The sequence below is a fragment of the Shewanella sp. genome (genome assembly GCF_047975355.1).
Lineage (GTDB): Bacteria > Pseudomonadota > Gammaproteobacteria > Enterobacterales > Shewanellaceae > Shewanella.
Window position 1 is genome coordinate 115,343 of record NZ_JBKEDJ010000001.1, and the last position, 57,671, is coordinate 173,013.

The 57,671-nt window shown below is 48.2% G+C and carries 48 protein-coding genes (1 of these 48 cut by a window edge); 13 read left to right on the forward strand and 35 right to left on the reverse strand.

Annotated features, from left to right (window positions below):
* Positions 1-37 precede the first annotated feature (37 nt).
* From tyrR to phhA, 3 genes are all read right to left on the reverse strand, one after another.
* Positions 38-1,576 (reverse strand): transcriptional regulator TyrR, encoded by a 1,539-nt coding sequence (gene tyrR / locus ACK5NH_RS00505; RefSeq protein WP_011717658.1) that lies wholly within the window; start codon positions 1,574-1,576, stop codon positions 38-40.
* A 279-nt stretch (positions 1,577-1,855) separates the two neighbouring features.
* On the reverse strand, positions 1,856-2,194 hold the full coding sequence (locus ACK5NH_RS00510; protein ID WP_037416823.1) for a 4a-hydroxytetrahydrobiopterin dehydratase: 339 nt from the start codon (positions 2,192-2,194) through the stop codon (positions 1,856-1,858).
* Between the two features lie 83 nt (positions 2,195-2,277).
* Complete coding sequence (gene phhA / locus ACK5NH_RS00515; RefSeq protein ID WP_416917342.1) at positions 2,278-3,093, reverse strand: phenylalanine 4-monooxygenase; 816 nt, start codon at positions 3,091-3,093, stop codon at positions 2,278-2,280.
* A gap of 323 nt (positions 3,094-3,416) precedes the next feature.
* Between phhA and galU the strand changes: the two genes are divergently transcribed.
* The 6 genes from galU (at position 3,417) to ACK5NH_RS00545 (ending at position 10,469) form a co-directional block, all read left to right on the forward strand.
* Entirely contained in the window at positions 3,417-4,325 is a 909-nt protein-coding gene (gene galU, locus ACK5NH_RS00520; protein WP_416917343.1) for a UTP--glucose-1-phosphate uridylyltransferase GalU, read from the forward strand.
* Positions 4,325-5,338 (forward strand): UDP-glucose 4-epimerase GalE, encoded by a 1,014-nt coding sequence (galE, locus tag ACK5NH_RS00525; protein ID WP_416917344.1) that lies wholly within the window; start codon positions 4,325-4,327, stop codon positions 5,336-5,338. Before galU ends, galE begins: the two co-directional genes overlap by 1 nt.
* Positions 5,339-5,410: 72 nt before the next feature.
* Entirely contained in the window at positions 5,411-5,896 is a 486-nt protein-coding gene (napF, locus tag ACK5NH_RS00530) for a ferredoxin-type protein NapF (RefSeq protein ID WP_416917345.1), read from the forward strand.
* 86 nt (positions 5,897-5,982) lie between these two features.
* Positions 5,983-6,384, forward strand: a complete 402-nt coding sequence (locus tag ACK5NH_RS00535) for a bactofilin family protein (RefSeq protein WP_416917346.1) — start codon at positions 5,983-5,985, stop codon at positions 6,382-6,384.
* Between the two features lie 371 nt (positions 6,385-6,755).
* Complete coding sequence (locus ACK5NH_RS00540; protein WP_416917347.1) at positions 6,756-7,742, forward strand: LysR family transcriptional regulator; 987 nt, start codon at positions 6,756-6,758, stop codon at positions 7,740-7,742.
* Positions 7,743-8,180: 438 nt separating this feature from the next.
* Complete coding sequence (locus ACK5NH_RS00545; RefSeq protein ID WP_416917348.1) at positions 8,181-10,469, forward strand: OmcA/MtrC family decaheme c-type cytochrome; 2,289 nt, start codon at positions 8,181-8,183, stop codon at positions 10,467-10,469.
* Positions 10,470-10,580: 111 nt separating this feature from the next.
* Here the strand turns inward: ACK5NH_RS00545 and ACK5NH_RS00550 are convergent, their stop codons facing one another.
* From ACK5NH_RS00550 to ACK5NH_RS00585, 8 genes are all read right to left on the reverse strand, one after another.
* Positions 10,581-11,255, reverse strand: coding sequence for a DUF2982 domain-containing protein (locus ACK5NH_RS00550; RefSeq protein WP_416917349.1), 675 nt, complete (start codon positions 11,253-11,255; stop codon positions 10,581-10,583).
* Between the two features lie 4 nt (positions 11,256-11,259).
* Positions 11,260-11,958, reverse strand: a complete 699-nt coding sequence (locus tag ACK5NH_RS00555) for a YdcF family protein (RefSeq protein ID WP_416917350.1) — start codon at positions 11,956-11,958, stop codon at positions 11,260-11,262.
* A 143-nt stretch (positions 11,959-12,101) separates the two neighbouring features.
* A complete protein-coding gene (gene mak / locus ACK5NH_RS00560) occupies positions 12,102-13,022 on the reverse strand; it encodes a fructokinase (RefSeq protein WP_416917351.1) in 921 nt (306 codons plus the stop codon).
* A 62-nt stretch (positions 13,023-13,084) separates the two neighbouring features.
* Positions 13,085-13,873 (reverse strand): 3'(2'),5'-bisphosphate nucleotidase CysQ, encoded by a 789-nt coding sequence (cysQ, locus tag ACK5NH_RS00565; protein ID WP_416917393.1) that lies wholly within the window; start codon positions 13,871-13,873, stop codon positions 13,085-13,087.
* Positions 13,874-14,238: 365 nt separating this feature from the next.
* Entirely contained in the window at positions 14,239-15,264 is a 1,026-nt protein-coding gene (rfbD, locus tag ACK5NH_RS00570; protein WP_416917352.1) for a dTDP-4-dehydrorhamnose reductase, read from the reverse strand.
* A gap of 41 nt (positions 15,265-15,305) precedes the next feature.
* A complete protein-coding gene (locus tag ACK5NH_RS00575) occupies positions 15,306-16,064 on the reverse strand; it encodes a phosphatase (RefSeq protein WP_416917353.1) in 759 nt (252 codons plus the stop codon).
* Positions 16,065-16,152: 88 nt separating this feature from the next.
* Complete coding sequence (locus tag ACK5NH_RS00580) at positions 16,153-19,401, reverse strand: SNF2-related protein (protein ID WP_416917354.1); 3,249 nt, start codon at positions 19,399-19,401, stop codon at positions 16,153-16,155.
* Between the two features lie 184 nt (positions 19,402-19,585).
* Positions 19,586-21,409: a DUF885 domain-containing protein gene (locus ACK5NH_RS00585; RefSeq protein WP_416917355.1), complete on the reverse strand. Its 1,824-nt coding sequence runs from the start codon at positions 21,407-21,409 to the stop codon at positions 19,586-19,588.
* Between the two features lie 524 nt (positions 21,410-21,933).
* Here ACK5NH_RS00585 and ACK5NH_RS00590 point away from each other — a divergent pair.
* Positions 21,934-22,143: a cold-shock protein gene (locus tag ACK5NH_RS00590; RefSeq protein WP_011623374.1), complete on the forward strand. Its 210-nt coding sequence runs from the start codon at positions 21,934-21,936 to the stop codon at positions 22,141-22,143.
* Positions 22,144-22,263: 120 nt separating this feature from the next.
* Here the strand turns inward: ACK5NH_RS00590 and ACK5NH_RS00595 are convergent, their stop codons facing one another.
* Positions 22,264-24,210, reverse strand: a complete 1,947-nt coding sequence (locus ACK5NH_RS00595) for a monovalent cation:proton antiporter-2 (CPA2) family protein (protein ID WP_416917356.1) — start codon at positions 24,208-24,210, stop codon at positions 22,264-22,266.
* A gap of 170 nt (positions 24,211-24,380) precedes the next feature.
* Here ACK5NH_RS00595 and ACK5NH_RS00600 point away from each other — a divergent pair, with 170 nt between their 5' ends.
* Positions 24,381-25,271, forward strand: a complete 891-nt coding sequence (locus ACK5NH_RS00600; RefSeq protein WP_416917357.1) for a GGDEF domain-containing protein — start codon at positions 24,381-24,383, stop codon at positions 25,269-25,271.
* Positions 25,272-25,326: 55 nt separating this feature from the next.
* On the opposite strand, the gene tilS is transcribed toward ACK5NH_RS00600, so the two are convergent.
* The 17 genes from tilS to rpsB all read right to left on the reverse strand — a co-directional run bounded on the left by tilS (position 25,327) and on the right by rpsB (position 45,167).
* Positions 25,327-26,721: a tRNA lysidine(34) synthetase TilS gene (gene tilS, locus ACK5NH_RS00605; protein ID WP_416917358.1), complete on the reverse strand. Its 1,395-nt coding sequence runs from the start codon at positions 26,719-26,721 to the stop codon at positions 25,327-25,329.
* Positions 26,722-26,809: 88 nt separating this feature from the next.
* A complete protein-coding gene (gene dnaE, locus ACK5NH_RS00610) occupies positions 26,810-30,286 on the reverse strand; it encodes a DNA polymerase III subunit alpha (RefSeq protein WP_416917359.1) in 3,477 nt (1,158 codons plus the stop codon).
* Positions 30,287-30,403: 117 nt separating this feature from the next.
* Positions 30,404-31,033, reverse strand: coding sequence for a ribonuclease HII (rnhB, locus tag ACK5NH_RS00615; RefSeq protein WP_416917360.1), 630 nt, complete (start codon positions 31,031-31,033; stop codon positions 30,404-30,406).
* Positions 31,033-32,190, reverse strand: coding sequence for a lipid-A-disaccharide synthase (lpxB, locus tag ACK5NH_RS00620; RefSeq protein WP_416917361.1), 1,158 nt, complete (start codon positions 32,188-32,190; stop codon positions 31,033-31,035). Before lpxB ends, rnhB begins: the two co-directional genes overlap by 1 nt.
* A 118-nt stretch (positions 32,191-32,308) precedes the next feature.
* On the reverse strand, positions 32,309-33,079 hold the full coding sequence (lpxA, locus tag ACK5NH_RS00625) for an acyl-ACP--UDP-N-acetylglucosamine O-acyltransferase (protein WP_011717682.1): 771 nt from the start codon (positions 33,077-33,079) through the stop codon (positions 32,309-32,311).
* Positions 33,076-33,540, reverse strand: a complete 465-nt coding sequence (gene fabZ, locus ACK5NH_RS00630; RefSeq protein WP_416917362.1) for a 3-hydroxyacyl-ACP dehydratase FabZ — start codon at positions 33,538-33,540, stop codon at positions 33,076-33,078. Before fabZ ends, lpxA begins: the two co-directional genes overlap by 4 nt.
* A gap of 31 nt (positions 33,541-33,571) precedes the next feature.
* Positions 33,572-34,597, reverse strand: a complete 1,026-nt coding sequence (gene lpxD, locus ACK5NH_RS00635) for a UDP-3-O-(3-hydroxymyristoyl)glucosamine N-acyltransferase (protein WP_416917363.1) — start codon at positions 34,595-34,597, stop codon at positions 33,572-33,574.
* Positions 34,598-34,600: 3 nt separating this feature from the next.
* Positions 34,601-35,098 carry an OmpH family outer membrane protein gene (locus tag ACK5NH_RS00640; RefSeq protein ID WP_011623384.1) on the reverse strand — a complete coding sequence of 166 codons (498 nt, stop codon included), beginning with the start codon at positions 35,096-35,098 and terminating at the stop codon, positions 34,601-34,603.
* A gap of 65 nt (positions 35,099-35,163) precedes the next feature.
* Positions 35,164-37,644 carry an outer membrane protein assembly factor BamA gene (gene bamA / locus ACK5NH_RS00645; RefSeq protein ID WP_416917364.1) on the reverse strand — a complete coding sequence of 827 codons (2,481 nt, stop codon included), beginning with the start codon at positions 37,642-37,644 and terminating at the stop codon, positions 35,164-35,166.
* Between the two features lie 31 nt (positions 37,645-37,675).
* Positions 37,676-39,046 (reverse strand): sigma E protease regulator RseP, encoded by a 1,371-nt coding sequence (rseP, locus tag ACK5NH_RS00650; RefSeq protein WP_416917365.1) that lies wholly within the window; start codon positions 39,044-39,046, stop codon positions 37,676-37,678.
* A 50-nt stretch (positions 39,047-39,096) separates the two neighbouring features.
* Positions 39,097-40,287 carry a 1-deoxy-D-xylulose-5-phosphate reductoisomerase gene (ispC, locus tag ACK5NH_RS00655; RefSeq protein WP_416917366.1) on the reverse strand — a complete coding sequence of 397 codons (1,191 nt, stop codon included), beginning with the start codon at positions 40,285-40,287 and terminating at the stop codon, positions 39,097-39,099.
* Positions 40,288-40,291: 4 nt separating this feature from the next.
* Positions 40,292-41,149 carry a phosphatidate cytidylyltransferase gene (locus tag ACK5NH_RS00660; RefSeq protein ID WP_416917367.1) on the reverse strand — a complete coding sequence of 286 codons (858 nt, stop codon included), beginning with the start codon at positions 41,147-41,149 and terminating at the stop codon, positions 40,292-40,294.
* 21 nt (positions 41,150-41,170) lie between these two features.
* Positions 41,171-41,998: a polyprenyl diphosphate synthase gene (uppS, locus tag ACK5NH_RS00665; protein ID WP_416917368.1), complete on the reverse strand. Its 828-nt coding sequence runs from the start codon at positions 41,996-41,998 to the stop codon at positions 41,171-41,173.
* A gap of 82 nt (positions 41,999-42,080) precedes the next feature.
* A complete protein-coding gene (gene frr / locus ACK5NH_RS00670; RefSeq protein ID WP_011623390.1) occupies positions 42,081-42,638 on the reverse strand; it encodes a ribosome recycling factor in 558 nt (185 codons plus the stop codon).
* A 30-nt stretch (positions 42,639-42,668) separates the two neighbouring features.
* Complete coding sequence (pyrH, locus tag ACK5NH_RS00675; protein WP_109285354.1) at positions 42,669-43,397, reverse strand: UMP kinase; 729 nt, start codon at positions 43,395-43,397, stop codon at positions 42,669-42,671.
* A 70-nt stretch (positions 43,398-43,467) separates the two neighbouring features.
* Positions 43,468-44,319, reverse strand: coding sequence for a translation elongation factor Ts (tsf, locus tag ACK5NH_RS00680; RefSeq protein ID WP_011623392.1), 852 nt, complete (start codon positions 44,317-44,319; stop codon positions 43,468-43,470).
* Between the two features lie 119 nt (positions 44,320-44,438).
* The gene (rpsB, locus tag ACK5NH_RS00685; RefSeq protein ID WP_416917369.1) at positions 44,439-45,167 is read right to left on the reverse strand and encodes a 30S ribosomal protein S2; all 729 of its coding nucleotides are present in this window, start codon (positions 45,165-45,167) and stop codon (positions 44,439-44,441) included.
* Between the two features lie 309 nt (positions 45,168-45,476).
* Here rpsB and map point away from each other — a divergent pair, with 309 nt between their 5' ends.
* The 4 genes from map to ACK5NH_RS00705 all read left to right on the forward strand — a co-directional run bounded on the left by map (position 45,477) and on the right by ACK5NH_RS00705 (position 50,346).
* A complete protein-coding gene (map, locus tag ACK5NH_RS00690; protein WP_416917370.1) occupies positions 45,477-46,274 on the forward strand; it encodes a type I methionyl aminopeptidase in 798 nt (265 codons plus the stop codon).
* A 68-nt stretch (positions 46,275-46,342) separates the two neighbouring features.
* The gene (glnD, locus tag ACK5NH_RS00695) at positions 46,343-48,928 is read left to right on the forward strand and encodes a bifunctional uridylyltransferase/uridylyl-removing protein GlnD (protein WP_416917371.1); all 2,586 of its coding nucleotides are present in this window, start codon (positions 46,343-46,345) and stop codon (positions 48,926-48,928) included.
* 18 nt (positions 48,929-48,946) lie between these two features.
* A complete protein-coding gene (dapD, locus tag ACK5NH_RS00700; RefSeq protein ID WP_011623395.1) occupies positions 48,947-49,771 on the forward strand; it encodes a 2,3,4,5-tetrahydropyridine-2,6-dicarboxylate N-succinyltransferase in 825 nt (274 codons plus the stop codon).
* Positions 49,772-49,992: 221 nt separating this feature from the next.
* Positions 49,993-50,346 (forward strand): DUF3718 domain-containing protein, encoded by a 354-nt coding sequence (locus ACK5NH_RS00705; RefSeq protein ID WP_416917372.1) that lies wholly within the window; start codon positions 49,993-49,995, stop codon positions 50,344-50,346.
* Positions 50,347-50,478: 132 nt separating this feature from the next.
* Here ACK5NH_RS00705 and ACK5NH_RS00710 read toward each other — a convergent pair whose 3' ends face one another.
* The 6 genes from ACK5NH_RS00710 to ACK5NH_RS00735 form a co-directional block, all read right to left on the reverse strand.
* Positions 50,479-52,407 (reverse strand): HD domain-containing phosphohydrolase, encoded by a 1,929-nt coding sequence (locus ACK5NH_RS00710; RefSeq protein WP_416917373.1) that lies wholly within the window; start codon positions 52,405-52,407, stop codon positions 50,479-50,481.
* A 209-nt stretch (positions 52,408-52,616) separates the two neighbouring features.
* Positions 52,617-53,432 (reverse strand): formyltetrahydrofolate deformylase, encoded by an 816-nt coding sequence (gene purU / locus ACK5NH_RS00715; protein WP_416917394.1) that lies wholly within the window; start codon positions 53,430-53,432, stop codon positions 52,617-52,619.
* Between the two features lie 216 nt (positions 53,433-53,648).
* Positions 53,649-55,130, reverse strand: a complete 1,482-nt coding sequence (locus ACK5NH_RS00720) for a PTS transporter subunit EIIC (protein WP_416917374.1) — start codon at positions 55,128-55,130, stop codon at positions 53,649-53,651.
* Entirely contained in the window at positions 55,082-55,546 is a 465-nt protein-coding gene (locus ACK5NH_RS00725; protein ID WP_416917375.1) for a flavodoxin, read from the reverse strand. Before ACK5NH_RS00725 ends, ACK5NH_RS00720 begins: the two co-directional genes overlap by 49 nt.
* Before the next feature lie 401 nt (positions 55,547-55,947).
* Complete coding sequence (truC, locus tag ACK5NH_RS00730; protein ID WP_416917376.1) at positions 55,948-56,802, reverse strand: tRNA pseudouridine(65) synthase TruC; 855 nt, start codon at positions 56,800-56,802, stop codon at positions 55,948-55,950.
* Positions 56,789-57,109, reverse strand: coding sequence for a YqcC family protein (locus ACK5NH_RS00735; RefSeq protein ID WP_416917377.1), 321 nt, complete (start codon positions 57,107-57,109; stop codon positions 56,789-56,791). The genes truC and ACK5NH_RS00735 overlap by 14 nt, the downstream gene beginning before the upstream one ends.
* Before the next feature lie 146 nt (positions 57,110-57,255).
* On the opposite strand from ACK5NH_RS00735, the gene ACK5NH_RS00740 reads away from it, so the two are divergent.
* Positions 57,256-57,671 carry the 5' portion of a DUF3549 family protein gene (locus ACK5NH_RS00740; protein WP_416917378.1) on the forward strand. It continues 598 nt past the right edge of the window, so only the first 416 of its 1,014 coding nucleotides appear in the window; it begins with the start codon at positions 57,256-57,258; the stop codon falls past the right edge of the window.

Here is a 57,671-nt window from a genome sequence, read left to right on the forward strand (position 1 = left end):
TGGAACGATACTGTTACACCCTAAGCTTAAAGCAAGATTACTTTGGCTTGGCTATCTTGTATTCCCTGAGTTTGTTGGCGATGGCCGTATGGGATACCCCTAATTTTTTCGCCAATTGGCGAGTACTGGGGTAAGCCGGATATAAGCGGCGCAGCAAGCTGGCCTCAAATTGCTTCATCGCATCATCGAGATTGCCTTCGAAGGCATTATCGAAATAACCAAAACCTTCGGCGTAGGATGGCAACTTAAGTTGCTCAACGGTCAGCTCGCCCGAACCATCCCACATAGATACTGCCCTAAAGACCGCATTCTTAAGCTGGCGCACGTTACCCGGCCAAGCGTAGGTTAAGAGATGATCGCGACATTGGGCCGAAATCCGTCTTACTGGGCTCGAGAGTTGCTGACTGTAATGCTCGAGAAACATCTCCGTCAGCGGAATGATATCGACTTTGCGCTCGCGCAGTGACGGAATGTGGTAGCTAAGCACATGAATGCGATAGTACAAATCTTCCCTAAACTCACCAGTTTGGCAAAGCTCGGCTAAGTTTTTCTGGGTCGAGCAGATGATCCGCACATCGGCGCGGACTTCTTCGTCGCCACCAATGCGTCTAAAAGTGCCATCCTGTAACAACCGCAGCAGTTTAACCTGTGCCGCCTTAGACATTTCGGCCACTTCATCGAGAAACACAGTGCCGCCCTTTGCCTCTTCAAAAAAGCCACGTTTAATGACTTTACCTTGGCTGACGTAGCCAAAGAGTTCCTCTTCGGCGGCGCTATCGGGCAATGCCGCGCAGTTAATGGCGATAAAGGGTTTCTCGCGGCGCATACTGGCATCATGGCTGGCTCTGGCCATTAATTCTTTGCCTGTGCCAGTCTCACCTGTGATCAGTAACGGAGCGTCAAGCTGCGCCATGCGGCGGGCTTGTTTTAGCACTTCTTTCATCTTGTCGCTGCTGGCTAAAACGTTTTCAAAGCCTGCGGTTTGGTTTTGCAGCGCATTGAATTGCTTACCCACCCGCGCCGGCGATTTTAGCGAGACTACAGCCCCCACAAGGATGGTTTTATCATCCTCATCGGGTAAGTAAATCGGTAACATTTCGGCCAGATATTCGTTTTGGCCGATATTGACCCTCGCCGCCTGCGGCAGCACTTGGCTCTCACTGAGCCAACGACTGAAGTTAAAGCCTTGCACCCAATGATTTAAGGACTCATCGAGTACTTCGTGCTCCCCCATGCCCATATTGAGCAGTGCCGATTCGTTGACAATACGAATGCGTGCCTTCACGTCAATGGAAAAGACAGAATCCGGGAGGGTTTTGAGTAGGGTTTTTAGGGCGTAGTGTTCCTGCTCCGAAGGCATAAACGACACAGTTCGCACATCGTGAACACTCTCCACTTTGCGGATCTGCGGCATCAAGGCACTTAAGGTATCAAAACTGACCTCGGCAAATTGCAGGTAGAGAAAGCCCTGGTTACTGGCATCGATGGCGATGAGATTAATGCCATAACGTTCTAACACGACTAAGATGTCTTTCGCTAAACCCACGCGATCTTGACAGCTAACTTCCAAGCGCATAATGACTGATATTCCCTATTTTGATTCGAATTATGGGATGGATAAACCGTGCAGAGCTATTATCTCGAGGTTAATGCCCTTAGGCTTAGCCTCGTAAGACATTCGTTTGACGAAACCTCTATAGTTTACGCAAACGTAAAAGGCAGGATAAATAGCTGGGCGTGTATACGTTAGAAGGTTACGCTCAAAGTGGCAAGTCTAGTTTACAGCGTATTTGTAACAGGAAGAAAAAATCAGCGTCAAAATTAAATTAAGGCGCTGATTCTAAAGTTTAATTTCTTAATCTAACAACTGGTCGGTCTTGGCAGCCATGATAAAGTCATTCTTATGCAGGCCCTTGATTGAGTGTGACCACCAAGTCACAGTCACTTTACCCCACTCGGTTAAAATCCCTGGGTGGTGGAATTCTTCTTCGGCCAGTTCCGCTAACTTATTAGTAAACGCCATAGCTAATTTAAAGTTTTTAAACTTGTAAACCCGCTCCAGTTGCATGATGCCATCACGCACTTGCACGCCCCAATCGGGGATCATGCGGATAAGCTCGGCCAATTCTTCATCGGTCACTTTCGGCGCATCGGCTTGGCAAGCTTCACATTTCATCTGGGTTAACGCTGTCATACATACTCCTCTTGGCAACATCAGGGGATAAATCCGTTGCCCTTATTACGCTTTGATCAATTCGTGTTTTTAACGGTCGGCAATTAGCTTGCCTTCTTGGCCTTTGGCGGATACTTAGGAGCAAACAAGCCTAACTGACGCGCCTTAGCCACATAAGCCATGATGTCCATCTTGGCGATTTCATCTAGCATATCAATATGTTCAATCACATAATAAATCGGCTGCATAATATCGATACGATAAGGCGTGCGCAGCACATCTAAGAGATCGAAGGGCTTACGCTCTGGCACTTGGCTTTCTATGGCATATAAAGTTTCGCCGGGAGAGCTCAAAATACCGCCGCCATAGATGCACAGTTCGCCATCTTGGGGCTTGAGTAACCCAAACTCGACGGTAAACCAATACAGACGCGCTAAAAAGACACGATCTTCCTTACTGGCATTTAACCCCAATTTGCCATAGATATGGGAAAAATGGGCGAAAGAAGGATTGGTCAGCAAGGGGCAATGACCAAAAATTTCATGGAAAATATCCGGCTCTTGCAAATAATCAAACTCTTCCTTGCGACGGATAAAGGTCGCGACCGGAAATTCCTTGTTAGCCAATAACTCAAAAAAACGGCCAAAGGAAATCAAGGCTGGCACGGCCGCGGTTTTCCATCCCGTGGTGGCCTGCAACACTTTATCTATCTCAGCCAATTGTGGAATACGATCCTTAGGCATAGCCAAAGCATCGAGCCCCTGTAGATATTCCTTACAGGCTCGCCCAGGTAAGTTTACCGCTTGGCGAGCATATAATTGGCTCCAAATATCATGTTCTTCCTGTGGGTAATGGATATACCCTGAATCATCTGCACTTCTCGCAACATAGGGAGCTGTGTGCGCTATCTCTTTAGTCATAGGATTCACTTAATGGCTGACGCTAATGCCCCCATAGTGATCTAAGCCTCGATTTTTGTTAACTCCCTCACAGTTTATTGTTTACGCGACAATGTGACGCAAACGTAAAGCAAATATTACAAGTCGTTTAAAAGGCTTGAGCAATATGCATTCAAACGCATTAAGCGCGGTAGCCATCCTTGACAGACGAGCGCGAAAATGACGACGATAGACTGATAATATGCAGAAAAGCCGACAAATTTCGGTGTTTGTAAATAGCTTTTCTGCGTAGGTCATTTACAATATTGCCCAATAACCGCCTCTCCTTAATCTGAAGGTTCGCAATGAAACAACATCAAATTCGTAAAGCCGTTATTCCCGTCGCTGGACTTGGCACTCGTATGCTTCCTGCGACCAAAGCAATTCCTAAGGAAATGCTACCCGTTGTTGATAAACCCTTGATCCAATATGTGGTTAGCGAAGCCATCGCCGCGGGTATCAAAGAAATCGTCCTCGTGACCCACGCCAGTAAAAACTCTATCGAAAACCATTTCGACACCAGTTTTGAATTAGAAGCGCAATTAGAGCGCCGCGTGAAGCGTCAGTTACTCGAAGCGGTACAATCCATTTGCCCGAAAGACGTCACAGTGATCAGCGTGCGTCAATCTCAAGCTAAAGGCTTAGGCCATGCAATTTTATGTGCTAAATCAGTCGTAGGTGATGCGCCATTCGCCGTATTACTGCCGGATGTGATTATCGATGATGCCAGCTGTAACCTGAGAACTGATAACTTGGCCGCCATGGTGAGCCTATTTGATGAAACCCAAGTGGGCCAAATCATGGTTGAAGGCGTGCCACATCATCTAGTGAACCAATACGGAATTGCGGATGTGAATGGCCACGATCTACAACCTGGCGAGTCAGAGCCATTGGTCGAACTCGTTGAAAAACCACCAGTTGACGAAGCGCCATCTAACTTAGCCGTAGTAGGTCGTTACGTGTTGCCCGCAGCCATTTGGCCACTGCTGGCTAAAACCCCTGCAGGTGCGGGAGATGAAATCCAGTTAACTGACGCCATTGCGATGTTAATGAAGCAAGAAACCGTAAATGCTTACTATATGCAAGGTAAGAGCCACGACTGCGGTAACAAACAAGGTTATATGCGCGCTAACGTAGAATACGCCCTGCGCCACAGCGAAATCGGTGAAGATTTTGCTCAATATTTAAAGACAGTTGTAAAAGGAATTAAATAATGACGATTTTAGTGACCGGAGGCGCTGGTTATATAGGCACTCATACCGTGGTGGAATTACTCAATGCGGGGAGCGAGGTAATTGTGTTAGACAACCTGTCTAACTCAAGTATCGAAGCCCTTAACCGTGTCGAGCGTATTACTGGTAAAGCGGTCACTTTTTACCAAGGCGACATTCTCAATAAAGCCTTATTGCAGAAGGTCTTTAGCGACCATAACATCGATGCCGTTATCCACTTTGCTGGATTAAAGGCGGTTGGTGAATCAGTCGCTAAGCCACTGAAATACTATGAGAATAATGTAACAGGCACCTTAATTCTTTGCCAAGTCATGGCTGAGTTTAAGGTGAAAAATCTAGTCTTTAGTTCTTCAGCAACTGTGTATGGCGATCCTGCTAGCCTACCCATTACCGAAGATTTCCCAACGGGGGCCACTAACCCCTACGGTCAATCTAAGTTGATGGTGGAGCATATACTGGCGGATTTACACCATAGCGATCCGAGTTGGAATATCGCCCGTTTACGTTACTTCAACCCTGTTGGCGCCCATGCCAGCGGCTTGATTGGCGAAGATCCTAACGATATTCCAAATAACTTGATGCCATTTATCGCGCAGGTAGCAGTCGGTAAACGCGAAGCCTTAAGTGTGTTTGGTAATGATTACCCAACCCATGATGGTACTGGCGTTCGCGACTATATCCATGTGGTGGATTTAGCCCTTGGACACCTCAAGGCCCTTGAAAAACTGGCCACCAAACCAGGACTTGTCACCTATAACCTAGGCACAGGTCAAGGCTACAGTGTGCTCGATATGGTCAAGGCCTTCGAAAAGGCCTGTGGTAAGTCGATTGCCTATCAAATTGCGCCGCGCCGTCCAGGTGACATTGCCGCCTGTTACGCAAACCCAGATCATGCTAAAACTGATCTGGGCTGGCAGGCGACTCATAGCCTTGAGGATATGGCTAACAGCAGTTGGCATTGGCAATCAACCAATCCAAATGGTTATAAAGGCTAAACATCTAAATGGCTTGTGGTAACTCCCAAGCCATTTTCTTAACTATCAATAACCACGAAATTTGCAAAACCTATGACTGAAAGCATCAATCACAGCCGCCGTAATCTCTTTAGTCGCCGCAAATCCTTGGCTATCAGACCGCCATGGGTACGCGAAGGCATAGAATTTACTGATGTCTGTACGCGATGCTCGGCATGTATCACCGCCTGTGAGACTAAGATTATTTATAAAGGGGATGGCGGCTTTCCCGAAGTTTCTTTTAAGGATAATGAATGTACTTTCTGCACTCAGTGTGCGAGCGTCTGTCCAGAAGATAAGCTGTTTGATTTGACCCAAACCCCTTGGCAACACAAAGCGGTTATTCAAGATAACTGCTTAACATATCAAGGCATTTGGTGCCAAAGTTGTAAGGATGCCTGTGAGCCACGCGCCATTAGTTTCACCCTCAGCGTGGGTAAAGCACCGATGCCGAAGATTGATACTGAGCTCTGCACGGGTTGCGGCGCCTGTGTCGCCCCCTGCCCAACTCAAGCAATCAGTATCAAGCAGGCAGAATAGTGCCAAACCGAGCGTATCACTGGGCTTCACTGCGTATTTAGGTTACTATTTCGCTGTCATCTCTACTCAGCTAGGTTCCCATCACCATGTTTGGCAAAAAATTTACCTTTACCCGAAGCGCTTCCCCAGCACTTAGCTTTATTGCCGAGGGGACTAAGCTATCGGGTAATATTGAATTTGCCGGAGATGTATTGATAGGCGGAGATGTGCAAGGTCAGATCCTGTCGCAGGCCAATGTCATCGTTGAGCGAACGGGCAATCTGCATTGTGAGATCAAGTGCCGCGAAATGATTATCGATGGCTATTTTAAGGGGCGGTTGATTTGCGAGCGGTTAGTCATCCAGGCCCATGGCATTGTCGATGGCGATGTAGCTTGTACCTCAATGCAAATCAGTGAAGGTGGTCAGTTTATCGGGTTAAGGATTAAAGAAGACCATCAGACAATCAATGCCCATAGTCTGCCATCTACAGCTTCGACAAGCGCGTAAATCACACCAGTGAGCAGCTTGTCGCCCGAGAGCACTAACGAGTAACGCACTCACTATTCCTAAGATCGGTGCTTAACGCCCTTTCTCCATTTGATGACCCAGCACGATAAATCACTTTTACAGATAAACGCCTATTTTCACTGGCAAGTGCCTAAATAATCTACCCTCTTATCGAACGCTTAATACAACAATCGTTAAGTAATTGTTAATTTAACGATTAAGATCACAGTTACACCGTACGGCAACTGCTAACCTACCAGTCACACATTTCGTGCATTAGTTCTGCCACTAAACAAATTATAATAATGAGCCTTGGCAAAACAGTATCACATGGCCATTGCAGACAAAGACTCATCCCAAGGCGAGACCAAATGAGCAACCCATTACTAAAACAAATCTGCGAACTGGATGTTTTCACCTTACTGGTATTTAAAAGTATTTTTGATAACGGACATGCCAATAGTGCCGCCAAAGCCCTCAATGTTTCAGCCCCAAAAATAAGCCGCTGCCTTAACGCACTTCGTTTAACTTTTAACGATGAACTATTTTACCGACGCCAACAGGGGTTAAAACCCACCCCCCTAGCGGAAAGTTTGTATGTCGCCATTTGCCAGTTTACAGACTCGGTGCATTACTTAGAGCAATCGGCACTGCAAATTCAAAATGCAGCAAGCCATGTGGAGCGGCCGCTACATATCGCCGCAAGTAATGGATTATTAAGCTTCTTAGCCCCCCAACTCTGCACGCCCGAAGCCATAAGTGAACTCGGCCAAGTCAGGTTACACAAATGGCATGAAAACACTCCCGAGTTAATCCACAGCGGTGAATTAGACTTTGGGATCACAGTAGAGCCGACAGAAACGAAAGACTTGAATGTCTCCCGCTTAGGTTGCATTGCCAATGTGTATGTTGTGGCCTCAAAGCAGCATCCTCTTTGGGAAAGCCAATTGGAAATCAGCCTAGAACAAATCTGTCGTCATTCTTTTTTGTGTATCGAATTGAAAGGGTTTAATAGCCGAATTGACCCACTAGAACTGTTTTGCCAACGTCAAGGGCTGTTGTTACCGTCGATTGAAAGGGTGAACGATCGGGAAGAATGGTATGCTCACTTGCTGACCATGCAGAGTGTCGCATTCTGCTCGAGTATCGATATGCATACGGTCAAGCATATGCCGGGGTTAAAGTTAGCACCGCTTCCGGTATCGGAGCAACACCGTCTACATGAAACTATTATGCCTCCTCAGTATTTTCTCGTTGAAAAGCCACGAAGCCATAGACGTTATAACCAAAACCAATGCGAACTTGTGGTCAGCTCATTGTTAACAGCCCTAACTGCCAATACTCGCGCCACTCAATAGCTTTCTTGAAGCTTTACTCCTCAAGCATGAATGCTTGCTTCGATGCTAACAAAAAGTATCAAATGTTAAATTCAGAGTTTTTAAGGAAGTATTCCTAATCTGCACAGGTGAATCGTTCTGGCGATATTCGCCCTTTAAAACTGCATCATAAAACAACAAATGAAAGTTTCAACAGTCTCTCCCTTGAAAATTAATTGAAAATTAACCCCGATAAATCACTCAAAATAAAAACAAAAAATTGCTATCAACCTCTTATTTTTAAGGTCTAATTCTAAATTGCGAAATACTCAATTTCACAATATAGAATTGCCATTTTACTGTGTTAAATCATCGTTCACATATCGGATACAAACTTATAAATACCACTTTATAAGTAGATGGATAAACCTATAGTAGAGTCACTGCACACGCAGTCTTATAGAAAGAAAAAGGGACGCGATGATGAAAAACTACAATAAATCTCTACTGGCACTAGCACTCACTAGTGCCTTGTTTTTAACCGCCTGCGGGGACGGAGAAGACGGGCAAGATGGTGCGCCCGGAACACCTGGTACCCCTGGAACACCAGGAACTCCTGGTACACCAGGTTTACCAGCGGGGTCTTTTGCTAAAACCGCAGAATCTATAACCGATCTGAAATTCACACTCAGCCCAGCCGACATTAAAGTTACCAGCAGCGAAGGCTTTAGTGTTAAGTTCAGTTTAACCGGAAAGAGTTCAGGCAAAGATGTCCCCTTTATGGGGCTCGATAAAATTGCCATTTACTCATTAACGGCAAATGAAAACACTTCAGGTACAGGTGCCCCCATTCAATGGCAAAACAATGCCATGGCAAACAATGCGGGCAGCTCATTAACTTGTACTCTCAATGGCTTAAACGGTACTAAGAACGCGTGTACATTAACCGAAGATACTGAAAACCCAGGAACTTACACCGCAACTTGGACCTATGATGGCGCCGCGCCAATCATCAATCCAAATGATAATCCTAACGCGGTACACAGAGTCTTCGTCCGCGCTTACAACTTAGTCAACAGTGAAGGCGTAGCTTTATCTGATAAGGTGCTTTCAGTACCAGTTGATTTTATCCCTGCTACCGATGAGCTAGCCGCATCTGGCAAAGACACAGTATCGAGCGCTGCATGTAAAAACTGTCACGGTGAAGTGGATGGCCATATCGCTAAGATCGAAGCCCACCATAACTACCAAGACGTTAAAAACTGCGTCACCTGCCACAACCCTGAACAAGTCCCAAGCGATGCGCAACTTGCTGAAGGTTGGGTATTCGACTTCGCTCCTATGATTCACCGTATCCATGCGGGTGAACACAATGCGGACTACCTATCTGGTGAAGCGAAAGAGTACTTTGGTGAAATTGGTTTCCCATCAGACTTGAAAGAATGTAAATCTTGTCACGATGGAGCTCCCAGCTATAACACCAATATCTACGCTCAGGCTTGCGTTGGTTGTCATATCAATGTCAACTTCGCAACCGGTGAAAACCACTCTGAGTTTGGTTTAGCTCAAGCCGATGACACTCAATGTAAATCCTGTCACGGTAGCGGCAGCTTAACACCTGAAGCAGTACACAGTGTCGGTAAACGTGCTGAATACGGCCCATTAATGACGGTCGACTTTACCAGTGCCACGCTGGGCACTTCAGCAACAGTTGGTATGCAAACTCTGACTCTGAAAGCCAATGTCACACTCAATGGCGCGCCTATTGCTGATGGTACTAGCCTGAAAACCTATAATGCCACCAGCAACCCAACAGGTATGTTTGCGGCAAACGGTCTGCTACTGGGTAATGTCGCTACAGATGGTACAGTGTACTCATGGCGCGATGTTAAGCCTACAGCCATCAGCCTGAAACTGGAAAACGGTACGCTGTCAGGTGGTGTATTAACCTTCGTGAAAGATATTCCAGATGCGCAAGCAACTGGCACAATCTACGTCGGTTCTGAAGCAAACTTCTGTGCAAAAGCGGGTAAAGCAGTGAGCTGTAATACCGAAGGACTTGAATATGGCCCAACTAGCCCTGTAGGTAACATCTCCGCGGTTAAATTCTTCAACTTAAGCGGTGGTACTCCTGCTGTAGCTCGTATGAAGGATCCAGCACGTATTACTGTTGAAGAGGCAAAATGTAACGCCTGTCATGGCAGCTTAGACTATGCAAAAGGCTACAGACACGGGGTTTACACCTTCGACCAATGTATGCACTGTCACAACGATACCACTGGCGCTTCTGGTCATGGTCAAACTGGCTACAAAGGCGAAGATGGCAAGTTAGTCGTCACTCCCGAAGTGACCTTCAACAACAAAGATCTATTCACCGTGGCTCACCGTTTCCACAGTGGTAACTTTGGTGTTGTCGAAGGCATCTTCCGCAATGCTGCAGGCGAACTAGAAGGTTATCCATCACCAGAAACCGCATGTTCTGCCTGTCACAAAGACGGTGCAACCCTGTTCGCAACTGATGGTGGCTTAACTTCTGGCAAACGCGCTATCAAAGTGGGTAGCAACTACATTAGCCCTGTGGCTGAATCCTGCCGCACCTGTCACGCTCACTCAGATGCAGCAGCTGTGGCTCACTTTAGAAGTAACGGCGCGATTGTAGAAGCGGATGCCGCAACCGATCCTAACCTACCAGTAGAATCATGCGCGACCTGCCATGCTGAAGGTAAAACCTATGGCATAGATAAGGTACACGCAGAGGTAGCACACTAGTACTAGTACCTTTGGGTTGCCCCCTGCACAACCCGAACTTCCTCTCTGCAACTTATTGGGGCCCCTACGGGGCCCCTTTTTTATCAATATAGATTCATAACCAGTGGGGGCTCAATTAACACTCTGCGCGATACGTTGCCTTAAGAGCTTAATAAACTCCCGTGGTTCACGGTCTAAGCTGTCGTGGGGAATATACAGGTGATAACCAAGGTGGGTATTGAGCATGACACAGCGATGGCCAAACATCGCTAATACTCCGCGGTAACGATCGCCATCGTTCACCAAAGGGCTAAACTCAGCGCCAAGATAGGTTTCTAAGGTCGCCAAATCTTCCTGCTGCGATGCCGCAGTCACCAATAACGGCCGCTGCTCAGTCAATAAACCCGCCGCAAGGCGCAATGAAATATTATCGAGGATCGGATTTAGCTGCTTGAGCTTAATGCCAATATAGGAAAGCTCAATAGTATCAACCCCCTGAGTGACTCGAGGAATATCTACCCGTTGAATATTACTCCAGTTTATCGCGACTTTGCCGCGGCGATGAAAATAGGTCAGCCCCTGCTCGTCCATGCTCAAAGTGGTTTCAGGCTCATACACCTTAGCCAAGCCCAATATCAACGCAATCGCACCTAAGCTGAAAAACACTAAGCCTACGGCAAATAGCTCAGGAAAAAACACAAATAGGCCAAAGCCCAAAACAAAGGCACTGGCACCCACAATGGTTAAGGTTAAACCATTACGTTTAGAGAGCGGGCGGACCGAGACAACATCGGACTCTAGCGTCATATTTTTATTCCTGTTTAATCCAGAGCCATAAACGGCCAATGTATTCATGTATCGCCCGTTGCGAAGCGAGCAAGTTATCCGCAGTCAAGCGCCAATAGTAACCGTCTCTGGCCCTAAAATCCGTCGGTGCGGCGCTCGCCGTTAATCCTTGACCGCTAAAAATCGCCATCGACCTTGGCATATGGGAGGCCGAGGTAACTAATCGCACAGCTTGATTACCAAAGTGTTCTTTAAAATAGTGCGCCTCTTCAATCGTGTCGCGCGGCAGGGGCAATTGAATAATACGTGACGCCTTAACGCCAAGTTCAACCGCAGCCTTTGCCATCACTTCAGCATGGGGATGCTTTGTTAGCTCACCGCCCCAACCACTGACCACTAAGGTACAGTCTTGACCTAATTGGAGTTGCCTAAGTCCTTCCGTTAGCCGCGCTAAGGCGACCGTCGATAAAGATTGTACCGCTGTTGCACCTTGGATATCTGCATGCCCAGAACCCAGCACCATCACCACACAAGTGCCAACAATAGGAGTGGAATTAATGGGATATTGAGTCTCGAGGGACTCAACAAGATAGTCGACACTCAATTGACTGCTGAGCACTAAGAGCAGCGTAAATGCACCGCCAATGGCCCATTTTTCCAACCGAGGTTTGCGCCAAATCAACAAAGACAGCAGTAATAACAACAGGATAAATGGAATAGGCATAATTGCCTGAGAGACAACTTTCTTCACCCAAAACATGCGCTAGTGCCCGATAAATCAAAGGAGCGCAATCATAACATCAAAAGAAAGTAAAACGCATCGCCGAGGCGATGCGTTGTTACAAGGGAAAACTTAACGTTACCGGGTTATTTTTCCCATAACCAAGCGGCGCCACGCACGCCCGAAGAGCAGCCATACAGATTCTGCACCACAGGGGTACGGCATTCACGCCCCACAACATAACGGGTTAATAATGCAGGTAATCTTGGATAAATCGCTTCAATATTTGACATACCGCCACCAAGGACAATCGCATCGGGATCGAGCATATTGATCACATGGGCGAGTGAGCGTGCTAGTCTGTCCATATATCGATCAAAGGCCTCGATTGCCATTTCATCTCCCGCATCGACTAAGGCCATGATCTCTGTGCCCGATTTAGCGGGCGCACGTTGTACATTCACCGCACGGCTTAGTGCCTCGTTGTAATCGCGAACAAAGCCTGTGCCTGAAATAAAGGTTTCGATACAATCCGGATTACCGCAGAAACAACGGGTAGTATTAAACTCCTCCTTGGTCATCCAAGGCAGCGGATTATGGCCCCACTCGCCACCAATACCATTACCGCCAGCATGCACTTTACCGTTAATGGCCACACCAGCGCCGCAGCCCGTGCCGATAATCACCCCAAACACCACAGATTTACCCGCAGCAGCACCATCCACGGCTTCAGATACGGCAAAACAGTTAGCATCGTTAGCGACACGCACTTCACGTCCTAAAAGCTCCCCTAAATGCACATCGAGGGGATGACCGTTGATCCAGGTTGAGTTAGCGTTTTTGACTAACCCTGAATAGGGAGAAATGACTCCCGGGATCCCCACACCGACTGAGCCTTTTTCACCTAAGGTCGCTTCGGCCTCGTTGACTAAATCGACTATGGCATTCAGGGTCGCCTGATAGTCCCTAGGGGTATTGATACGCTTACGAAAAAGTTCATTGCCTTCGTCACTTAAGGCGACCAGTTCTATTTTTGTGCCGCCTAAATCGATGCCCATGCGTATCATGAATGACTTACTCCACTATTGTTCGACCAAGGCGTCCGCACTGACGTCTTTGGCATTGTTTGTTATTCAGCCCAGCCTGGCGCCGTAGCAATAAAATAAGGGTTTAATATGTCAGGTTTTTGATTGTAGGTTAAGGGTAAACCTGAGTCATAACGCACGACTTTGCCGCCTGCGCTTTCGAGCACAGCCTGCGCGGCTGCAGTGTCCCATTCGCTCGTTGGCCCCAATCTTGGGTAGAGATCAGCCTTGCCTTCAGCCAACATACAAAATTTAAGCGAGCTACCCACGCTTAGCATCTCATGTTGACCGAGTTCCTTTAAATAATCAGCCACATCAGGACTTAAATGCGAACGACTGCCCACCACTATCGGCACCTGCCTTGGTGTCTTGCAGCCCTGTAGCATTTGTTCTTGCTGCCCATCCTGTCGCCAAGCACCTAAGTGTTTTGCGCCAAAATAAACGGTATCGAGCGCAGGCGCATAAACCACACCAGCAATTGCCACACCTCGATGGATAAGCGCAATATTGACGGTAAACTCACCATTTCGCTTAATAAATTCTTTAGTGCCATCCAAAGGATCGATTAACCAATAGGTCTGCCACTGCTTACGTTCATTCCAAGGGATATCAGCCGCTTCTTCCGACATCACAGGGATGCCCGCAAATTGCTCTGTGAGCTGGGCTGTGATCACTGTGTGGGCCGCCAAATCGGCCGCTGTTACCGGACTTTCGTCGCTTTTTTGCGTAATGGCAAAATCCTCTTGGGCATAAATTGCCATGATAGCGTCGCCTGCCGCATAGGCGATATCCACCACCCGCTGTAAATCCGCCTTCGAAAAATGCTGAGCCATCGCTATGTTATCTGTCACTTAGCTATCCTGTATTCGATTTGCTTTTCGGCATTATGCCACTGGCAGCAATTGATAATTAAGAACAAATTCATCATATATCGAGCAAAATCGACTAAGACGCTAACTTATTCACACAGCGAAGCAAGGCTAACGCCACGGGCATGAATGCTAAATAAGTCGAGTCTAAGCCAAGCAGGATACGCTGAAAAGAGTCATAACCTAGGCTGCATTCGTATTCACAGTCTTGAAAATACAGCAGAGAGGAGAAAGAAAACCGCAGATAATGATAAAGCCATTTGAAGCTAAAACTTGCCTTAGACCAAGAGTAAGGGTTTTATCTCCAACCACTTCGCTTGAGATAACGCCTAATGACCTTGCGCAGCATAATCTTCAAGCATTGCCTTAAGCTGTAATCGCCAGTCACTCCAAAGCTCTGGGCAATGGGAGAACCCAGTATATTGATGGGTCAAGATCTTACGTAATTTATCGCTATTTAGCGCGCTGTAACTTGGCCTTGGTGCCAGTTTATTGCCTTTCGCCAACGCCTTAGCAGCATAACTTAGACTATCTATGGCGCTAATTGGCACGGCCTTATCTAATAACTTCAGTGCCAAGGCTTGGCGCTGAATTTCGAGGGCGAATTCATACCAACTGCATTGCCCCTGTCCGGCATAATGAAATAGTCCTGATCCGACACTGACTTTTAACGGACTAGCTATCAACTGCCAAATAAGATGCGCGAGTGCATCAACCCAAGTAGGCGAACCTATTTGATCGTTTATCACTGTGAGAAGCTGGCCGTCGGGCGCGCTGGCCATCAACCTCAGCATGGTTTTCACAAAATTATGTCCATCGACACCGTAGAGCCAAGCGGTGCGGATAACGATAGCGCGCTCTCCCAAAATGCGCAGCACCGCTTGCTCTCCCGCGAGTTTACTCTGGCCATAGACGGACAAGGGTGCAGGCGTGGCGTTTTCAATAAAGCCACTATTGATTATCCCGCACTGATTTAATGCCTGCGCAGCTACCTCCGCTGGCTCGCCACTAAATACGTAATCGCTGGAGATATGCACCAAACGCGCGCCGGTGAGTGCACATTCGGTTGCCAGTAACTCTGGCCCAAGGCTATTGACGCGATAGGCCTCATCGGCCGCCATTTCTGCCCTATCCACCGCATTATAGGCGGCGCAGTTAATCACCCAGTTGGGTTTAACGTCTGCAAAGGCAGCAGCAATGCTCTGTTTATCACCAATGTCCAACTGCGCATGAGTAAGCGCATGCACTTGAAATGCACGGCCACCAAATGAATACCCCGCCTTAGCAAGCGTTCGAGTTAATGCTCTTGAGAGTTGGCTATCCGCGCCAGTTAACAACACTGAGGGTGTCGACATAAGCACCTGGTTTGAACTGAACATGACAGGGTTCTCACTAGTCACTCGGCATTATCACTAAAGAGTGGCATAAAATCGGCAACGGTTTTATGTCCCCGCTGAGTTAAGAAGTTGAGTAGTGCCATTGGTGAGCGATTAAGCAACTTATCTTTTGGATAATCAACAGCTTCAATAATACTTAAAGCACGCTCAAAACCACCTAGACTAAATGCTACATGGGAATCAGAGCCCATCACTAAGGTGGCCCCCAACTCTTTTGCCGCTTTCGCAATCGCTGTGCAGTTGGCTTCGCTGCCTTTACGGGAAACTTCAAAAGAGGAATTATTGATTTCAAGTGCTACCCCATATTCAGCGGCAGCAACGACAACAGCTTCAATATCAATGGGATAAGCAGGGTTGCCAGGGTGGGTAATAATATCAACCTTACCGCTTTTAATGGCGTTAATCATCGCTTCGGTATGGGTTGCCTTATCCGAGGGCGGAAATACTGGCTCATGGAATCCCGCCAAAACAATATCGAGTTGTGACAGATAATCGCCAAAGTAATCGATTTCACCTTCGCGATTTTTAATATTGGCTTCGATGCCACGCAAAATGCCGACGCCATCGACCATACGAGGTAACACTCTAAGATTCACAAAATGCCAAAAATGCGGCGCATCCGACATGGCTGGGCCATGGTCGGTTGTGGCAAACAGACGGATCCCCTTTTGCTTAGCCACCGCCAAATAATCGTGGATAGTGCTATAGGCATGGGTAGATGCCACGGTATGGGTATGGGTATCGACTGGGTACTGCATGGGTCACCTCTGTCTTGTCACTATTGTGTTCTGACTATTGTGTTCTGTATGCGTTAACCATTATTCGGTTAACGTCCCTTAGGCTTAGCTAGTGGAATAGCGAGAGCAATTCATCGGCACTGCCTTGCCACGCGCCTTTGCCCTTTCCTTCGAGAATACTATCCGCTAAACCTTGCTTATGCTGCTGCATTTCTTGGATTTTCTCTTCGACCGTGCCTTCGGCAATGAGCTTGTAGACGAACACTGGATTTTCTTGACCAATGCGGTGCGCCCTGTCCGTCGCTTGCTTTTCAGCCGCCGGATTCCACCAAGGATCGTAATGGATAACCGTATCCGCCGCAGTGAGATTAAGCCCAGTGCCACCAGCCTTTAAACTGATTAAAAATACAGGCGTATCACCTTCTTGAAACTTATCAACTTGCCCCTGACGCAGCCGAGTTTGCCCCGTCAGTTTGCTGTAGTCGATGTCGAGGGATTGCAGCAATTCCTCAATTAACAGCAACATACTGGTAAATTGGCTGAAGATTAAAATCTTGCGACCTTCCTGCACCATTTCCGGCAGGTTTTGGCTCAGCCAGTTTAGCTTGGCATTATTTTTAGCCTTTTGCGCCTGCTCGAGTTTGACTAACCGCGGATCGCAGCAGGCTTGGCGCAATTTGAGCAAGGCATCTAAAAACTCGATATGGCTGCCCGCCACGCCTTGGGTCGCAAACAATTCTCGAATTTTTTTCTCCATACTCAGGCGAATACTTTCGTATAGATTACGCTGATCTTTCTCAAGCTCTAGGGTTTGGTAGATCTCGGTTTTAGGTGGCAGCTCAGTTACCACCTCTGCCTTGGTTCGCCTTAACACAAAGGGGGCGATGCGTTGACTCAGCACCTTAGCCTGCTCGCCATCGCCATAACGCTCAATCCGATAGCGAAACGCCTTATTGAAATAGGCAGTTGTACCCAAGAGTCCCGGTAAACAAAAATCCATCAATGACTTGAGTTCACCTAAATGATTCTCAAGGGGCGTGCCGGTAAGGCAGAGTCTAAACGGCGCTTGCAACACCTTAATTTGCTGACTCACTTTGGCTTGGGCGTTTTTAATCTGCTGCGCCTCATCGAGCACAATATGCTCAAACGGCTGAGCCTGGTAATAATCGTAATCCCGCACCATAAGGGGATAGGTAGTGATGACGACATCAAACTCGCTTAATCGCGATAACAGGGGCCCACGCTGCGCGCCATGGATCACCGCCAAACTTAACGACGGCGCAAACTTGGCCGCCTCCTTCGCCCAGTTTCCCACTAAACTGGTTGGGCAAATAATCAGGCTCGGCAGTCTTGGCTGCCCAACGGATTTTGCCTCCAGCTGCTTTAACAGAAACGCCAAGGTTTGAATGGTTTTCCCTAGCCCCATATCGTCGGCTAAGATACCACCAAGTTGATATTCCTTTAAAAAACAAAGCCAATTTAAGCCCTGCTGCTGATAAGCCCGCAGCTGTGCATTCAGTCCTGTCGGCACGCTGACCGCAACCACACCATTAAATTGGGCTAATTTTGTCGCGAGTTGACGCACCCTTTCACCATTGAGCAGGCTAATCTCACTTTCAGCTAACTCATTGAGTAAATGCGCACGGTACTTAGGTAAGGCGATACTGTGGCCACGATGCTGCTCAAACAACTCTTGAATAATGCTCATTAAAGGCTTGATAACACTGGCCTTGATTTTTAGCCACTCGCCAGAGGGGCTGGGTAGCAATAACTCGGCATCATCAGCCGGCTCGCCATGTTGTTTTAACCAAGTGGCCACCAGCGGCAACATAGGTAAGCGTTGACCATTGATATCGGCATGTAACGACAGGGAGAACCAGCCCTCTTGACTGTCATCCAGCTCAACCGTTAACGGCGTATCGACCACCTTAAGGCTAAACTCTGGGGCAAATCGCACCTCTAAGCCTTGAGCTTGTAATCTTGGGACCTCTTCATCGATAAACGCTAGCCATTCCCGAATCGTATCTGGCAAATTACCTAAGCTCCAGAGGGAAGCCGCATTTGCAGCGCCCTCCAAGCTAAAGCGGCTAAAGCCAAGGGCTTGCAGCTTTGACACGGCTTGCAGCTCTTTTTCAAGCGCGCGGCTAATTTGATAGGTGGTGCCGCCTTGAGTCACTAGGGTTAATGCTTCTTTGGCGGCATTGCCACTTAAGACGAGATCCCCGTAGACAAACTCCAGCGCGAGATACGGCTGGGCGATGCTGGTCTCCGTTGCAGATGACAGAGTGCTACCAGGTGGCATTGTGCCTGCGGGGATTACCTTAAGCGTCAAACGAAGCTGTAACTTATCTCTCAGCTCGACAAAATCGATGGCGCTTGGCAGCGGCACAGTTCGCGCCGAAAAATGCTTGATCAGTCGATGACTCACCAGTTCAACCTGAGTGCTCGGCACGGGCGGCATTTGGCTGAGTAGCCGCAGCTTATCGACGCTAATGTCGGTATCGATAGCACCGATGTGAAAATAATCCAGCTCGATATAGTAAGGTGGCTCTGTTGGCACTAGCTCCCAGTTATCCCGCTCGGGTAATACGAGGCGCATTTGCTTGTGCTCGCTGTCGATATCTTGCCAGAGAAATTGCGGTGTAATAGCCTCACCTGCGGTTAATGCCAAGCGGCTCTCCTCCCAGAAACAGCGCTCGGTGGCGAGCATTTTCTCAATCGCTACCGCCCCTAGCTGCGCCTTAAGATACAGGCGCGATGCGCCGTGGCGTCTGGTCGACATGATAAGATTTAAGATCAGCACATCCTCGGCGCCAATCCAAGCGGGCATATAATATTGCACGTCCGAGAGCGCAATCTTAGTGCCCTTGTTGTAACCGCCCTTCTTGCCAAGCTTGCCGCGCCTAAGCTCGATAAACACCCCATTATCGTCCTTTGAAAGGATATACAGCACCCTGTCATCGTAGAGGGATTCGACATCATTCACATTGGGGTCATCGGCTTCATCGAGTAGGTGTAACCACTGGGCAATACGTTGGTCCTCAACGGTCTTATCCGTAAGCAGGCTGTAGAGCACCGCGGCCATATGCTTGCAGTTACCGCTGGCGGGGCAAGAACAAAAACCATTCATCACTAGTTTATGATTGATACTGACCAGACGAATATCCTGCCGATAAGGCGTGGTTTCAGTGCCTGCGACTGTGCCTTCGATATGACGAAAATCGGCATTGGCTTTCGCGCTTAACACCCTCCCCTGCATCACATAATCACGGGCGCGCATCAGTGTCGGCGGCGTGAATAAGGACTCAATAGCCGTTTGAGTCAATTGGATTGGCTCTTGGGGGGACAAGCGATTCATCTGCAAAACCTTGAAACTCAAAAATACCTCAACAGACAATAAACCATGATTGTCTAAGGCATTTATCAACGTGTAAGGGAGAATTGTATTGAAACCGAATGGGGAAAGCCAGAATAGGACTCACATACGAGAGCCGGATAACATACCCGCAGGGATCACCTGCGGGTCGTTAGCTTACGCAAGCTTAGGCTTGGCTGCGTTTTTCGGCGATATAACGGTCCACTAATTTTTCTAGAATATCTAAGGGGACGGCACCATTTTTCAGCACTACATCGTGAAAATCCCGTAAATCGAATTTATCACCTAGGGCTTGTTTGGCTTTTTCCCGCAGCTCGAGGATCTTCATCATGCCCACCTTATAAGCCGTAGCTTGGCCGGGCATCACAATATAACGCTCGATTTCGGCGGTCACGTCGCGGTCTGACATACCGGTGTTTTGTTTCATATAGTCAATGGCTTGCTCACGGGTCCAGCGGCTGTGGTGGATACCCGTATCGACAACCAGACGCACGGCCCTAAACAGCTCCGCCTGTAAGCGACCAATATTGTCGAAGGGATCTTGCTGAAAACCGAGTTCCCAGGCCAAACGCTCAGAATAGAGTGCCCAACCTTCGATATAGGCCGTAAATGGTGCCATCTTGCGGATCAGCGGTTGCCCTTCCAATTCCATCGCCACCGCGATTTGGAAGTGATGCCCTGGGATGCCCTCATGGTAAGCCAAGGTGCGCATGCCGTATTTAGGGATCGCTTTGATGTCGAACAGGTTGGCGTAGAAACGTCCCGGACGACTACCGTCAATCGCCGGCTGCTGATAATAAGCGCCGGGTGCAGTTTTCTCTTTAAATTCAGGAATGCGCACCACTTCCATTCCCGCTTTCGGGCGAATACGGAAGGCATTGTCTAAGCCAGCATTAACTTCATCGAGGATCTTTTGGTAATCCACTAAGATCTGCGCTCGGCCCGCATCTGAGTCTTCATAATAGAACTTCGGATCGGCGGCCAGCGCTTCGATTGCCACCGAAAATCCTTGGCTGGTGTCGTATCCCTGCGCGGCCAAAATCGTCATGATTTCATCCTGAATACGGCTCACCTCGGCTAATCCCTTGGCATGGATTTCATCGGCGCTGTAATTTGTGGTGGTAAAAAACTTCAGCAACTGCTCGTAGGCCCCATCGCCATTAGGCAAGGCCCAATAACCATCGTCCGTGCCAGCTTTAGTCTGTAATGCCGTGAAGTAATCGATAAAGAGTCGATATGCCGGTTTAACGTCGGACTCGATATTGGCTTTTGCCTGCGCCAGCAAACGCGCCTGCTCATCGGCACTGATTTGCGTGTCGGCGAGCTTAGCCTTAAAGGAGCTGTAGAGAATATTGTCTTCGACGGGCGCGTTGATGAAGTCATTCATCTCGGTTAGCACCCGCTCAATCACAAACTTAGGCGGAATAATGCCCTTAGCCTCTCGAAGCTTTAATCCTTCTAAGGTTTGGCCAAATTTAGTCTTCACCGCAATTAAGCGTGATAGGTAGTTTTCGGCATCTTCAACCGAGTGAACTTGGTGCTGGGCCTGCATAAAGCTTGGATAACCATTTTGCACACCAAATAATTGATTCACCGGATAATTATGGTAGCGATAGGGTTCGGCTGCGAGGGCAAAATCCGCCAGATACAGGGCGATATCCTTAGATATACGCTGATTATCATCCAAATCGGTATCTTGATAACTGAGTAAGGTGTCCCTTAAGGCACGAACTTGGGTAAAGGTTTTATCCATAGCCGTTGGGCTATCATCGTCGAGCAAGGCATTGTGACCTGTGATACCAACGGATTCTAAAAATCCCAAAGAAGTTAAAGTCTCGGGACTTTCAAAGGCCATTTTGACCATGCTTCTATCTAAAAAAGCACGGAAGAAAAAAGGCTTTTTCGCATACCATTCATGGGCGGCAAACGCCCCCAACAATAGCACTAAGGCGAGAGTGCCGAGTCCGATTCGTTTTAATACTGTTTTCAATATTCACGCTCCACGGGTCGTTATTCACAACATCAATGGGACAATATCCCTCGCGCAAACAATATCACCACTAAAAATTAACAACAATTTAACAAAGTAACGAAAGATGACAATGAACCCATTCCTGCGCTAGATGAATAAAACCAAATTTATTGCCACAGAGGGACCGGCTAATAAATTATTTTTACTAAGGACTTCCGGAGGTCACAACCTGCTATCCTCATGAATACGTAAAATAAAAATATTTATTTTTTCAATAACTGTTCTTGGAGGCCAAATGTGAATGCCCATATTAAAAATAAAACTATACAAAAAGTCAGTATATGCTATTCTGCGTCCTGGCCTGTGAGTCAGACCTATTTATAAGCAATATTATGTTTTTGAAAACCTTCGCTGCACCCTGTAATTTGTTTGCTGTCATGAAGCTTTCCACTCATAACTTATCATCAATGTAAATAATTCTATTTCTGGCTAAACTCCCGCATTGTTGCGAATTATTTTTTGATAGAAATTTGGAGACATTCATGTCTAAAACTACTGGTATAGTAAAATGGTTTAACGAAGACAAAGGTTTTGGTTTTATTTCCCCAGATAACGGTGGCGCTGACGCATTCGTTCACTTCCGCGCAATCGTATCTGAAGGCTTTAAAACTTTAGCCGAAGGCCAAAAGGTTTCTTACGAAGTCGAACAAGGTCAAAAAGGTCCTCAAGCTGCGAACGTTGTTGTTCTGTAATTAACTTCCCGAAAGGGATTAATTGACAACAAGTTCACAGACAAAAATGCCGACTCAGTGTCGGCATTTTTATTGGTGTTTTTTACTATTTCGTTTTGATTTACAGGCTCATAAGCCCTACTAGCCATGTAATAATTTCGCTTCCGCTTTTTCTAATCTTCTCGGCTTTCCCACAATCAGCAAGATGTCCCCAGCACGAAATATCCAATCCGATGCTGGATGCTCAATCTCCTGACCACTACGCCGAATTGCCCTCAGCTCTACCCTTAGTAGTTCCCAGTCGATATCCGCCACCTGCTTACCTACGGCATCGGCACCGCGATGTAGCAGCACCGCATGCAACGACTCTAAGGTAAAGTCGGTTTCGGTGCCTGAAAAGAAACCATGTAAAAATTGGTAATGATTGCGCCGCTCCGACTCTAGCCGCTTTAGGATCCGCGCCAGCGGCACACCACATTGATGCAGTACCTGCGAGACCAACATCAGACTGCCCTCTAATGATTCGGGGATCACCTGATTCGCCCCCGCCTTTTGCAGCAGTTCTAACTCACCGTCGTCGCGGGTCCTGACCAAGATTTTGGCTTCGGGCGCCAATTGCCTACACAGGGGTAAAGCTTCTTCTAAACTGCGGGTTTCACAGAAGGTAATCACTATCATTTTGGCATGTTTAATCCCCACCTGTTTGAGGATCGCCCGCTTGCACACATCACCAAAATAAATCGGCTCCCCCGCGCGGCGCGCCTCAGACACCCTTGTGGGGTCAAGATCGAGTACAAGATAAGGCACGGCTTCGGTCTTCAAAAAACGGGCGATGGTTTGCCCAACGCGTCCGTAACCCAAAATCAGCACCAGATCATGATCATCGGTCACTATCGGCACCACATCATCCACATGCCCTGACTGGCGGATCCCCAATAGCCATTTGGCAATGTCAACACTGTGGCGCACTAACCAAGGAGCAATACTCATCGATAGCACCGCGACCATCACCAGCATGGTACTGGTCTCATTGCTCAATAGTTCATAACTCACAGCAAGGGCTAACACCACAAAACTAAATTCCCCGACCTGAGCCAAACTTAAGGCCGTGCTGATGGCTATTCGAAATGGCTCTCCTACCAGACGCAATAATCCGTGGACAATAAGCGCCTTGCCGAATACTACGGCCAGCAGAATAAGCAAAATCTGCCACCAGAAGTGGATAACCAGTGCAAAATCTAACATCATACCGATGGAGATAAAAAAAAGCCCCATCAGCAAATCGCGAAACGGCCGAATATCCGCTTCAAGCTGGCGGCGGTACTGACTCTCGCCAAGTAGCATTCCCGCCATAAAGGCCCCTAGTGCCATAGACAAGCCTAACCACTGGGTAAATGCCCCCGTGACTAAGGCCACCACTAAAGTCGAGAGTACAAAGAGTTCATTAGAACGGGATCTTGCCACCTCATCAAACAACCGAGGTAAGGCCCATTTTCCCAAGGCCATCAATAAGAAGAAAGCCAGAATGCCCTTTAGCAACGCCAAGGCTATCGCCGCTAGCATCAAGGGTTCATCATTCTGCCCGAGTAATGGCAGCAGGATCAGCAGTGGTACAACGGCTAAATCCTGAAATAACAACACACTGACAGACAACTCGCCATGACGGCGTCTTAGCCAGCCCTGCTCATTGAGCAGTTTTAAAACTATCGCAGTGGAGGAAAGAGCAATCGCCGCGCCGATAACCAGGGATTCAATCCAATTCTGACCACAAGTCAACGCAACCAGCATAGTAAGTATTGTGGTCACTAGCACCTGCGCACTACCTAAACCGAATACGGTTCTACGCATCGCCCATAATCTTGGCACAGAAAACTCTAGTCCTAGAGTAAACATCAAGAGTACGACCCCAAGCTCGGCGACAGACTGCATTTGATGCTGAGTAAACCAGTGGAAACCACTCGGGCCACTGAGCACTCCCGTCAATAAATACGCCAAAATTGCCGGCAAACCGATACGCCGCAGCAAGGCAATTGCGATTATCGCAATCACCAGCATCAGCAGTATTTGGATCAAGAAACTATGCTCCATCGGTGCGACAACTCCTGTCAAATTACTGGCGAGTCAAAAAAGAGATAATGCGCTTTAAGCTTAACTGAGTGACATACAAAGACAAATTTTATTAGCAAACATCACGGCACATATCTTGCTTAATAGAGAGAAGAGTTTTAATTGCCATTTCATTTGCTGGGGTAAACATAATGGACTTTGGCTTAGCGACAACCTTGTATCCAGACGATTATAACTACCAAGCAGAGGCATTTAGTTCAGCATCCACATCGCTGGATTTAGTGCAAGTGATCCAGCAGCTTCACGCCAGCTTAGATCCGCGGACAGTCTTTGCCTGCTACGGCAAAGTGTTGGGGCAACATTTGCCTATTCAAGGGATTAGACTACAAGCCGAGCAATATAAATTAAGCTGGGGTAAACGCTATGGGATCAGTCTTAAACGGCAGCTCATCTGCAATGGCACACCTCTCACTCTGCAGTATCAACTACTGACACCGCTGACGCCATCACAAACTCTCATCTTGCAAGAGGTTGAGCCCTTGTTGTTGCAACCATTATTAAATGCCATGCAGTATCAAGAAATGTCGATGCAGGCAATGTTCGATTCCCTAACGGGTCTAGGCAATCGTCACTATTACAGCCAAAGCCTAAAAAACGCGGTCGCCAGAGCCCATAGAAAACAAGGCGCTGTGTCGCTTATCGTATTGGATTTAGACAATTTTAAGCAGCTTAACGATAAATATGGTCACAAGTGCGGTGATTATATTTTGAAGGAGTTTGGTGACATTATCCGCAGCAATATCCGCAGCACCGACCAGGCATTCCGTATCGGCGGTGACGAATTTGTGGTGATAGTGCAAGGCAATATTCATGCGGCGGGATTATTGTGTGAACGTATCGTTACCGCGACCAATGCCCATGCGAGCTTCTATCAATTTGGCGTGAGTAGTAGTCTTGGAGCGGCTGAGGCGAGCGACAGCATGGAGGCCGAACAACTCTATGAGCAGGCCGACAAAACCTTGTATCAAGCCAAAGCCTCGGGCCGTAATTGCTACAAGTTAAGCCAAACTCAACTGTCTTAATCAACCATGGATGCTGCTCTCTGTCGCGATAAAGCATGGCAAATAAACTTTGCTGTCAGATTGAATGCCCATCAAACTTAAGCCCTACATCATCCCCTTGGGCACAAAATGTCTTTTCGACCCAGAGTCCCAGCGCCATCACTAAACTCTCGTTGTAAAACAAGAATCCCACATCCGTGCGTAACCATGGCGGCACAGCGCATTCCTGCCAGAGTTTTTTAAGCTCACGCCCCTTATCACGAAAATGCGGCTGACAGCGAAATTGCCCAGGCAATTGATAACGCAGGCTCACCACCTCTCCCGCCTTGGGTAAACGCAGCCGAGGACCAGCAGTAGCCAATACAAACGGCGCGGTCTTGTCGTCAAGCATTGACGATGCTTGAGTCAATAAGGCCAGAGCCTCTTGATGCAAACTTCGGTCAGTGATGTGCGGCGTGGCGAATAGGGGGTCAACACTATCCAGATAAAGCATGCCAGCAAAACGGCGCAGCACACAGTCACCAATCTGGATCTGCACTTTGGCATCCTCTTTTGCACCCATTAACTGCTTTAGGATTTGTTGTAGCTGCACATAGGAAGGTAGTGTAAAGCCTTGGGATTCGATAAAACCCCGCAGCAGTAATCCTTGCCACTCAGTCGTTTGCGCCGCTAACCCATCAAGCTTGAGCACGGTTTGATGGGTAAAGGGTGCCTCGGTTAACAGCTTAGGTAAACGCCCACTCACCTCGGCATCTACTATGGCCTGCTGCTCGGCGCAAAGTTGGGCGCTGCGGCTGGCGGTAGTGGCGATACTGGGCCAACGTGCTTTCAGGCGTGGGATAATCTCGAGGCGTAAAAAGTTACGATCATATTTATCATCTTGATTACTTTCATCTTCGATATGCACTAACTGCCGCGTTTGGGCGAAAGCTTCAATCTGCTCACGGCTAATATCGAGCAAGGGCCGAGCTTGCAGGCAAGGCCCCTTCTCGCCGAGTGAGAGCATTTGGATTTGCCCCATGGCGGCTAATCCTTTAGGGCCTTGACCGCGCTTTAGTGCGAGTAGAATCGTCTCGAGTTGGTCGTCTTCATGGTGGGCTGTCAGCAACACATCATGAGGTTTCAGGTGCTGCAATATCGCCTGATAACGCATTTTTCGCGCCTCGGCCTCAACACTCACCCTAGGTCCGAGACTCAGTTGCACCCGCTCGACCGTCAGCGGCAAACCGTAACTGGCGGCGCGAGTTTGGCAGTGCTCGGCCCAAGTATCGGCATTGGGGCTCAGGCCATGGTGCACATAAACCAATTGGTAATGAAATTCGGGATGCAGTTTAGCGAATTCGCTTAAACCATAGGCGAGCACCTCAGAATCGACACCACCGCTATAAGCGAGGACTAACTTGCTCCCCGATTGCAGAGGTAAGCTCTCTAAAAATCGCGCTATATGGGCACAAAGATCCACCACAGCCATCACTCACCTACTCAGTCCATCACACGTTATGCGCTGCCACCGACTTACGGTGCAAACAAACTCAGCCTTCCCCAAACACATATTGCGGTTATGGGAACAAAATTTTTACTTTATTTGGCCCAAGCAGGCTCTCAAGAGCAAACACCAATTCATCGCTGGGGTTGACTCGCCAATTTTCAGCCAACCTAAATTGACCCTTGGCCTGCGCTTGACTGTAGTTAATCACCACGGGCACGGCACCATTGCGCCACGGGCTTATCGCCTGCTCGATACTTTCGAGCACGCTTGGATTTAGCTGCGATGCGTCTAAATCGATTTCTAAGGCGCTGGCAAAGTGGCTGCGCGCCTCGCTGATATCGATAATATTGCGCGCCGTCATGCGGTTGCCACCGGCAAAATCATCGAAGCTCACTTCACCTTCGCAGATCAGGATCCTGTCCTTCTCGAGCAGATGGTTAAACTTCTCAAAGGCTTCGGTAAAAAGCATCACTTCGAGGCGCGCACTCTTGTCATCTAAGGTCAACAGGCCCATTTTCGAGCCACGCTTAGTAAGCATCACCCGGGTTGCAACCACAAGACCTGCCGCCTTCACGGTTTTGCCGCGATCGGTTGGATGCACGTCCTTTAAGCGTCCAGAAGTGTAATGCTTGAGCTCTTTAAGGTATTGATTAATCGGGTGACCAGTTAAATATAGACCTAAGGTCTCGCGCTCCCCTTCGAGCCAAATTTTATCGGGCCACGGGGTGCATTCGACAAACTGCTGCTTGCTGTCTTCAGGATCGCTATTGAGCAGACCAAACATATCATGCTGGCCGATGGCCTCGGCCTTCGCATGCTGATCGGCGGCGCTTATCGCCTCAGGCAAGGTGGCCATCATAGAGGCGCGGTGCGGCCCAAGCGCATCTAAGGCGCCAGCACAGATAAGCTTTTCAATCACCCGCTTGTTAAGTTTTTTAAGATCGATACGGGCGCAAAAGTCGAATAAATCTTTAAAGGGACCGTCCTTACGCGCCTCAAGAATCGATTCAACTGGCCCCTCACCCACACCTTTGATGGCGCCGATACCGTAAACGATGCGCAGATCGTCATCGACGGTAAACTTAAACAGACCTTTGTTCACATCCGGCGGAATAATAGTGAGTCCCATGCGCTCACATTCATCCACTAGGGTGACGATTTTGTCGGTATTGTCCATATCGGCGGACATTACCGCCGCCATAAACTGCGACGGAAAGTGAGTCTTGAGCCACAGCGTTTGATAGGACACGAGCGCGTACGCGGCGGAGTGGGATTTGTTAAAGCCGTAGCCCGCAAACTTTTCCACTAAGTCGAAGATCTTCATCGCCAACTCGCCATCGACACCGTTCTTAATTGCCCCTTCTTTAAAGGTACCGCGCTGTTTGGCCATCTCCTCGGGCTTTTTCTTACCCATAGCGCGGCGCAGCATATCCGCGCCGCCTAAGGTATAACCCGATAGCACCTGCGCAATCTGCATCACCTGCTCTTGATACAAAATAATGCCGTAGGTGGGCGACAACAGCTCCTTCAAAGATTCATGCTGATATTGGGAATCAGGGTAAGACACCTCTTCACGACCATGCTTACGCTCGATAAAGTTATCCACCATGCCCGATTGCAGAGGCCCCGGGCGGAACAGTGCCACGAGTGCGATCATATCTTCGAAGCAGTCGGGTTGCAGACGCTTAATCAAATCCTTCATACCACGGGATTCGAGCTGGAATACCGCAGTGGTTTCATAGCGTTGCAGCAAGCGGAACGAAGCCGGGTCGTCTAGGGGAATCGCCTCGATCCGCACAGGTGGACGGCCGTTTTTAACCTCCACCTTGTTGATCATCTCCAGCGCCCAGTCAACGATGGTGAGGGTTCTTAACCCTAAGAAGTCGAATTTGACTAAGCCGGCGGTTTCCACGTCGTTCTTATCGAACTGGGTTACCGGGTTTTTACCTTCGGCGTCACAATAGAGCGGCGAGAAGTCGGTGATCTTGGTGGGCGCAATAACCACGCCCCCCGCGTGCTTACCGGCGTTACGGGTCACACCCTCGAGTTTACGGCACATGTCGATAAGATCTTTCACATCCTCATCGGCATCGTAGGACTCCTGCAGCGCAGGTTCCACTTCAAAGGCCTTGGCGAGTGTCATGCCTGGCTCTGGCGGAATAAGCTTAGAAATGCGGTCCACAAAGCCATAAGGATGGCCGAGCACACGACCCACGTCGCGAATAACCGCCTTGGCCGCCATGGTACCGAAGGTAATGATCTGCGATACCGCTTCACGGCCGTAGAGTTCGGCCACGTGGTCAATTACCTCATCGCGTCTATCCATACAGAAGTCGACGTCGAAGTCGGGCATAGATACCCGCTCAGGATTCAAGAAACGTTCGAACAGCAGATCGAATTCGAGTGGGTCTAAGTCGGTAATCTTAAGGGCATAGGCCACAAGCGACCCTGCGCCCGAACCACGGCCTGGGCCAACGGGAATGCCGTTGTCTTTACCCCACTGGATAAACTCCATCACGATGAGGAAGTAACCGGGGAAGCCCATCTGGTTGATAACCTTAAGCTCTACATCGAGACGCTCGTCATATTCGCCACGGCGCTCGGCGCGCACTTGTGGATCGGGGAATAAAAACTCTAAACGCTCTTCGAGCCCCTTCTTCGAGCGATCAACCAGATAATCCTCAATCGTCATATCGCCGGTGGGGAAGTTCGGTAAGAAGTATTCGTATAAGCGAATGGTAACGTTGCAGCGCTTAGCAATTTCAACGGTATTTTCGAGTGCTGCAGGAATATCGGCAAACAGCTCGCACATTTCCTCTTCGCTGCGAAGGTACTGCTGCTCACTGTATTTTTTAGGACGGCGGGGATCGGCGAGCGTAAAACCATCATGGATCGCAACGCGGATCTCATGGGCCTCAAAGTCTTCGGGTTTTAAAAACACCACCTGATTGGTAGCCACCACGGGGATGCCCTTTTCCTGTGACAGTCCGACCGCCATGTGCAGGTAACGCTCCTCATCGGGGCGCCCCGTACGCAATAATTCAAGGAAATAACGCCCTTCAAAATGCTGCTGATAAAACTCGCATAAGGACTCGACCTGGGTATTGTTGCCCTTAAGCAGCGCCTTTCCTACGTCCCCTTCTTTCCCACCAGACAGTAGCAGAATGCCTTCGTTGTAGGTGACAAGCCACTCTTGGTCAATCACCACGCGCCCTTGAACATGGCCACGCAAATAAGCTTGGCTGATGATTTGAGTGAGGTTTTGATAGCCGTCATTATTCATCGCAATAATGGTTAAGGCACAAAACTCACCATCAAACCCCGGCACTTGCATCCAAAAGTCCGCGCCGATAATCGGCTTAATCCCCGCACCGTGGCAACCACCATAAAACTTCACTAGACCGCAGAAGTTATTTTGATCCGTCAATGCCACAGCGGCCATCCCCATCGCCTCGACTTGGGCAAGAATGGGTTTTACTTTGGCCACACCATCGGACATAGAAAAATCACTGTGGACACGAAGATGCACAAAACGAGGATCGGACATAATTAGAATTATCTTTGAATAGCAGGTTAACAATCACTAAAAAAGCAGACTAACAAAGTCACAGCCCTGGGGCTAGTGACTTTGCTCTCAAGCTGAAGTGAAAACACGCAATTGGTGTTAACGCTCCAGTAATGCCTTGACGGGTTTGAAACTTTTACGATATTGGTCGAACACACCGTGCTCGGCGATGGCGTCAAAATGCGCCTTTGTCGGATAGCCCTTATGCTTAGCAAATCCATACTGGGGATAGGCGGCATCGAGTGCATCCATCTCACGGTCACGGGTGACTTTAGCAATAATCGACGCGGCACTAATACTCGCAATCAGGCCATCACCTTTGACTATGCTATGACTGGTAAGAGACAGCCCTTGATGAGAAAATACAGGGCTACGATTGCCATCGACCAAGACCAACTCGGGCGCAAGTGCAAGCCCCGCCACCGCGCGCTGCATGGCGAGCATAGTGGCATGGAGGATATTCAGCTCATCAATTTCCGCAGGACTGGCCCGCCCGACATGAAAGCTTAAGGCTTTTTCACAAATCTCATCGAACAAGGCCTCGCGGCGCTTCTCGGTGAGCTTTTTAGAGTCATTTAAGCCAGGAATGGGACGCTTGGGGTCGAGGATAACCGCAGCGGTCACCACATCCCCCACTAGGGGGCCGCGGCCGACTTCATCCACGCCCGCCACTAAGCCCGTTGAGAAGGTGACGATATCGGCGTCGGTAAGCGTCTTAAATACCGCCATTAGTTCACTTCCTTAGCATCAACGAGTGCTAAAACCGCCTCGGCCGCCTTTTGGCTGGCATCGCAACGCAGCAGCTGATGTAAACGCTCGAACTCAGCTTTGATTGGTGCAAAGTCGCGATTAAGTTCAACGCTAACCGCGGCGGCAATCTTTTCCGGCGTGCAATCATGCTGAATAAGCTCAGGCACCACATCTCGCCCCGCTAACAGGTTTGGCAGGGAGAAACGATTCACTTGCATCATACTTTTCGCTATCTTATAGGTCAGCGGGCTGACGCGATACGCCACCACCATAGGACGCTTGATCAGCATAGCTTCTAAGGTTGCTGTTCCCGAGGCGAGTAAAATGCCATCGGCGGCGGCCATCACTTCACGTGATTTGCCTTCCACCATGTGGATTTCCAGATCCGGTGCATGCTCTTTTAACGCTTGCTCAAACTGCTCACGGCGCTTTTGATTCACTAAAGGCGTCACAAAGCGAATATCGGGAAATTGCTGCTTGATCAGCAGCGCCGCCTTCACAAAGGGCTCGGCTAATTGCTTTAATTCGCCACCGCGGGAGCCTGGTAAAATCGCGAGATACTCAGCCTCAGGATCTAACTCCAGCAGTTGACGGGCACTTGCCTTATCACTCTCTAAGGGAATGTCGTCGGCCAAGGTATGACCCACAAAGGTACAAGGCACTTGATGCTTATCGTAAAAGGCTTTCTCAAAGGGCAATAACGACAGCACCATATTGGTGGCCTTAGCGATTTTAAAAATACGCTTAGGACGCCATGCCCATACAGAAGGACTCACGTAGTGAACCGTTTTAATCCCCTTCGCCTTTAATTTAAGCTCAAGACCGATATTAAAATCCGGCGCATCGATACCGATAAAGCAATCGGGCTTAAGTTCGGTGATGGACTTAATCAGGGAAGAGCGCACATGGAGTAAACGTGGTAAGCGCGATAGCACTTCGACTATCCCCATCACGGCTAATTCTTCCATTGCAAACAGGGATTCGAAGCCTAGGGCTTCCATACGAGGTCCACCAATACCGACAAAACGGGCGTTGGGGTGTGTTTTTTGCAGTGCAGCCATTAAACCCGCACCTAAAATATCGCCGGAGAGTTCTCCGGCGACCATTGCAAACACTAATTGAGATTTTTTGCTCATAAACCAATCATATCTGACAAGTGAATGGCACCGCAGCGTTAACCTCTGCCATGGCATTTTCTAAAGCAGAATGTCACGAGCAGTGCCTATGAATGGCATAGTGTAGAGTCTAAGACTCTTAACGAATAATGCCGCGACCCGATGATTTAACAAACTCAATGAACGACTTAACTTGCTCATCGTTCTGCGCATCTTCGGCAAGCGCTTCAATCGCTTCATCAACAGTTAAACTGCTGCGATATAAGGTTTTATAGGCACGACGCACCGCTAATTGGCTCTCCTTAGAGAAACCACGGCGCTTCATACCTTCGCTGTTTAAGCCACGAGGAATGGCAGGTTGTCCCGCCGCCATCACAAAGGGTGGCACATCCTGTAGCAATAACGAACAACCCGCAGTAAAGGCGTGGGCCCCAATATGCACAAACTGGTGAACCCCAGTCATACCACCGAGGATCGCCCAGTCACCCACATGCACATGACCTGCTATAGACGCATTGTTGGCCATAATCACGTTATTGCCAACCACGCAGTCGTGGGCAATATGCACGTAGTTCATAAACAGGTTGTTAGAGCCGATACGGGTTTCGCTATTATCTTGAACCGTACCACGGTGAATGGTCACATGCTCACGGATAACGTTGTTATCGCCAATAATGAGTCGAGTCGGCTCGCCAGCGTATTTCTTGTCTTGGCATTCTTCACCCACGGAGGCGAATTGGAAAATACGGTTGCCTTTACCGATAATGGTTGGGCCCTTCACCACTACGTGGGAGCTTAACCAACAATCGTCGCCAATCTCGACACCCGCGCCCACATAACTCCATGGACCTATGGTGACGTTTTTACCAATTTTTGCATCGGGATGCACAAACGCTAATGTATCTATCACTGATTAATCTCTCTGCGGGCACACATGATTTCAGCGGAACAAGCCACTTCACCATCCACTTTGGCCTCACCATAGAAAACGCCAATCCCGCGGCGCTCTTTAATCATTTTGACTTCAAAATGGATTTGATCGCCGGGCTCAACCACACGTCTAAAACGCGCGTTATCGATACCAGCAAAATAGTACAACACACCAGGAGGCGGTACATCGTCACTCATGGTCTTAAAGGCTAGCAGACCAGTGGCCTGTGCCATGGCTTCTAAAATCAGCACGCCGGGCATTACAGGCTGAACAGGGAAATGTCCCTGGAAAAAGGGTTCATTAATCGTCACGTTTTTAATCGCATGAAGACTCTCACCTGGGGTGTAATCCAATACGCGATCGATTAATAAAAATGGATATCTATGGGGTAGATACTTAAGGATCTCCGTAATATCCATAGTGTTCATTTGATTTGACACGAACCTAGTTCCTCAAAATTGCCTTGGGCAATTACTCTGGTGTATTTGAATTCTTTTCCAACGTCTTCACACGTTGGAACAGTTCATCCAATTGACGGAAGCGAACTGTGTTTTTACGCCATACTTTGTTTTCCATTGCCACTGTCGCAGAAGAATACAAACCAGGCTCACGCATATTACCGGTAACGTTTGTCGCGCCAGAAAGGTGGACACCATCGGCAATAGTTAAATGGCCAGCAATTGCGCAATTACCACCAATAATACAATGTTTACCAATGGTAACACTGCCTGCGAGGGTGGTGCTGCCAGCTATCGCAGTATTTTCACCAATGATATCGTTATGGGCAACCTGCACTTGGTTGTCGATGATCACACCGTTGTGGATCTCTGTATGACCCAAAGCGCCGCGGTCGATAGTTGAGCTAGCACCGATTTCAACGCGGTCACCAATACGCACACCACCGGTTTGCGGGATCTTAACCCACTGTCCGCGCTCATTAGCATAACCAAAACCGTCGGAACCAATAATCGCGCCGGAATGGATAATACAATCTTGGCCTAAATGGACGTTGTGATACAGGGTCACATTAGCCCATAGACGGGTATTTGAACCTATGATGCAGTCTTGGCCAATCACAGTGCCCGCACCAATCTGCACGTTTTCACCGAGGATCACATTGGCACCGATCACCGCATTGGCCCCGATAGCAACACCCTCGCCGAATTGGGCTGAAGAGTCGATTTGCGCCGAAGGGTGGATACCTATGGCCGCCTTAGGCGTGGTATCTAACAACTGTGCCACACGGGCAAACCCAACATAGGGATCTTTTACTACTAACGCAGTGCCAGAATAGCCCTGCGCATCTTTAGCCGACAATAACACCGCGCTCGCTTGAGTTGACTCAAGCTGAGCACGGTATTTGCTGTTGGCTAAAAAAGAGATTTGTCCCGTTGTGGCATGTTCAAGCGTTGCAACACTGTTTATCACTAAGGTTTCATCGCCTTGGACAACGCCATCTAATAACAGGCTTAACTCTTTTAAAGTCACACTTTTCATCAATTACTTGCCTTTGCTTAAGGCTTCAACCACTTTGCCACTGATGTCAGCATTTGGCTTAACATAAATGACAGCACCACGCTGTAAAACTAAATCGTATTTTTCTTTTTCAGCGATAGTGTTAATGGCTTTTTGAACCTTAACTAACAGTTTGTTTTGCTCTTCACCTTGGCGACGACGTAAGTCTTCATCCAAAGCTTTACCTTTCAACTGATATTCAGACTTTAACGCTTCCATTTTACGAACCAGCTCAGTTTTTTGCGTGTCATTCATTAACGCGCCGTCACGTTGCTGCTTCTCCATCAGAGAGCGCATTTCTTCTTGCATTTTCTGAACTTCAGCCATGCGATCGCCAAACTCTGATTTCAGAGACTGGGAGATTTGCTCACGTTGAGGTAACTGTTCAAACACAGCGCCCATATCAACAACAGCAATATTTTCTGCCTGCGCCGCTAAAGGTGCACCTAATAAAGCCAACGTCACCAGGGCACGGTTTACCATCTTGTTCAAAATAGACTCCTTGTTACCTTTGTTATATTCAGCAAAACCTGCCGAGTGTATGCCTTTTAAAAAGTTTTGCCAATATTGAACGAGAAGATCTCTGTTTCATCGCCTTCGTATTCTTTAATCGGCCATGCCAAGCTAAATACCATTGGGCCCATAGGAGACAGCCACTGTAAGCTTACCCCCCATGACGCTCTAATACGCGCAGGATCGCTGTAGTCCTGTAACTTATCAAACTGATCCGCAGGCAGGGTGATATAGGAGTTATAGTCAAACTCGGTATCCCAGACGTTACCCGCATCGACGAAGAAGCTGGTACGAACAGAGTTAGTGTAGGCCTCATCCAAGAATGGCGTTGGCACAATCAGCTCCATACTGGCGGTTGCAATCGCGTTACCGCCGATTGAACGGCCAGAATTCACACTTACAACGTTGGGATCACCTGGGTAATTACATCCCTCACCCGATGGATCAGGAGCGCAAGGTTCAGTATCTCGACCTATATAAAATGAACGAGGTCCGACTGAGTTAGACTTAAAGCCACGCAGTGAAGTACTCCCACCTGAGTAATAGTTTTCCCAGAATGGCAAGATTTGGTCATTATCATTAAACTGACCATAACCGTTGCCATAACCTAAACGACCGCGAGCTAACAGCACAAAACTGTGGCTGCGATTAATAGGGAAATAATAGTTAGTATCGAAGTCAGTCTTAAAGTACTGCAGATCTGAGCCAGGAACGGTCATCTTACCGCTTAAACGCTGTGAAGAACCGTCCGTTGGAAATGTGCCACGGTTAAGCGTACTACGGTACCAGCCTAAGCTCAGCTCGAAGTTATCGAAACTTAAATCGGCATTCGGGTCATCATCACGGTAGATATTGTAAAAACGTAGTGCCTGTTCGTAGGTGGAGATTTCTGAAATCGTGTTATGACGATAGCCAATACCACCATTGATACGGTTGTATTCGTTAATTGGGAAGCCTGAGTTTAAGGCCACGCCGTAGGAGCTGTTTTTATAGCGTTCAAGGTTAGCCTCATTCGCATCGAACTCGTTCCAATAAACGCTGCCACCTAAGCTCACACCATCTTTGGTCCAGTATGGATCGGTGTAAGATAAGTTAACGTTCTTAGAATACTTGTTGGTGCTTAAACTCACGCCCGCTTGGTTACCAGTACCGAGGAAGTTATTCTGCTGCACACCAAACTGCAGGCTTAAGCCTGATTCAGTACCATAACCCACACCGGCGTTGAATGAGCCAGATGGCTGCTCTTTTACCTTCACAGCCACATCGACTAAATCGTCGGTACCTGGCACTTGAATGGTTTCAGTGTCAACGGTTTCGAAGAAGCCTAAACGGTTTAGACGGGCTTTAGATTGCTCAACTTGCGCCGAGTTTAACCAAGCCCCTTCCATCTGACGCAGCTCGCGGCGCATCACTTCGTCTTTAGTAACAGTGTTACCAGTGAAGTTAACCGAACGCACATACACACGTTTACCCGGTTTGATATTGATGTTTAAGGTCACTTCCTTAGTCTTATCATCAATTTCAGGGTAGGTTTTCACTTCAGGATAGGCGTAACCGAAACGGCCTAAATACTTGCTGTACATCTCTTCGGTGAAGGTGACATCACCGCCGTTGTACATATCGCCCGCTTTGATCGGCAGAATCGATTTCATTAACTCTTCACGGCCCATTAAGTCGCCAGTGAGGTTAACGTCTTTAACCTTGTACTTCTCACCTTCGTTCACGTTGATGGTGATATACAAACCTTTGCGGTCAGGCGTCATTGCAACTTGAGTCGAGGTGACTTCAAAGCGGATATAACCTTTATTGTGATAATAGGTTTTGATGGTCTCGAGGTCAGCCTGTAGCTTTTGCTTCTGATAGCGACGCTCACCAAACAGGTCCCACCATGCCACGTAGTCTTTTAGTTCTAACATGCCGATAAGCTCAGCATCGGTGAACTCTTTATTACCGACCACGTTAATTTGGCGAATTTCAGCCGCTAAGCCTTCGGTGAACTTGAATTTTAGTTCGACACGGTTACGGGGTAAGTTAATCACCTGCGCTTCGACTTTCGCGCCGTATTTACCCACACCGTAGTAGAAGTCCTGTAACCCCTTCTCGATGCCCGTCAGCATAGTACGGTCTAAGGACTCGCCGACTTTCACGCCTGAGCCGTCCAGACTTTCCTGTAACTGCTCATCTTTAATATCTTTGTTGCCCTCAAAGGTCACTGCACTGATCGTTGGCCGCTCAGTGACTTTGACAATCAACACCCCACCATCATGACTGACTGAGATATTCTCAAAGTTAGTCGATGCATACAGGCTTTTAATGGCTTGCTGAATTTTTAACTGGTCAACAGTGTCACCCACTTTCACAGGTAAGCTTAACAAGGCAGCACCCAGTGCGACTCGCTGCAAACCTTCAACTTGGATGTCGGTCACTTCAAAGGGTTGGAAAGTATCCGCCAACACAGTCCCTGAAAACGACGCACCGACGAATAACATCGAGGCAAAAAGTTTATTCAATCTCATAGAGCACTTCTAATTATTAGTCTGTCCTTGCTCAGAGTCGGGCAAAGTCATTGAAGAGCGCGATGCTCATCAACATCAGCAGCAGTGCTGCCCCAAATCTGAATCCTATTTCCTGCACCTTTTCAGATACAGGTTTACCAGTGATTACCTCAACGAAGTAATACAGCAGGTGTCCTCCATCGAGCACAGGCAATGGCAGCAGGTTAATGATGCCTAAATTGACACTGATAAGCGCGAGGAAACCGAGAAAGTAAACCAAGCCATAGTTTGCACTATTGCCCGCACCCTGTGCGATTGAGATAGGTCCACTTAAGTTTTTCACTGACACATCGCCAGTAAATAATTTGCCAATCATCTTAAAGCTCACTGCAACAAGTTGCCATGTTTTATCGACAGCGATTGTCAAAGAATCAATTGGGCCATATTCGAGCTGTAGGCGCATATTCTCAGGCCATTGTGCCTGAGTCGGGCTCACCCCAAGCACGCCTACTTCTTTGCCATCGCTATTTTTAACACTCGCTGGTGTCACTGAGATAGCAAACTGCTCGCCAGCTCTGCGCACCGTTAACTCCACTGGCACATTGGCAGAATGCTGAATAATGTCAACAAAAGCTTGCCAATCGGTATAATTTTGCCCATTGATGGCAACCAAGGTATCACCGACTTTAAGCTCACTCTTGGCCGCCGCACTGTCTTCACTGATGAGCGCAATTTGTGGCTCAATCGCAGGGCGGTACACGCCCAGGCCCAACGCCGTAATGGGCGACTCTTTTTCTGGGTCGAAACGCCACTGACGCGTATCTAGAGTGTAAGTGCGAGCAGTGGTATCTAAGCCCTGCAAGCCATTAAGCGGCGCGAGGGAGACGGTTAAGCTGTCATCGCCGATATGGCCCACAAGCGCTAAATTCACTTCTTCCCAATTGCGCACCGGCTGGCCTGAAATCGCCGTCACTTGCATTGGCTCGTTCACTTGGATTTGCGCCGCCGCCGTGCCAGGTGTGGTCGAGGTAATCACGGGCTTGAGCGATGGCACACCAATTAAGTACATAAAATACAGCGCGATAATCGCAAAGATAAAGTTTGCAATCGGACCTGCGGCCACAATCGCAATCCGTTGCCAAACAGTTTTACGGTTAAAGGCTTGATCCTTTAACTCATCAGGTACGTCTTCTACTCGCTCGTCAAGCATTTTGACATAGCCACCCAGCGGGATCATGGCGACCACATACTCAGTACCATCTTGGCCGACTTTGCGCCAAATCGCCTTACCAAAACCAATCGAAAAACGTTCAACCTTCACGCCACAGCGGCGTGCGACATAGAAATGGCCATATTCGTGGGCGGTGATCAACAGCCCAAGCGCGACGATAAACGAACCTAAGTTCCACAAAAAATCTAACATTCCACTCCTTATGTCCTCGTTAAATCCACTTTCCCTGCATCTAGTGAGGATTAAGCAAATTTCGCTAACTGTTCACGGGCATAAATCCGCGTTTGTGCATCGAGGGCGATAATATCTTCGATGCTGGTCATTGCACGTTTAGGCACAGACGATAAACAGGCTTCGTTCACCTTGGCGATATGGGTAAAACTAATCTGCCCCTGTAAAAACGCTTCAACGGCAATCTCATTGGCGGCATTGAGTACCGTTGTCGCTTCTTGGCCTTGGGCACAAGCGGCAATCGCTAATGCTAAACAGGGAAAACGGTTAAAGTCTGGTTCACAAAAGCTTAACTGTCCGACTTTGAAAAAATCCAAAGGTTCAACGCCAGAGCTAATTCTTTGTGGATAGGACATACAATGCGCAATCGGTGTACGCATGTCCGGATTACCCATTTGCGCGATAACGCTGCCATCACGGTATTGCACCATGGAATGGATAACGCTCTGCGGATGAATAACCACCTTTAATTGATCTTTTTGGGTATTAAACAACCAACGCGCTTCAATAAATTCCAAGCCCTTATTCATCATAGTGGCAGAATCGACCGAAATTTTCGGTCCCATTGACCAATTAGGATGTTTACAGGCCTGCGCGGGCGTCATCGACGCAAGGCTTGCAAGCTCGGCGGTCAAAAATGGGCCACCAGAGCCTGTCAGCAAAATATGGGAAATCCCAGAAGAGGTTAAGTCACAGCGGCCTAAATTGGCCTGCACTTCTTCGGGTAAACATTGAAAGATGGCATTGTGCTCACTATCTACTGGCAGCAAAGTAGCGCCCGAAGCTTTAATCGCCTCAATAAACAGCTCGCCAGACATCACCAGCGCCTCTTTATTGGCAAGCAGTACCCGCTTACCGGCCTTCACTGCGGCGAGTGTGGGCACTAGGCCTGCGGCGCCGACAATTGCCGCCATCACAGTATCCACTTCAGAGGCCGTGACTAAGGCGATGAGTTCATCCTCGCCACTGCTGACTTGGATATTAAGCTCAGGGGGAAGCTGTACTTGCAGCGCTAACGCGGCCTGACTATCGACCATATGGGCGACTTTGGGGCGATGGGTCAAACACAGAGCAAGCATCTTATCGACACTCGCATTCGCCACTAAAGCGTATACACGATAGGCTGTAGGATTGGCCGAAATCACACTCAAAGTGCTGGCACCAATCGAACCTGTCGCGCCCAAAATCACCATATTTTGCATAGCTTTACATCCAAAATGCAATGTAGATTAAGGTAAACACCGGCAAGGCTGCGGTTAGGCTGTCGATGCGGTCGAGGACACCACCATGCCCAGGCAAAATCGTGCCCGAGTCTTTGATACACGCAGCACGCTTAAACATACTCTCAGATAAGTCACCAAGGGCCGAAATCAGTGCCACGAAAATCGTCACCGCGACTACTAAGCCTAACTCCTGCTCGGGCGAAATATACATAACGCCCGCCACAACGATTAACGTGGTCACTAGGCCGCCGAGCAAACCTTCTAAGGTTTTGGCTGGGCTGACTGCGGGCATAAGCTTGGTCTTACCTATGGCTTTACCGACAAAATAAGCACCTGAATCTGTTGCCCAGACAATCAGCATCACCAGTAATACCAGAGAACCACCGTAATAAGGCGATATTTGCGAGCTAATGGATTTGAGTGCAATCAGCGCTACAAAACAAGGCACTAAGGTGAGTTGTCCAAACATGGACTTTAACATCGGACTCTTTTGCCACAGCTTGGCACTCTTAGGATAAGTCACCACCAACAACAGCGACACCATCCACCATAATGACCCGATGGCAATCACGGCAAGATAGATAGGATGAATTTGTCCCCTAAGCCAAATGGTGTCGGCGGGACCAATTAAATTCAAAGCGATAAGTAAAATACCGACGGTGCACGTAAAACTCCATTGCGTGACATCACATTGACTATCGATGATCCTGCCCCACTCCTTAGCGGCGATCAGAAACACGGCCACTAAGGCCCAAGCAAAGTACTCTACGGGGAGTAAAAAGATCGCTCCCAAAACTAATGGAATTAACCAAATTGCTGTTATTATACGTTGTTTTAGCAAAAAAAAATCCCTCATGACGTTTTACAATGCGCGCATCTCATCAATTTGACTTCCAGTCAAACCAAAGCGGCGCTGGCGACTGGCAAAAGTGGCAATCGCTTCATGAAAAGCCTGTTCATCGAAATCAGGCCAAAGGGTGTCCAAAAACACCAATTCAGCATAGGCAGCCTGCCAGAGCACAAAATTGCTGATCCGGTAATCCCCACCCGTACGGATCATTAAATCAACTTCACTCTGATTTTGCATGCATAAATGTTCACTCAAGGCTTCTTCGGTGAACTGACTGCTGGTCATTTCACCAGTTTCCACCTTTTCAGCTAACTTTTGTGCAGCTTGCAGTATGTCCCAACGACCACCGTAATTGGCCGCCACATTCAATATCAATCCAGTGTTGCCTGCAGTTTTTTCTTCTGCGGCACGAATTTGTTTTTGTAACCGCACAGAAAAACGGCTGATATCGCCGATAATATTCAGTTTGACCTGGTTTTTATCGAGCAACTTAATTTCCCGTTGCAACACAGTAAAAAACAGTTCCATCAGCAAGCTGACCTCTTTATCGGGTCTACGCCAATTCTCGCTGGAAAACGCAAATAGCGTCAGCGATTGTATCCCTAACTGACTGGCCGCGCTCACAGCACGTCTCACCGCCTTTACGCCGGCTTTATGCCCCATCACTCGTGGTTTGCCCTGGGTTTGAGCCCAACGTCCATTACCATCCATAATAATCGCAACATGTTTAGGTAATGACTGTTTTACGAGTTCGGGTAATACCTCCGGTAAGCTTGTCTGAGCGCAAGCATCCTGCTCAGTCGACCTAGATTGCGGATCAAATTCCACTGTGGATGACATCTATTACAACCCTTTAAAATAGACAAACGCCGTGTAGTATACCCCTACACGGCGTAGCAACTCTAGCTTATAGCGCCTGAGATTAGACTTCCATCAACTCAATTTCTTTGGCCGCTAAGATCTCATCAACCTTCTTAATATGAGCATCGGTGAACTTTTGCACTTCGTCTTCAAAGCGGCGAACATCATCTTCAGTACATTCTTTGGCTTTTTCGAGCTTCTTCACATCAGAAATCGCGTCACGACGTACGTTACGAATCGCCACACGACCGCCTTCAGCTTCTGCACGAACGACTTTGATGAAGTCTTTACGACGTTCTTCAGTCAGTGCTGGTAATGGAATACGTAAAGTCGCGCCAGCTGACATTGGGTTTAAGCCAAGGTCTGAGCTCATGATCGCTTTCTCAACCGCTTGGATTGCACTACGGTCAAACACTGTGACAGACAGGGTACGCGCATCTTCAATGCCCACGTTGGCCACTTGGTTGAGCGGTGTCATAGTGCCGTAGTAAGACACTTGGATAGAGTCCAATAAGCTTGGGTGTGCACGACCAGTACGTACTTTCGCCATTTGGTTTTTAGTCGCTTCTACGCATTTACCCATGCGCTCTTGCGCATCTTTTTTAATATCTGCAATCACGTTAAATGTCCTTCTTGGTCATTAAATAACTTATTTCGCTTTGATCAATGTGCCTTCTTCTTCACCCATGACCACGCGGCGCAGTGCACCAGGTTTGTTCATGTTGAATACTAGGATTGGCATGTCATGATCACGCGCCATAGTAAAGGCTGCTAAGTCCATTACTTTTAATTCTTTGTCCAGTACTTCAGTGTACGTTAAATCATCGTACTTCACTGCTTCTGGATTTTTCATCGGGTCGTCAGAATAAACGCCGTCTACTTTAGTGCCTTTTAGCACGACTTCTGCTTCGATTTCAATGCCGCGTAAGCAAGCAGCAGAATCGGTAGTGCAGAATGGGTTACCAGTACCCGCAGCAAAAATCACTACACGTCCTGATTTTAATAAGCTGATAGCCTCAGCCCAATTGTAGTCGTCACACACCCCTTTTAACGGGATTGCCGACATCAGACGAGCATTAACATAGGCACGGTGCAGGGCATCACGCATGGCCAAGCCGTTCATAACCGTTGCCAGCATACCCATGTGATCGCCCACCACACGATTCATGCCAGCTTTTGCTAGGCCTTCACCGCGAAATAGATTACCACCACCAATGACCACACCCACCTGAATGCCTAACTCTACCAGCTCTTTCACTTCTTGAGCCATGCGATCTAACACTTTAGGGTCGATGCCGAAGCCTTCGTCGCCCATCAGTGCCTCGCCACTTAATTTTAGAAGAATGCGTCTAAATGCAGGTTTTGGATTGGTGCTCATAATTTTTATATCCTGGTCATAACAAGACCGCAGCCATTGCTGCGGTCTTGGGGGTATTTAGCGTTGGCGATTAAGCCTTTTTAGAAGCGGCGATTTGAGCAGCAACTTCAGCTGCGAAATCTTCTTCTTTCTTCTCAATACCTTCACCCACTTCTAAACGAATGAAGTTAGTGACTTTAGCGCCTTTCTCTTTCAAGAATTCGCCAACAGTTTTCTTTGGTTCCATGATGTAAGCTTGACCAGTCAGAGAGATCTCGCCGGTGAACTTCTTCATACGACCAACAACCATTTTCTCTGCGATTTCAGCAGGCTTGCCTTCATTCATAGAGATTTCGATTTGCAGAGCTTGTTCACGAGCTACTACGTCAGCTGGAACGTCTTCTGGGTTAACGTATTCTGGCTTAGAAGCAGCAACGTGCATTGCTAAGTGCTTCAGAGTTTCCTCATCCGCTTCACCAGTTACTACAACACCAATACGCTCACCGTGACGGTAAGAAGCTAATTGAGTGCCGTCGATGTACTCAACGCGACGAACGTTGATGTTTTCACCGATTTTAGCAACTAGAGCAACACGAGCTTCTTCGAATTGGGCTTTTAAGTCTTCTAAAGACACTTTAGACGCTGCAGCAACGTCTAAAACAGCGTTAGCAAAACCTAAGAAGTTCGCATCTTTAGCAACGAAGTCAGTTTGGCAGTTTACTTCTAACAGTACTGCGAAACCTTCACCGTTTTTGATCAGGATAGTACCGTCAGCAGCGATGTTACCTGCTTTCTTAGCAGCTTTAGCAGCACCAGACTTACGCATGTTGTCAATTGCTAACTCCATGTCGCCGTTTGTTTCTTCTAACGCTTTTTTACAATCCATCATGCCTGCGCCAGTACGCTCGCGCAGTTCTTTAACTTGGGCAGCAGAAATTGCCATTGTTAAATCCTCTCTAAAAATTCGACTAATTTGCAGATATAAAACAGGGGCCGAATGGCCCCTGTTAACCAATCAAAATCTTGGTTAATAAGGGTGATGAGACTCATCCCGCCTTATTATTATTCGGCTTCTACGAAACCGTCTTGCTCAGCTTGAACAGCTAAATCTTGACCACGGCCAGCGTTAGCAGCTGCAGCAACAGAAGTAGTGTACAGGCGAATAGCGCGCATTGCGTCGTCGTTACCAGGAACGATGTAGTTAACACCGTCTGGAGCAGAGTTAGTATCAACAACTGCAACAACAGGGATACCCAGGTTGTTAGCTTCTTTAATAGCGATATGCTCGTGGTCAGCGCCGATAACGAATAATACGTCTGGCAGGCCGCCCATGTTCTTAATACCGCCTAAAGATTTTTCCAGCTTTTCAAGCTCACGAGTACGCATCAGCGCTTCTTGCTTGGTCAGCTTGTCGAAAGTACCGTCTACTGATTGGCTTTCCAGTTCTTTCAGACGCTTGATTGACTGACGAACGGTTTTCCAGTTAGTCAGCATACCGCCTAACCAGCGGTGATCAACATAGTACTGATCGCAAGAAATTGCAGCTTCTTTGATCGCTTCGCCAGCAGCACGTTTAGTACCAACGAATAATACTTTACCTTTCTTTGATGCAACGTTGCTGATGAAAGCCAGTGCTTCATTGAACATTGGCACAGTATGCTCTAGGTTGATGATGTGAACGCCGTTGCGAGCACCGAAAATGAATGGCTTCATTTTTGGGTTCCAGTAACGGGTTTGGTGACCAAAGTGGACACCGGCCTGGAGCATATCGCGCATTGAAACTGTAGTCATTTCTATTACCTTAAAATTTAGGGGGTTAGACCTCCACGTATCCCATGTCTTCGACCCCGCAGTTAACAGCTGAGGGCACCCCGAAGAATGTGTCGACACGTGTGCGATTTAGTATTTAGATAAATTGCCATGTATAATGGCCGCCATCTTTAGTTTTGCTATCGCCCAAAAGCAGATAAAGCTGAGCTTGGGTAATTCATCAAGACTTAAACATAACGGCGCGCTTTATACCATAAATAGCCCTAAAGCACAAATTTTTGCATCGGGTGGATGGCGCCAATAGACATCGAAGACACAAGAGAAAACGCAATGAGTATAGTCATTAAGACAGCAGAAGAAATCGAGAAAATGCGCGCAGCGGGTAAGCTGGCCGCACAAGTATTAGAAATGATCGCCCCCTATGTTAAGGCCGGCGTGAGCACTAATGAACTAAACGATATCTGCGCCCAATATACCGAAGAGCAAGGCGCGATTTCTGCCCCGCTCAACTACCATGGTTTTCCTAAGTCGATTTGTACTTCGTTAAACAACGTTATTTGCCATGGTATTCCGAGTGACCGCGTTCTCAAGGATGGCGATATTCTCAATATCGATATCACAGTCATTAAAGACGGTTACCACGGCGATACCTCTAAAATGTTCTTAATCGGTGAAGTCAGCCCTAAGGACAAGCGCCTGTGCCGTATCGCGCAGGAGAGTTTATACCTCGCCATTCGTAAGGTTCGCCCGGGGTTAAAACTGGGAGAAATCGGCAATACTATCGAAAAATTCATCAAAGCCAGCAAAACAGGTCTTGAGAAATATTCCATCGTGCAAGATTATTGTGGTCACGGTATTGGTGCTGGTTTCCATGAAGAGCCACAAGTCATGCACTACCGTAATGGCGATAACACCATTTTACGCCCTGGCATGTGTTTTACCATTGAGCCGATGATCAACGCCGGTCGCCACACCACAGTGTTAGACCGTGACGATAAGTGGACTGTCACCACCTCCGATGGTAAAAACTCTGCCCAATGGGAACACACATTATTAGTGACCGAAACTGGTGTAGAAGTCCTGACTCTGCGTGATGAGGAAGACTTCCCGCGTATCATTAATCATTAAGCAACATACTTAGTACGTTAGGACTCAGAGGATAACTGAACACCTAACTCATCCAAACAAGGGACTCGATGAATACAGCTCTGCTAGCTAAACAATCATTAATCGAACAGAATCAAACGCTTTTAGCAAGATTCAAGGCCAAAACCCCGATTGAAGAGCTAGTGACGCAGCGCTGTCAGTTCGTCGATTCCCTCGTCAAACAGGCCTGGCAACAGCACGGTCTGGATCAATATCCCATCGCCTTGATTGCCGTTGGCGGCTATGGTCGCGGCGAGTTACATCCGCACTCGGATGTCGATTTATTATTCCTGTTCGAAGGCGAGTTATCGCAGGCGGCTGAAACCGCACTGAGCGAGTTTATCGCCTTTTTATGGGACGCCAGCCTCGAGATTGGTCACAGTGTTCGCACCCTCAGCGATACCCTAAATCTGGGTCGAGAAGACATCACCATCGCCACTAACCTGCTCGAGGCTCGGTTACTCTCAGGCCCAGAATCCCTGTTCGATCAACTCTATGACGCCATCCGCCAGAGCGACTTTTGGACGTCGAGCCAGTTCTTTATCGCCAAACGTGATGAACAAACGGCCCGCCATGCCAAGGCGAGCGCCTTCGATCTTGAGCCCAACATCAAAAGTTGCCCCGGCGGCCTGCGGGACATTCAAACCATCGCCTGGGTTGCCATGCGCCACTTTGGCGCCTCACGCTTAGAGGAACTGGTTCAATACGAATTTTTACAACCCGCCGAATTAGAAGAGCTGCTCGAGTGTCAGCATTTTCTGTGGAAGCTGCGCTTTGCCCTGCATATGGCGGTCGGGCGCGATGAAAATCGCCTGCTGTTCGATGTTCAGCGCCAAGTAGCCGAACTGATGGGCTATGAAGACGCCACTCAACTCGCCGTTGAGCAGATGATGAAACGCTACTATCGCACGGTGCGCCGCGTGATGGAGCTGAACGAAATGCTGCTGCAACTGTTTAAGCGGGCGACACTGGGCCAAACCAAGGCCTTAGAAATTCAAGCGATTGACAATAACTATCAACGCCGCGGTGCCTTTATCGAGGCCCTAAGGGACGATTTATTCGATAGCGGCGAAGAAATTGTACGCCTCTTTGTCCATGTCGCTAAAAACTCCAATATTAAAGGCATTTATGCGCCGACACTGAGATCGCTAAGACGCGCACGCCGAGCGCAGCTGCAACCCTTGCAGGAAAATCCTCAGTGCCGCCAAGCCTTTATGGAAATCTTAAAGCATCCTCGTGGCATCGCGGCCTTATCGCTGATGCATAAACACGGGGTGCTGTCGGCCTATTTGCCCGCATGGCGCAATATCGAAGGCCAAATGCAGTTTGACCTGTTCCATGCCTATACGGTGGATGAACACACCCACAGATTGCTGCTCAACATCGAGCGCTTCTCACAGCCGGAGCAGAAGGAAGAGTTTCCTTTAGGCTCAGTGCTTATCAATCAGTTACCGAAAAAAGGTTTGTTGGTACTTGGCGCAATTTTCCATGATATTGCCAAGGGACGCGGCGGCGATCACAGCAAGCTTGGCTCAAGCGATGCCCTCGCCTTCTGTAAGCTCCATGGCTTGAACGACCACGATGGCCGCTTAGTCGCTTGGCTGGTCGAAAATCACTTAGTGATGTCGGTAACCGCTCAGCGCCGCGATATTTCCGATCCCGATGTGGTGGCCGACTTTGCCAGCAAGGTACGCGATGCGGTGCATTTAAGTTATTTATATTGCCTAACCGTCGCCGATATCTGCGCCACCAACGAGAAGACTTGGAACAACTGGAAAGGCTCACTGCTGCGTGACTTATATTTCTCTACCCAAAGGGTGCTGGCACGGGGGAAAGAAAAACCCGTCGATATCCGCGCGCGAGTACGGGAATATCAAGCCAAAGCCAAGAAAGACCTGCTTCGCCGTGGCGTAAAAGAAAAAGATTTAGATACCCTCTGGCAACGCTTTAAGGCCGACTACTTTTTGCGCCACCAGCCGAATCAGGTTGCTTGGCATGCCGAAGCCATCCTTAAGCATAAACAGCTAGATGAGCCGCTGGTGCTGGTGTCCAAACACACGACACGCGGCGGCACTGAACTCTTTGTCTACTGTCAGGACAGGCCTAAGCTGTTCGCCACAGTGATGGCGGTGCTCGATAATAAAAACATCAACGTCCACGACGCTAACATTATGACATCGAAGGATAATTACGCCCTAGACACCTTCGTTATCCTCGAGCAAGACGGCGCGCCCGTGAGCCAACTCTCGCGCATTCAGAGTATCCGTAAGGCCCTTGAAAAGGCGCTTGCGAGCGATAACCCTAAGCTACCGCGCTTTAGAAAGCTGTCACGCAAGATGAAACCTTTTAATGTTCCCACTCAGGTGAGTTTCCTTGAGAGTAACCGTCATGGTACAAGTATGATGGAACTCATCGCCTTGGATACGCCGGGATTATTAGCTAAAGTGGGCGATATTTTTTATCGCTGCAACACGACCTTGCTGGCCGCCAAAATCACCACCATTGGCGAGCGAGCCGAAGACTTTTTTATTTTGCAAACCAATGATGGCTTGCAACTCAATGAAACCCAAGAGAATACGCTCAAGGAAGCCTTGATTAGCGCGCTGAGCGCCATCAACACAGAGTCCACCAATTAACCAAAACGGGAGAAGTAAATGGAGGCTTTACGCCAACGTATTGAGGCCGCATTTGAAGCGCGTGCCGACATCACACCAAGCACTGTTGACGCAAGCGTGCGTAACGATGTGCAAAATGTCATCAATATGCTCGATAAAGGTGAACTGCGCGTCGCCGAGAAAATCGATGGCCAATGGCATGTACATCAATGGTTGAAGAAGGCGGTATTACTGTCATTCCGTATTTTCGATAACGCTGTTATCGATGGTGCCGAAACCAAATATTTCGATAAAGTACCGTTAAAGTTCGCCGAGTATGACGAAGCCCGCTTTAAAGCCGAAGCTATCCGTGTGGTGCCATCGGCAACCGTACGTAAAGGTTCATTCATCGGTAAAAACACTGTGTTAATGCCTTCTTACGTGAACCTTGGCGCCTACGTTGACGAAGGTACTATGGTTGACACTTGGGCAACCGTTGGCTCATGTGCACAAATCGGTAAGAACGTGCACTTATCTGGCGGTGTTGGTATCGGTGGCGTACTCGAGCCGCTGCAAGCGGGTCCGACCATTATTGAAGACAACTGCTTTATCGGCGCACGCTCTGAGATTGTCGAAGGCGTTGTCGTTGAAGAAGGCTCTGTGATTTCTATGGGCGTTTATATCGGCCAAAGCACCCGTATCTATGACCGTGAAACGGGCGAAATCCACTATGGTCGCGTACCAGCTGGCTCTGTTGTGGTATCGGGTAACCTGCCATCGGCTTGCGGTAAATACAGCCTCTACGCTGCGATTATCGTTAAGAAAGTGGATGCGAAAACCCGCGGTAAAGTGGGTATCAACGAACTGTTACGTATCGTCGATTAAGCCATATTCATGCTGTAAACAATCAAAAATGCCAAGCTAATGCTTGGCATTTTTTACGGTAAAAACATACTCCAAAGGGCTCAAAGACACATCAAGTTACACCTAGACACACTCTGTTCCCAAACCCACATTTAGATACACTTCAGCGGCCAAATCCCTCTGCAAGGCCGGTAAAAACAGACTTTACTCAAAGGGTCTACTCACCCGTCAAGGAGCTAAAGATGAAATCAACATTGGTAAAATTGGGCGGTGCCGCCCTGCTCTGCACCTTAGGAATGGGCTCTAACGCCTTTGCCGCAATGGACCCACAGTTAGAAAATACTTTAGTGGCGGTTTGTAAGGCAGGCGCCAGCAACAACTTGATCTCGTTTAGCAACACTTTGAAGGAATATCGCATCAACCAAGGCCGAATATTCCCTCGTTTAGTCTGTAACGGCGAGAACTTTCATCAGTTCGCCCTTAGCCAAGGTGCCGACAAAACTGCCAAACGTATTGGCCGTTATGTACAAGGAACCGTCACCATTAAAGATATTGCACAAAATTCAATGGATGAGGTTTATGCCGTTAATTTTTAATTTGGACGTCACGGCAAGATTAGGCGTCACTTCGACGCCTTTTTATTGCATAAAATGGGGATTTTGAGCGCGAGCCGTCAGCGCATAGGATTCATAATCAAAGTATGTGCGGTTAAATCTAAGTAGACGCGGTTACATCAACCGCTCCGCCTCTTGGCGATCCTTATTTGCCATGGCGATGGTTCGCCAACCAATCACGCCTATTGCATGTTGGGCTTTATTCACCACGACCAAAAACTCAGTATCCATTTGATTCAGCAGTTGCAGCGCATCTTCAGAGGTTGCAACATCGCTAATCAAAGGCACCGAGTGCTCCATAATTTGATGGGCTTTTTTACGCAGGAATGCCCTGTCATGTTCCCGCTCAGCCGCAGTGCCAATCAAGGGGCTAAGCCAATAATCTAATAATCGCTGAGTGATCACCCCGATGATTTTATGGTTTTCATCGAGCACTACAGCCACCTTAGCATGGGCTGTAGTTAATAAACGTTTGATATCGGCAAGCTCATGGTCAAGCGTCACCGACACCACAGGATCCAATACCGCAGAGCCAATATGGTCACTGATACTCAGTTCGCGGTTGATTAAAATATCTAGACAAGTATCGACAATTGTAGCGTCAAACAAAGTGTCTCTACCCGCCTTTAAAACCTCTGTCATTTTAGCCAGCCCCATAGAAGGCCTGTATGGACGGTGGGATAGGATGGAATCTGCCACATCAGCAACGGCAATGATCTTGGCTTCATAAAGAATCGCTTTATCCTTTAAGCCTAAGGGATAACCCGAACCATCGAGCCGCTCGTGATGCTGTAAAATCATCTGTTTAATCGGCCAAGGGAACTCGACATCGGCGACAATTTCGGCGCCATGCAAGGGATGGGTTTGGATTAATGCGTATTCTTCTTTTGATAATTTAGAGGGTTTAGTCAAAATCTGCGACGGGATCGCAAGCTTGCCAATATCATGCACCAAGGCACCGATCTTAAGCCCTTCTAATCGCTGCGGTTCAAGCCCGAGTTTTTCACCAATCAGATAGCTTAATTGGGCAACCGACTTTTGATGCCCCGCGGTATAGGCATCCTTGAGTTCTAGCGCCTCCGAAATCGCGCTGATAAGCTGGGTTAAAGATTGGGATAACTGCTCCTTTTGCGCTTTGATAATTTTTGACTGGTGAGACACCGCCCGCAGACTGCGGGGAAGCTCAATCGAATGCCATAAAATACTCGCAAAGGTCAGGAGTGAGCGGGCATCGTTACGGCTGTAGGGCTCATCTCGCCCCACCACACACACAATTCCCACTAAGCGGTTGTGAAAAACCATTGGCACAGCGAGATAACGCTCGCCCAGCAATAGGCGATCGAACAGCAGATTATCGGGCCGATTGCTCTCTAACTTATTCTGAATAATGGGTTTGTAGTCTTTAACACATTCCTGCCACAGCTGGCTTTCAAGTTCAGAGGCTTGGGTGTTTTCTTCCACAAATTCGGCTTGGCTAACCTTAGGCGCGGGATAGTCCGAACGGGCCGTTAAAGTGAGGGATTTGGATTTATCATTATGCAGCAAGATAAAACCGTAGTGGCTGTTCATTAACGCAATCGCCTTAGCCACAGCGACCTTAAACACTTGCTCCTGTGGAGATTGGATCACATCATCAATATGTTGCAGCCAGGCATCGCTCGCTTGAATGGCTTGGCGATAATCAGAATGCAGCTCCTTGAGTGTCCATTCTTCAAAATTAATCTCGGAGAGAATGAGCTGCCAGCCCTGCTCGGGAATCGCATACAGGCCAAAATGTACCCGCATCCCCTGATTATCCCGCAGCACCAGTCCTATGTAGTCATTGGTACGTTTAAGAATATCGCGACAAAGTTCGGCATTAAATTCAGCGAATAACTGACAAACCGGCTGATTGATGATCTGTGCCGCCGAGCGTTGGCACCTTTGATAAAATGCCCGGCTCATGCACTGCACCCGAAACTGACTATCTAGCCGTGCCCAAGACAGAGGTAAATCCTCGGGCAGGTCTTTTATTCCTATAATGAGGCTACGGCTCATAGACATCAAACACCCCTTCCATGATGGATGCACTGGCCGAACAACAATCCTAAATCAAGTGCTTGAGGTTCGGCTCAAGGGACAGCAACTAGGTGATAACGTCTTAAATATTGCAATTAACCTTACTTATAGCAAGCCCAAAGCCGCGTGTTAATCCTAAAGTCTTAATCGGCAAGTCAGTAGCTATATTTCAAGTTAATACAAGCAAGTTAGCCTTAAAAAACAATGGTTTTATTACCGTAAACCACCACTTGCTCATTCAGCACGAGTTGTAACGCTTTGCTGAGGACGCTTTTTTCGACATCACGCCCCGCTTTGGCCATTTCAAGCGCGCTGTAACTGTGATCGACGGGGATCACATCCTGCTTGATAATCGGCCCTTCATCGAGGCAATTATTCACAAAATGCGCGGTCGCGCCGATGATTTTCACCCCTCGCTCCCAGGCTTGGCGATAAGGTGCGGCACCGATAAAGGCTGGTAAGAACGAATGATGGATATTGATGATACGGTTTGGATACGCGGCGACAAAATCCGGCGTCAGTACCCGCATATATTTGGCGAGCACCAAATAATCGGGCTCGTATTGCGACACGGCGGCCAATAAAGCCTGCTCATGCTGAATTCTATCTAGCCCTTCATGACTTACAAGATGGAAAGGGATATCAAACTTTTCAACCAGTTCCCTTAACACATCATGGTTGCCGACCACCGCTGCTATCTCAACATTCAAGCCGCCATAGTAGGCCTTCATCAGCAGATCGCCCAAACAATGGGCCTCTTTGGTGACTAATACGACGATACGCTTCTTACCCGCGCTGACCAAGGTCATATGATTTTGGGCGGGTAACACCTCACGCAGATCCTGCAGTAATTGCTCGCTGTTAAAGTGCCCTTCGAGCTCAGTGCGCATAAAAAATCGCCCCTGAGCATTATCCACAAACTCACTGTTTTTGATGATGTTAAGCTGATGATTGAAGCAAACACTGGTGATTTTGGCGATAAGCCCTTGGGCATCGGCGCAATCTGTCATCAGAATTTTACGTGCTAAGGCGGGTTGCGCGTTCGATACTACTTCATGCTGTGACTGCAAAATCTGATCTCCTCAATGATCCCTCATTCGAGTGTGCCATAGCCAATCCACTCATACAGCATGAAAAGCTTATTTTTTGTGATAAAAAGTGAATTTATTGTGAGTTAACTTTATTAAACACAATAAAGCAGCGATTAATTTCAATAAGATGCAATATCAGCGCCGAGTATCTAAATAGCGCTGCAAGACTTTGCGTAGGGTTTCAGCCTTAGTGCCATATACCACTTGCACGCCTTTCCCCATCACAATCACGCCCTTAGCACCGAGCTGGCTGAGTCGCACTTTATTGACGAGCTCGGGGCTGTGCACACTTAAACGTAAACGGGTGAGACAAGCATTAAGCTCAACAATATTCTCGCGACCGCCCAATGCCGCAATGATGGCCCTTAAGCTCTCTTTGGCGCCATGGGGTTCATCGAGTTCGAGTCGTCCTGGCGTCTTTAAATTAAATGCCAGAATACTGCCCCTAAACAGCAGGTAATAAATCACCGCCGTCAGCGGCCCTAAGAATACAAACCAGCCCGTATTGCGCGACAGGGAAAACAGCAGCGTGAAATCCACCAACCCATGGGAGAACACAATACTGTGGTGAATATCAAGCATGATGCAGACAAAATATGCCAGCCCCGACAGCAGCACATGGATGAGAAACAAAAATGGCGCCACAAACATAAAGGCGAACTCAATTGGCTCCGTGACTCCCGTCAGCCAACTGGCCGCCGCCGCAGAAAGCATAATGCCCGCGACCCGATTACGCTCTGAGGGATCGGCACAGCGCCAAATGGCTAGCGCCGCAGCAGGAAGTCCCCACATTTTTATCAAATAACCGCCCGCTAAATTCCCCGCCTGCGGATCACCCGCTAAATAGCGCGCTACTTCCCCCCGAACCACCTCCGAATTCTGTAACTGGTATTGGCCGACTTCTAAATAAAAAGGCGCATTCCAGATATGATGCAAACCGAGGGGAATGAGTAAACGTTCGAGCGCGCCATAGACCCCAAAGGCAATGGCCGGTTTTTGGTAAACCGCCCAGTCGGAAACCCGCTCGATTAACAGAGATAACGGCGGCCACACATGGGCAAGGATATAACCTAAGCCCATCGCCAACGGAATGATCAATAAGGAGGCGCTGCGCCGCCCCTCGAAAAAGGAGAAAATCGCTGGTAGGCGAATATATTGGCTCCAGCGCACTGCAAAGCAAGTGACGCCACCAATCAGCATGCCACCGGCAATTCCTGTGTCTAAGGTTTCCATGCCGAGTAATAATTGGGTGGGCAATTGGTAGAGATCGGCTAAGGCGGCCAAGGTGGCCGTCATCACCCCATAACCAAATACGGCAGTAAAAGCGGCGATGCCTTGATCGCGGCAAAAACCTATCGCCACCGCCACCGCGAACAAAATGGGCATGATGGCGAAAATCAGTTTGCCAACCGCCAGCATTAATACGGTTAGCACCTCGGGCATAAAAGGGATTGGACTCACGGTTAAGCCCAGCATAACACCCGCAGCGGGCAAAATCGCAATAGGAATTAACAGCGCCTGACTTAAGCGCTGGGCAAATTTAAACCACTGCTGAGTAACGAAATGACCTAAGCGGCGCGTTCGGATTTGACGATTTGATTCCAGCTTTCCAGCCATTTTATCGCTTCGACCTCAGGTTCCATGGTTTCACAGGCATCAATTTCAAGACGCGCTAATACTGGTTTTGCGCCTAGCTCACTCAGCAATTCATCCACCGACTTGCCCGCGCCACAAAAAGTATCGTAACTGGAATCGCCCAGTGCTATCACACTGTATTTCAACTCCGGCAGATAAGGCGCAGTCTCCTTAAGATGATAGAACCAAGGCTGGATATCGTCGGGTAAATCCCCTTGCCCCGTGGTCGAGGTCACTACCACTAACAACTCATCTTGTGGCGGCGTAAATTGGATAATTTCATTCGGTTGCCACAATCTGGCGTCATAACCGAGTTCTGCCAGTGCTTTTTCTAGGGTTTCGGCGGTAAATTGTGCGCTACCATACACAGTGCCAAACACCAGATTAACTTTTTTCATGATATACTCCGTGCCACATGCGTAAACGCAACTTAGCTGAAGTTACTTTATTGTTAGGCTTTAGGGCAAGCAACAAGGTAAAAATTTTATAAATCAAGTTATTGAGCATGGGGAAGCGAACTGATGCGACAGAGCAATAGGCAAAAACACCTCAAGCACCAACATAAAACCACCCAAATTAGACGCAAACATTACTTTCACGCCGCCCAGCAAAATCTACAATTACCGCTATCCGTTCCGGCGGAATACTCGACCTTAGCCAGCTTGATATCCAATCTCAAACCAACGAGTAGTTAAGATCGCCTACTGTTGCGCTGAATTGCATGCAACTAAGCAGATATCCAAGCTACTTGCTTAAATGGACACTCGCTTTGGCGAGGTGTTGCCTTCAAAACATTACTTTAAGCAATAGTCGCTTGCTCAGCAATCAATACACTTTGCTCGGAACTAAGGGTGGCATCATCCCAACCTAGCCCTGAAAACACGGTTTCCCATTCTGGCTCAAGCTCGGTTTCGATACTTAAGTGCTCAAGTGTCACCGGATGAGTGAAGGTTAACTTTTTCGCAATCAACCACAGTCGATTGATATCGAAATGTGCGCGGAAAAACGCATTTTGCTTACCATCACCGTGGGTGGTATCGCCAATAATCGGGTGTCGTAAATGCGCCATATGGCGTCTGAGTTGGTGCTTACGCCCCGTTTTTGGACTCAGTTTCACTAACGCGAAACGGCTAGTAGCGTAACGCCCCGACGGATAAGGAATTTCGGTATTTAACAACGGCTCATATTGAGTCACTGCGTCCTGTGCGGCCTTATCTTTATCGGCAAACTTGTCTGCCACCTCATCCAATTCGACTTTAAGCGCATAATCCAACACACCACTCTCGTGCATATTGCCACGCACCAGTGCCAGATACTGTTTTTCAATACTGTGGTTGGCAAATTGTTCGCAAAGTGCGTTGGCTACCTCACTGCTTTTGGCAAATAACAACACGCCCGAGGTTGGTCTATCTAAACGGTGTACCGGAAACACGTGGCAGCCCACCAAGTCCCGAGTGAGTTGCATCGCAAAAAAACGCTCGCGGCGCGCTAAATAGCTACGATGAACCAATAATCCCGCGGGTTTGTGGATAGCCACCAAATGCTCGTCTTGATACAAGATATTCAGCTCAGGCGCAGGCTCTAAGAAATCGTCACCCTCGATAGGGTTTTGTTTATCCTCTGGCATGTCCAGCCAAACATCATCTAGGTTCATTTAACAACATATCCAATTCATTTAAGACAGCAATTAAAGGTGTTAACGCCGCTTGTTCGGACCACACATGTTCCGCCATCGGGACTATCGCAATTTTGCTTGGCAAAGGTTGCCCCGCATCGATAAGGGCTTGCATGCGCGGAATAAAGATAAACTGCAACCATTGCGCTAACGACATCAGATCGCAGGCAAAAGGCGCAGTGCTGGCCATTGCTTCATCACTTGGCGCGTTGGCAGACCAAAGCCCCACACTTTGTAGCTCGTTAGCAATTTGGGTTAATTTGGTTTGAGTTTGACTGTAAAGCATCGATATAAGGTCCATTAAGCCACAGTCATTCGACAATTAAGCACTGCGACTGAGGCGATAAAAGTGCGGCAATCATACCATCGCGCACAACTTCCCCCTATAATGTCGCCAATTTATTGAGCCTTTTTGATTGATATGGCAGCCAAATGACTGAAATTACCACGCTTAGCCAATTTTTAACGACAGCCAAAACCCAATTCCAAGTCTATGAGTTAGGGCGAAGAGTACAGCACATCGATATGCTGGCCTTCCATCAAATCGAATCATTAGTCACGCCCTACCCTTATCCCATTCAGGGGCATGCCCAATTTGCAATCGTGTTTTGGAATGAAAGTCAGCAGCACTTTATTTGGTTCCTAAAGCTCCCGTTAGACGAACAAGGGCTGCTCTCACCCGCCCCTCGCTCACAATTTATTGAAATGGTGTTAACGGCACTGGGGCAAGATCCCACTCAGCCATTAACCGATGAACAGCAGGACCGCCTCGCTAACAATCCGTTCAGCTTTAAACCCAGCCAAGAAAAACTGGCAGTATTTAACGCCTTAGTACGTAAACAATTAGG

Bases quoted from the DNA above. Each gene is read 5' to 3' on its own strand.
- tyrR (WP_011717658.1), bottom strand. From the start codon at position 1,576: ATGCGCTTGGAAGTTAGCTGTCAAGATCGCGTGGGTTTAGCGAAAGAC.
- ACK5NH_RS00510 (WP_037416823.1), bottom strand. From the start codon at position 2,194: ATGACAGCGTTAACCCAGATGAAATGTGAAGCTTGCCAAGCCGATGCG.
- phhA (WP_416917342.1), bottom strand. From the start codon at position 3,093: ATGACTAAAGAGATAGCGCACACAGCTCCCTATGTTGCGAGAAGTGCA.
- galU (WP_416917343.1), top strand. From the start codon at position 3,417: ATGAAACAACATCAAATTCGTAAAGCCGTTATTCCCGTCGCTGGACTT.
- galE (WP_416917344.1), top strand. From the start codon at position 4,325: ATGACGATTTTAGTGACCGGAGGCGCTGGTTATATAGGCACTCATACC.
- napF (WP_416917345.1), top strand. From the start codon at position 5,411: ATGACTGAAAGCATCAATCACAGCCGCCGTAATCTCTTTAGTCGCCGC.
- ACK5NH_RS00535 (WP_416917346.1), top strand. From the start codon at position 5,983: ATGTTTGGCAAAAAATTTACCTTTACCCGAAGCGCTTCCCCAGCACTT.
- ACK5NH_RS00540 (WP_416917347.1), top strand. From the start codon at position 6,756: ATGAGCAACCCATTACTAAAACAAATCTGCGAACTGGATGTTTTCACC.
- ACK5NH_RS00545 (WP_416917348.1), top strand. From the start codon at position 8,181: ATGATGAAAAACTACAATAAATCTCTACTGGCACTAGCACTCACTAGT.
- ACK5NH_RS00550 (WP_416917349.1), bottom strand. From the start codon at position 11,255: ATGACGCTAGAGTCCGATGTTGTCTCGGTCCGCCCGCTCTCTAAACGT.
- ACK5NH_RS00555 (WP_416917350.1), bottom strand. From the start codon at position 11,958: ATGCCTATTCCATTTATCCTGTTGTTATTACTGCTGTCTTTGTTGATT.
- mak (WP_416917351.1), bottom strand. From the start codon at position 13,022: ATGATACGCATGGGCATCGATTTAGGCGGCACAAAAATAGAACTGGTC.
- cysQ (WP_416917393.1), bottom strand. From the start codon at position 13,873: ATGGCTCAGCATTTTTCGAAGGCGGATTTACAGCGGGTGGTGGATATC.
- rfbD (WP_416917352.1), bottom strand. From the start codon at position 15,264: ATGTCGACACCCTCAGTGTTGTTAACTGGCGCGGATAGCCAACTCTCA.
- ACK5NH_RS00575 (WP_416917353.1), bottom strand. From the start codon at position 16,064: ATGCAGTACCCAGTCGATACCCATACCCATACCGTGGCATCTACCCAT.
- ACK5NH_RS00580 (WP_416917354.1), bottom strand. From the start codon at position 19,401: ATGAATCGCTTGTCCCCCCAAGAGCCAATCCAATTGACTCAAACGGCT.
- ACK5NH_RS00590 (WP_011623374.1), top strand. From the start codon at position 21,934: ATGTCTAAAACTACTGGTATAGTAAAATGGTTTAACGAAGACAAAGGT.
- ACK5NH_RS00595 (WP_416917356.1), bottom strand. From the start codon at position 24,210: ATGGAGCATAGTTTCTTGATCCAAATACTGCTGATGCTGGTGATTGCG.
- ACK5NH_RS00600 (WP_416917357.1), top strand. From the start codon at position 24,381: ATGGACTTTGGCTTAGCGACAACCTTGTATCCAGACGATTATAACTAC.
- tilS (WP_416917358.1), bottom strand. From the start codon at position 26,721: ATGGCTGTGGTGGATCTTTGTGCCCATATAGCGCGATTTTTAGAGAGC.
- dnaE (WP_416917359.1), bottom strand. From the start codon at position 30,286: ATGTCCGATCCTCGTTTTGTGCATCTTCGTGTCCACAGTGATTTTTCT.
- rnhB (WP_416917360.1), bottom strand. From the start codon at position 31,033: ATGGCGGTATTTAAGACGCTTACCGACGCCGATATCGTCACCTTCTCA.
- lpxB (WP_416917361.1), bottom strand. From the start codon at position 32,190: ATGAGCAAAAAATCTCAATTAGTGTTTGCAATGGTCGCCGGAGAACTC.
- lpxD (WP_416917363.1), bottom strand. From the start codon at position 34,597: ATGAAAAGTGTGACTTTAAAAGAGTTAAGCCTGTTATTAGATGGCGTT.
- ACK5NH_RS00640 (WP_011623384.1), bottom strand. From the start codon at position 35,098: ATGGTAAACCGTGCCCTGGTGACGTTGGCTTTATTAGGTGCACCTTTA.
- bamA (WP_416917364.1), bottom strand. From the start codon at position 37,644: ATGAGATTGAATAAACTTTTTGCCTCGATGTTATTCGTCGGTGCGTCG.
- rseP (WP_416917365.1), bottom strand. From the start codon at position 39,046: ATGTTAGATTTTTTGTGGAACTTAGGTTCGTTTATCGTCGCGCTTGGG.
- ispC (WP_416917366.1), bottom strand. From the start codon at position 40,287: ATGCAAAATATGGTGATTTTGGGCGCGACAGGTTCGATTGGTGCCAGC.
- uppS (WP_416917368.1), bottom strand. From the start codon at position 41,998: ATGTCATCCACAGTGGAATTTGATCCGCAATCTAGGTCGACTGAGCAG.
- pyrH (WP_109285354.1), bottom strand. From the start codon at position 43,397: ATGAGCACCAATCCAAAACCTGCATTTAGACGCATTCTTCTAAAATTA.
- tsf (WP_011623392.1), bottom strand. From the start codon at position 44,319: ATGGCAATTTCTGCTGCCCAAGTTAAAGAACTGCGCGAGCGTACTGGC.
- rpsB (WP_416917369.1), bottom strand. From the start codon at position 45,167: ATGACTACAGTTTCAATGCGCGATATGCTCCAGGCCGGTGTCCACTTT.
- map (WP_416917370.1), top strand. From the start codon at position 45,477: ATGAGTATAGTCATTAAGACAGCAGAAGAAATCGAGAAAATGCGCGCA.
- glnD (WP_416917371.1), top strand. From the start codon at position 46,343: ATGAATACAGCTCTGCTAGCTAAACAATCATTAATCGAACAGAATCAA.
- dapD (WP_011623395.1), top strand. From the start codon at position 48,947: ATGGAGGCTTTACGCCAACGTATTGAGGCCGCATTTGAAGCGCGTGCC.
- ACK5NH_RS00705 (WP_416917372.1), top strand. From the start codon at position 49,993: ATGAAATCAACATTGGTAAAATTGGGCGGTGCCGCCCTGCTCTGCACC.
- ACK5NH_RS00710 (WP_416917373.1), bottom strand. From the start codon at position 52,407: ATGTCTATGAGCCGTAGCCTCATTATAGGAATAAAAGACCTGCCCGAG.
- purU (WP_416917394.1), bottom strand. From the start codon at position 53,432: ATGACAGATTGCGCCGATGCCCAAGGGCTTATCGCCAAAATCACCAGT.
- ACK5NH_RS00720 (WP_416917374.1), bottom strand. From the start codon at position 55,130: ATGGCTGGAAAGCTGGAATCAAATCGTCAAATCCGAACGCGCCGCTTA.
- ACK5NH_RS00725 (WP_416917375.1), bottom strand. From the start codon at position 55,546: ATGAAAAAAGTTAATCTGGTGTTTGGCACTGTGTATGGTAGCGCACAA.
- truC (WP_416917376.1), bottom strand. From the start codon at position 56,802: ATGAACCTAGATGATGTTTGGCTGGACATGCCAGAGGATAAACAAAAC.
- ACK5NH_RS00735 (WP_416917377.1), bottom strand. From the start codon at position 57,109: ATGCTTTACAGTCAAACTCAAACCAAATTAACCCAAATTGCTAACGAG.